The 57237-nt window shown below is 72.6% G+C and carries 53 protein-coding genes, 1 pseudogene and 1 riboswitch (1 of these 55 only partly in view); of the genes and pseudogenes, 37 read left to right on the forward strand and 17 right to left on the reverse strand.

Going from position 1 to position 57237, the window contains the following annotated elements; all coding sequences use genetic code 11:
• Together V6U77_RS12185 and V6U77_RS12190 are read right to left on the reverse strand one after the other, a co-directional pair.
• Positions 1-732, reverse strand: a pseudogene (locus V6U77_RS12185) (hypothetical protein); the annotation flags it as partial.
• A gap of 176 nt (positions 733-908) precedes the next feature.
• On the reverse strand, positions 909-2522 hold the full coding sequence (locus tag V6U77_RS12190; protein WP_334606391.1) for a C40 family peptidase: 1614 nt from the start codon (positions 2520-2522) through the stop codon (positions 909-911).
• 241 nt (positions 2523-2763) lie between these two features.
• Between V6U77_RS12190 and mqnE the strand changes: the two genes are divergently transcribed.
• The 3 genes from mqnE to V6U77_RS12205 are packed head-to-tail and all read left to right on the forward strand — an operon-like array spanning position 2764 to position 4698.
• The gene (gene mqnE / locus V6U77_RS12195; protein WP_121397115.1) at positions 2764-3933 is read left to right on the forward strand and encodes an aminofutalosine synthase MqnE; all 1170 of its coding nucleotides are present in this window, start codon (positions 2764-2766) and stop codon (positions 3931-3933) included.
• 22 nt (positions 3934-3955) lie between these two features.
• Positions 3956-4378 (forward strand): hypothetical protein, encoded by a 423-nt coding sequence (locus V6U77_RS12200; RefSeq protein ID WP_334606392.1) that lies wholly within the window; start codon positions 3956-3958, stop codon positions 4376-4378.
• 44 nt (positions 4379-4422) lie between these two features.
• Positions 4423-4698 (forward strand): DUF4229 domain-containing protein, encoded by a 276-nt coding sequence (locus V6U77_RS12205; RefSeq protein WP_334606393.1) that lies wholly within the window; start codon positions 4423-4425, stop codon positions 4696-4698.
• 62 nt (positions 4699-4760) lie between these two features.
• Here V6U77_RS12205 and V6U77_RS12210 read toward each other — a convergent pair whose 3' ends face one another.
• From V6U77_RS12210 to V6U77_RS12220, 3 genes are all read right to left on the reverse strand, one after another.
• Positions 4761-5807 (reverse strand): hypothetical protein, encoded by a 1047-nt coding sequence (locus tag V6U77_RS12210; protein ID WP_334606394.1) that lies wholly within the window; start codon positions 5805-5807, stop codon positions 4761-4763.
• Entirely contained in the window at positions 5807-6313 is a 507-nt protein-coding gene (locus tag V6U77_RS12215) for a SigE family RNA polymerase sigma factor (protein WP_334606395.1), read from the reverse strand. The genes V6U77_RS12210 and V6U77_RS12215 overlap by 1 nt, the downstream gene beginning before the upstream one ends.
• 189 nt (positions 6314-6502) lie before the next feature.
• On the reverse strand, positions 6503-7858 hold the full coding sequence (locus V6U77_RS12220) for a peptidase C39 family protein (RefSeq protein ID WP_334606396.1): 1356 nt from the start codon (positions 7856-7858) through the stop codon (positions 6503-6505).
• Between the two features lie 212 nt (positions 7859-8070).
• Between V6U77_RS12220 and V6U77_RS12225 the strand changes: the two genes are divergently transcribed.
• From V6U77_RS12225 to V6U77_RS12240, 4 genes are all read left to right on the forward strand, one after another.
• On the forward strand, positions 8071-9954 hold the full coding sequence (locus tag V6U77_RS12225; RefSeq protein WP_334606397.1) for a M14 family zinc carboxypeptidase: 1884 nt from the start codon (positions 8071-8073) through the stop codon (positions 9952-9954).
• 164 nt (positions 9955-10118) lie between these two features.
• Positions 10119-10201: riboswitch (cobalamin riboswitch) on the forward strand.
• Positions 10202-10312: 111 nt separating this feature from the next.
• Positions 10313-11251: an ABC transporter substrate-binding protein gene (locus V6U77_RS12230; RefSeq protein ID WP_334606398.1), complete on the forward strand. Its 939-nt coding sequence runs from the start codon at positions 10313-10315 to the stop codon at positions 11249-11251.
• A gap of 28 nt (positions 11252-11279) precedes the next feature.
• Complete coding sequence (locus V6U77_RS12235) at positions 11280-12368, forward strand: FecCD family ABC transporter permease (RefSeq protein ID WP_334606399.1); 1089 nt, start codon at positions 11280-11282, stop codon at positions 12366-12368.
• A 71-nt stretch (positions 12369-12439) separates the two neighbouring features.
• The gene (locus tag V6U77_RS12240; RefSeq protein WP_334606473.1) at positions 12440-13216 is read left to right on the forward strand and encodes an ABC transporter ATP-binding protein; all 777 of its coding nucleotides are present in this window, start codon (positions 12440-12442) and stop codon (positions 13214-13216) included.
• 149 nt (positions 13217-13365) lie between these two features.
• Here the strand turns inward: V6U77_RS12240 and V6U77_RS12245 are convergent, their stop codons facing one another.
• The 4 genes from V6U77_RS12245 to V6U77_RS12260 all read right to left on the reverse strand — a co-directional run bounded on the left by V6U77_RS12245 (position 13366) and on the right by V6U77_RS12260 (position 18247).
• Entirely contained in the window at positions 13366-14127 is a 762-nt protein-coding gene (locus V6U77_RS12245) for a VOC family protein (RefSeq protein WP_334606400.1), read from the reverse strand.
• A gap of 95 nt (positions 14128-14222) precedes the next feature.
• The gene (locus V6U77_RS12250) at positions 14223-14960 is read right to left on the reverse strand and encodes an ABC transporter permease (protein ID WP_334606401.1); all 738 of its coding nucleotides are present in this window, start codon (positions 14958-14960) and stop codon (positions 14223-14225) included.
• Between the two features lie 15 nt (positions 14961-14975).
• On the reverse strand, positions 14976-15905 hold the full coding sequence (locus tag V6U77_RS12255; RefSeq protein WP_334606402.1) for an ABC transporter ATP-binding protein: 930 nt from the start codon (positions 15903-15905) through the stop codon (positions 14976-14978).
• Between the two features lie 53 nt (positions 15906-15958).
• Positions 15959-18247, reverse strand: coding sequence for a HelD family protein (locus V6U77_RS12260; protein WP_334606403.1), 2289 nt, complete (start codon positions 18245-18247; stop codon positions 15959-15961).
• A 267-nt stretch (positions 18248-18514) separates the two neighbouring features.
• Between V6U77_RS12260 and V6U77_RS12265 the strand changes: the two genes are divergently transcribed.
• From V6U77_RS12265 to V6U77_RS12275, 3 genes are read left to right on the forward strand one after another with little or no spacing between them, the layout of a single operon-like run.
• The gene (locus tag V6U77_RS12265; protein WP_334606404.1) at positions 18515-19099 is read left to right on the forward strand and encodes a helix-turn-helix domain-containing protein; all 585 of its coding nucleotides are present in this window, start codon (positions 18515-18517) and stop codon (positions 19097-19099) included.
• Positions 19100-19140: 41 nt separating this feature from the next.
• Positions 19141-20460, forward strand: a complete 1320-nt coding sequence (locus tag V6U77_RS12270; protein WP_334606405.1) for an MFS transporter — start codon at positions 19141-19143, stop codon at positions 20458-20460.
• Between the two features lie 33 nt (positions 20461-20493).
• A complete protein-coding gene (locus V6U77_RS12275) occupies positions 20494-21345 on the forward strand; it encodes a menaquinone biosynthetic enzyme MqnA/MqnD family protein (RefSeq protein ID WP_334606406.1) in 852 nt (283 codons plus the stop codon).
• Positions 21346-21399: 54 nt separating this feature from the next.
• On the opposite strand, the gene V6U77_RS12280 is transcribed toward V6U77_RS12275, so the two are convergent.
• Both V6U77_RS12280 and V6U77_RS12285 read right to left on the reverse strand, forming a co-directional pair.
• Complete coding sequence (locus V6U77_RS12280; protein ID WP_334606407.1) at positions 21400-22341, reverse strand: hypothetical protein; 942 nt, start codon at positions 22339-22341, stop codon at positions 21400-21402.
• Positions 22341-23297 (reverse strand): hypothetical protein, encoded by a 957-nt coding sequence (locus V6U77_RS12285; RefSeq protein WP_334606408.1) that lies wholly within the window; start codon positions 23295-23297, stop codon positions 22341-22343. Before V6U77_RS12285 ends, V6U77_RS12280 begins: the two co-directional genes overlap by 1 nt.
• 362 nt (positions 23298-23659) lie before the next feature.
• On the opposite strand from V6U77_RS12285, the gene paaA reads away from it, so the two are divergent.
• The 5 genes from paaA to paaE all read left to right on the forward strand — a co-directional run bounded on the left by paaA (position 23660) and on the right by paaE (position 27442).
• Entirely contained in the window at positions 23660-24727 is a 1068-nt protein-coding gene (paaA, locus tag V6U77_RS12290; RefSeq protein WP_334606409.1) for a 1,2-phenylacetyl-CoA epoxidase subunit PaaA, read from the forward strand.
• On the forward strand, positions 24724-25047 hold the full coding sequence (gene paaB, locus V6U77_RS12295; protein WP_334606410.1) for a 1,2-phenylacetyl-CoA epoxidase subunit PaaB: 324 nt from the start codon (positions 24724-24726) through the stop codon (positions 25045-25047). The genes paaA and paaB overlap by 4 nt, the downstream gene beginning before the upstream one ends.
• A 76-nt stretch (positions 25048-25123) precedes the next feature.
• Positions 25124-25849: a 1,2-phenylacetyl-CoA epoxidase subunit PaaC gene (gene paaC / locus V6U77_RS12300; protein WP_334606411.1), complete on the forward strand. Its 726-nt coding sequence runs from the start codon at positions 25124-25126 to the stop codon at positions 25847-25849.
• A 10-nt stretch (positions 25850-25859) separates the two neighbouring features.
• On the forward strand, positions 25860-26336 hold the full coding sequence (gene paaD, locus V6U77_RS12305; protein ID WP_334606412.1) for a 1,2-phenylacetyl-CoA epoxidase subunit PaaD: 477 nt from the start codon (positions 25860-25862) through the stop codon (positions 26334-26336).
• Positions 26333-27442 (forward strand): 1,2-phenylacetyl-CoA epoxidase subunit PaaE, encoded by a 1110-nt coding sequence (paaE, locus tag V6U77_RS12310; RefSeq protein WP_334606413.1) that lies wholly within the window; start codon positions 26333-26335, stop codon positions 27440-27442. Before paaD ends, paaE begins: the two co-directional genes overlap by 4 nt.
• A 91-nt stretch (positions 27443-27533) precedes the next feature.
• Here paaE and V6U77_RS12315 read toward each other — a convergent pair whose 3' ends face one another.
• Both V6U77_RS12315 and V6U77_RS12320 read right to left on the reverse strand, forming a co-directional pair.
• Positions 27534-28298: a peptidoglycan recognition protein family protein gene (locus V6U77_RS12315; RefSeq protein WP_334606414.1), complete on the reverse strand. Its 765-nt coding sequence runs from the start codon at positions 28296-28298 to the stop codon at positions 27534-27536.
• A complete protein-coding gene (locus tag V6U77_RS12320; RefSeq protein WP_334606416.1) occupies positions 28298-28465 on the reverse strand; it encodes a hypothetical protein in 168 nt (55 codons plus the stop codon). Before V6U77_RS12320 ends, V6U77_RS12315 begins: the two co-directional genes overlap by 1 nt.
• 131 nt (positions 28466-28596) lie before the next feature.
• Between V6U77_RS12320 and mqnC the strand changes: the two genes are divergently transcribed.
• The 21 genes from mqnC to V6U77_RS12425 all read left to right on the forward strand — a co-directional run bounded on the left by mqnC (position 28597) and on the right by V6U77_RS12425 (position 53219).
• Positions 28597-29787 carry a cyclic dehypoxanthinyl futalosine synthase gene (gene mqnC / locus V6U77_RS12325; RefSeq protein WP_334606417.1) on the forward strand — a complete coding sequence of 397 codons (1191 nt, stop codon included), beginning with the start codon at positions 28597-28599 and terminating at the stop codon, positions 29785-29787.
• 363 nt (positions 29788-30150) lie between these two features.
• Positions 30151-31353, forward strand: a complete 1203-nt coding sequence (locus V6U77_RS12330; protein WP_334606418.1) for an LPXTG cell wall anchor domain-containing protein — start codon at positions 30151-30153, stop codon at positions 31351-31353.
• A 223-nt stretch (positions 31354-31576) separates the two neighbouring features.
• Positions 31577-32821 (forward strand): cell wall anchor protein, encoded by a 1245-nt coding sequence (locus tag V6U77_RS12335; RefSeq protein WP_334606419.1) that lies wholly within the window; start codon positions 31577-31579, stop codon positions 32819-32821.
• A gap of 163 nt (positions 32822-32984) precedes the next feature.
• The gene (locus tag V6U77_RS12340; RefSeq protein WP_334606420.1) at positions 32985-33695 is read left to right on the forward strand and encodes a demethylmenaquinone methyltransferase; all 711 of its coding nucleotides are present in this window, start codon (positions 32985-32987) and stop codon (positions 33693-33695) included.
• 64 nt (positions 33696-33759) lie between these two features.
• Positions 33760-33990, forward strand: a complete 231-nt coding sequence (locus tag V6U77_RS12345; protein WP_334606421.1) for a hypothetical protein — start codon at positions 33760-33762, stop codon at positions 33988-33990.
• Between the two features lie 149 nt (positions 33991-34139).
• Positions 34140-35417: a geranylgeranyl reductase family protein gene (locus tag V6U77_RS12350; protein ID WP_334606422.1), complete on the forward strand. Its 1278-nt coding sequence runs from the start codon at positions 34140-34142 to the stop codon at positions 35415-35417.
• 192 nt (positions 35418-35609) lie between these two features.
• Positions 35610-35975, forward strand: coding sequence for an NADH-quinone oxidoreductase subunit A (locus V6U77_RS12355; RefSeq protein WP_089002434.1), 366 nt, complete (start codon positions 35610-35612; stop codon positions 35973-35975).
• 14 nt (positions 35976-35989) lie between these two features.
• Complete coding sequence (locus V6U77_RS12360; protein ID WP_334606423.1) at positions 35990-36670, forward strand: NuoB/complex I 20 kDa subunit family protein; 681 nt, start codon at positions 35990-35992, stop codon at positions 36668-36670.
• Positions 36667-37404, forward strand: coding sequence for an NADH-quinone oxidoreductase subunit C (locus V6U77_RS12365; protein WP_334606424.1), 738 nt, complete (start codon positions 36667-36669; stop codon positions 37402-37404). Before V6U77_RS12360 ends, V6U77_RS12365 begins: the two co-directional genes overlap by 4 nt.
• Positions 37401-38726: an NADH-quinone oxidoreductase subunit D gene (locus V6U77_RS12370; RefSeq protein ID WP_334606425.1), complete on the forward strand. Its 1326-nt coding sequence runs from the start codon at positions 37401-37403 to the stop codon at positions 38724-38726. Before V6U77_RS12365 ends, V6U77_RS12370 begins: the two co-directional genes overlap by 4 nt.
• The gene (gene nuoE / locus V6U77_RS12375; protein ID WP_334606426.1) at positions 38723-39889 is read left to right on the forward strand and encodes an NADH-quinone oxidoreductase subunit NuoE; all 1167 of its coding nucleotides are present in this window, start codon (positions 38723-38725) and stop codon (positions 39887-39889) included. Before V6U77_RS12370 ends, nuoE begins: the two co-directional genes overlap by 4 nt.
• Entirely contained in the window at positions 39886-41202 is a 1317-nt protein-coding gene (gene nuoF / locus V6U77_RS12380) for an NADH-quinone oxidoreductase subunit NuoF (protein ID WP_334606427.1), read from the forward strand. The genes nuoE and nuoF overlap by 4 nt, the downstream gene beginning before the upstream one ends.
• 58 nt (positions 41203-41260) lie before the next feature.
• The gene (locus V6U77_RS12385) at positions 41261-43774 is read left to right on the forward strand and encodes an NADH-quinone oxidoreductase subunit G (protein ID WP_334606428.1); all 2514 of its coding nucleotides are present in this window, start codon (positions 41261-41263) and stop codon (positions 43772-43774) included.
• A complete protein-coding gene (gene nuoH / locus V6U77_RS12390; RefSeq protein WP_334606429.1) occupies positions 43771-45126 on the forward strand; it encodes an NADH-quinone oxidoreductase subunit NuoH in 1356 nt (451 codons plus the stop codon). The genes V6U77_RS12385 and nuoH overlap by 4 nt, the downstream gene beginning before the upstream one ends.
• A 1-nt stretch (position 45127) precedes the next feature.
• Complete coding sequence (gene nuoI / locus V6U77_RS12395; RefSeq protein ID WP_334606430.1) at positions 45128-45769, forward strand: NADH-quinone oxidoreductase subunit NuoI; 642 nt, start codon at positions 45128-45130, stop codon at positions 45767-45769.
• On the forward strand, positions 45766-46536 hold the full coding sequence (locus V6U77_RS12400) for an NADH-quinone oxidoreductase subunit J (protein ID WP_334606431.1): 771 nt from the start codon (positions 45766-45768) through the stop codon (positions 46534-46536). Before nuoI ends, V6U77_RS12400 begins: the two co-directional genes overlap by 4 nt.
• Positions 46533-46832 carry an NADH-quinone oxidoreductase subunit NuoK gene (nuoK, locus tag V6U77_RS12405; RefSeq protein ID WP_132232104.1) on the forward strand — a complete coding sequence of 100 codons (300 nt, stop codon included), beginning with the start codon at positions 46533-46535 and terminating at the stop codon, positions 46830-46832. The genes V6U77_RS12400 and nuoK overlap by 4 nt, the downstream gene beginning before the upstream one ends.
• An 11-nt stretch (positions 46833-46843) precedes the next feature.
• Entirely contained in the window at positions 46844-48802 is a 1959-nt protein-coding gene (nuoL, locus tag V6U77_RS12410) for an NADH-quinone oxidoreductase subunit L (RefSeq protein WP_334606432.1), read from the forward strand.
• Between the two features lie 64 nt (positions 48803-48866).
• Complete coding sequence (locus V6U77_RS12415; protein ID WP_334606433.1) at positions 48867-50402, forward strand: NADH-quinone oxidoreductase subunit M; 1536 nt, start codon at positions 48867-48869, stop codon at positions 50400-50402.
• An 88-nt stretch (positions 50403-50490) separates the two neighbouring features.
• The gene (gene nuoN / locus V6U77_RS12420) at positions 50491-52044 is read left to right on the forward strand and encodes an NADH-quinone oxidoreductase subunit NuoN (protein ID WP_334606434.1); all 1554 of its coding nucleotides are present in this window, start codon (positions 50491-50493) and stop codon (positions 52042-52044) included.
• An 89-nt stretch (positions 52045-52133) separates the two neighbouring features.
• Entirely contained in the window at positions 52134-53219 is a 1086-nt protein-coding gene (locus tag V6U77_RS12425) for a polyprenyl synthetase family protein (RefSeq protein WP_334606435.1), read from the forward strand.
• Between the two features lie 42 nt (positions 53220-53261).
• Here V6U77_RS12425 and V6U77_RS12430 read toward each other — a convergent pair whose 3' ends face one another.
• Genes V6U77_RS12430 through V6U77_RS12440 form a run of 3 tightly spaced genes read right to left on the reverse strand, consistent with a single transcriptional unit; the run spans position 53262 to position 55328 of the window.
• On the reverse strand, positions 53262-53744 hold the full coding sequence (locus tag V6U77_RS12430; RefSeq protein WP_334606436.1) for a hypothetical protein: 483 nt from the start codon (positions 53742-53744) through the stop codon (positions 53262-53264).
• The gene (locus tag V6U77_RS12435; RefSeq protein WP_334606437.1) at positions 53741-54100 is read right to left on the reverse strand and encodes a DUF6915 family protein; all 360 of its coding nucleotides are present in this window, start codon (positions 54098-54100) and stop codon (positions 53741-53743) included. The genes V6U77_RS12430 and V6U77_RS12435 overlap by 4 nt, the downstream gene beginning before the upstream one ends.
• A 46-nt stretch (positions 54101-54146) precedes the next feature.
• Positions 54147-55328: an MFS transporter gene (locus V6U77_RS12440; protein WP_334606438.1), complete on the reverse strand. Its 1182-nt coding sequence runs from the start codon at positions 55326-55328 to the stop codon at positions 54147-54149.
• Positions 55329-55482: 154 nt separating this feature from the next.
• On the opposite strand from V6U77_RS12440, the gene V6U77_RS12445 reads away from it, so the two are divergent.
• Entirely contained in the window at positions 55483-56265 is a 783-nt protein-coding gene (locus V6U77_RS12445; RefSeq protein WP_334606439.1) for an IclR family transcriptional regulator, read from the forward strand.
• A 103-nt stretch (positions 56266-56368) separates the two neighbouring features.
• Here V6U77_RS12445 and V6U77_RS12450 read toward each other — a convergent pair whose 3' ends face one another.
• Positions 56369-57237, reverse strand: the end of a protein-coding gene (locus tag V6U77_RS12450) for a PhoX family protein (RefSeq protein ID WP_334606440.1). 1243 nt of this gene lie beyond the right edge of the window; the window shows 869 of its 2112 coding nt (coding positions 1244-2112); its start codon lies off the right edge, out of view; it ends in the stop codon at positions 56369-56371.

Genomic DNA, 57237 nt, shown 5'->3' on the forward strand with positions numbered 1-57237 from the left:
TGGCGGCGCGGGCGGACCCGGCACCGGGGGTACCGGCGCGGGCGGCCTGGGACCCGGCCCCGGGGGCGTCGGGCCGGGCGGGTAGGGAACGGGCACCGGCGGGGTCGGGACCGGCGGGTTCGGCGACGGCGGGTTCGGGCCGGGCACCGGCGGCGTGGGCGGGTTCGGGCCCGGCACCGGCGTGGGAGCCGGCGCCGGCTCGGGCTCCGGGACCGGCGGCGCCGGCGGCTGCGCCGGCTCCGGCGGTCGGGCGGGCTCCGGCGGCTCCGGATTGACCGGTGCCGCCCGGTAGATCCGGGCCTCGCCCGTCCGGGAGCGGATCGCCCCGGCCTCGTCGGCCGAGACCGGCCTCATCCCGGGTACGGCGGCGCTGGCCCGTGCTCCCGCCGTGCCCCGCTGTCCGGGCACCGCGGCGGGCGCAGGAGCGGCCGTTCCGGCGGCCCGGTAGGTGGTGCCGGCGCTGGGACCGGCCGACGGCACCACGTCGCCCGCACCCGGCGCGGCGGCCGTGGCCACGGAGACCCGGCCCCGGGCCGGCGCCGCGGACTGTCGGCGTACGTCGTCGGCGGGCGGCTCGGGCGACGGCCCCGCGTGGCCGGCCCCGGGCGTGGCTCCGTCGTCGACCACGGTGGGGGCGGCGACGGACGTCAGGGGATGCGGTGCCCCGGCACCTCTCCGGTCGGGCGTGGACCCGTGGTCGACCGGCTCCGCCGGAACCTCTTGCTCGGCCATGCTCGCCCTCCGCGCACGCTCGCGCCCGGATCCGCGACATCGGACCGGGTGTGCCTGTCTGTCACCGTGCCACATTCCGGCCCGGTGGCACAGCCGGAGCGTATTGCAGGGGCGGTGTCGACTTTCCCGCCAGCCGGCCCGGCCAAGGTGGCCGCCGGACCGGCGAGGGCCCCTGGTCAGCTACCGGTGCTCGCCGAGGCGGTGGCCGAGGTGCTGCCCGTCGGCTGGGAACTGCTCTGGGCCGTGGTCGGCGCCACACTGCCGGCCGGGGCGCTCGGCGTCGCGGTGGCCGACCTGCTCGGCGACGTCGGGATCGACGCGCTGGGCGTGGCGGAGTCGGACGCGTCGGGCGTGGCGCTGGCCGTGGGCGAGGGAGAGCCGGTGGGCGAGGTCGACGGGCTCGGCGTCGGCGAGGTCGACGGCGTGACCGACGGCGACGGGCTCGGCGTCGGCGACGTGGGCTTCGGGCTGACCGGGGGCTTGGTCGCGGGCGGCTTCGTCGCGGGCGGCTTCGTCGGTGTGGCGGCCGGCGCGGGCACCGCTCCGATGACGCGGGTGGCGGCGTGGAGACGGGACCAGCGCACGGTGGAGATCTTGACCACGTCACCGGTGGTCGGTGCGTGGATCATCTTGCCGCCGCCGACGTACATGCCCATGTGGTGGATCGTCGTCCAGCTGGAGCCGGAGGCGAAGAAGAGCAGGTCGCCGGGGAGCAGCGCGGTGCGGGGCACGGTGCGCGACCGGGTGGCGTAGTACTGGTCCCGGGAGACCCGGGGCAGCCCGTAGTAGCCCGCCGACCGGTAGGCGGCGTAGATCAGGCCGGAGCAGTCGAACCGGTCCGGCCCCTCGGCGGCCCACAGGTAGGGGTCGCCGAGCTGCGCCCGTGCGTACGCCAGGGCCTTGAGGGCCTTCGGGTGCGCGGCCAGGCCGTTGGCGGTCTCGTCGCCGAGGTAGCCGGCCCCGAGGCGCTGCTCGGCGGCCTCCTGCTGGCGCTCGATCTCGATGAGCTGGGCGGCGTTGTCCCGCTTCAGCTTGTCCAGCTTCTTCTCGGCGTCGCGCAGGGCCTTCTCGCCGGCGGAGTATTCCGCCTTCGCGCCCGTCAGGCGCGACGCCGCCGAGACCATCGCCTGGCTGGCGGCCTGCTCGCCGGTACGGGCCCGGGACACCTCGCCCTCGGCGGCGGTGGTGCCACCCTCGGCCTTCTCACCCCGGATGATGCGGGAGAGCCGGCTCAACTCGTGCAGGTCGTTGGCGAACTCGCCCGGCGGGAGGGCGGCGGCGGCCTTGAAGGCGCCCGCGGCGGCGGCGTCGGCACCCTCCTGGGCACGGGCCACCGCGTCCCGGGCGAGGGCGAGGGTGCGCTCGGCGGTGGCGTGCTGCGTCTCGGCCTCCGTGCGCTTCTGCTGGAGCGAGAGCAGTTGGTCTCGCAGCTGCCCGACCTGTGCCTCGGCGGCGTAGATCTGGGCGGCGAGCGGCCCGTTGGCGACGTTGCCGCCCGGCAGGCCGGGCACCGTGCCCGGCACACCCGTGACCGTGCCCGGCAGCCCCGGCACCGTGCCCGGGAGGCCGGGGACCGGCGCGCCGCCGGGCAGCTGGAGCTGGCCGGTGTAGGACGGCCGGGACCCGGTGTCGGGGACGCTGGCGGGCAGCGACGGGTCGGCCTGGACGGGGTTGGCGAGGACCGTGGCGACGATGGCGCCGAGCAGGGCGGACCAGAGCGCCGGGCGCAGCACCGGCGAGATCACCGGGCTCCGTCGTCGCTGCCGTCGCCCGCGCCCAGTGTCGACCATTCCGCTCCCCGTCCGGCGTGCGTCACCGCGCCCGGGGGGCGCGGCCGTGGGGACGCTACCAGCGGGTGCTGAACGTCCCACCCTGTCTTACCGCACCCAGGCAACGATGTCGATGCGTCGGCGGGTAACGGGTCCCTGAGAGTTCGGTGAGCCGGCGCACGGGACCCGACCGTGCTGCGGGGGCGTCGGCGGTCCGACGTACGCTCGATTCCTACCGTAGGTGGAAGGGACGTGGCTTTCGATGGACGCCGGACTCAAGCGTGAGCTCGAAGCGAAGGTGTACGCCGGCGAGCGGCTGACCCGCGAGGACGGGATCGCCCTCTACGACAGCGACGACCTCGCATGGCTGGGCCGGCTGGCGCACCACCGGCGCACCGAGCTCAACGGCGACCGGGTGATGTTCAACGTCAACCGGCACCTCAACCTGACCAACGTCTGCTCCGCCTCCTGCGCGTACTGCTCGTTCCAGCGCAAGCCCGGCGAGAAGGACGCCTACACGATGCGCATCGACGAGGCGGTCCGCAAGGCCAAGGAGATGGAGGACGAGCAGCTCACCGAGCTGCACATCGTCAACGGCCTGCACCCGACGCTGCCCTGGCGCTACTACCCGAAGGTGCTGCGCGAGCTGAAGGCGGCGCTGCCGAACGTCAAGCTCAAGTGCTTCACCGCGACCGAGGTGCAGTGGTTCGAGAAGATCAGCGGCCTGAGCGCCGACGAGATCCTCGACGAGCTGATGGACGCCGGCCTGGAGTCGCTGACCGGCGGCGGCGCGGAGATCTTCGACTGGGAGGTCCGCCAGCACATCGTCGACCACGCCTGCCACTGGGAGGACTGGTCGCGCATCCACGCCCTGGCGCACAGCAAGGGCATGAAGACCCCGGCGACGATGCTCTACGGCCACATCGAGGAGCCCCGGCACCGGGTGGACCACGTGCTGCGGCTGCGGGAGCTGCAGGACGAGACCGGCGGCTTCGCGGTGTTCATCCCGCTGCGCTACCAGCACGACTTCGTCGACTCGGCGGACGGCAAGATCCGCAACCGGATCCAGGCCCGCACGACGATGGCCTCGCCGGCCGAGTCGCTGAAGACCTTCGCGGTCTCCCGGCTGCTCTTCGACAACGTCCCGCACGTGAAGTGCTTCTGGGTCATGCACGGGCTCTCGGTCGCCCAGCTCTCGCTCAACTTCGGTGTCGACGACCTGGACGGCTCGGTCGTCGAATACAAGATCACCCACGACGCCGACTCGTACGGCACCCCGAACACGATGCACCGGGACGACCTGCTGCACCTGATCTGGGACGCCGGCTTCCGTCCCGTCGAGCGGAACACCCGCTACGAGGTGGTCCGCGAGTACGACGCCCCGCCGTCCCTGGCCGAGCGCCGCGCCGAGCCGCAGCAGGTCTGGGCCTGACCGGCACGTACCCTCGTAGGCCATGACCGAGCAGCGGAGCGGGTTCCCCCGGCGTGACGCCGAGGGGCGCATCCTCACCCTGGGCGACCTGCTCGGGGTGAGCCTGGCCGGCCTGGTCGTCGGTGTGCTGGCGGTGGTGCTGTTCGATTGGGCGTTCGCGCTGATCGGCAGCGGCGACTTCGGGCGGTCGAACGGCTGGCTGGCGATCATCCTGCCGGCCTGGCTGTTCTGGGACGACTTCCGCGCCTGGGAGTTCGGCGCGGCACGGGTGGTGTCGGGGCTGGCCGCCACCACGGTGGGCGTGGTCGCCGGGCTCGTGGTGGCCGGCCTCGCCGCCGGTCTCCCGTCGCTGCTCTCCGGTGCTCTGGGGGCGGCGACCTTCACCCTCGGCTACGCGGTGGTCTGGTTCCACGGCGTCCACTGGCTGGCCCGCCGGACGGGCTGAACCTGCCGCCGGGAGGCCCGGCGGCGGAGAACGGAGTGCGGAACGTGAGCGCGGCGGTCAAGTACACGCTGGGCCGGATCGGGCTGTTCGTCGCCGTGCTGGCGGCCCTCTGGCTGGTCGAGCTGAACATCTTCATCAAGCTGATGGTGGCGCTGGCCTTCTCGGCCGCCCTGTCGTTCTTCCTGATGAAGGGCTGGCGGGACGAGATGGCCGAGGAGATGGCCACCGCCGCCGAGCGCCGTCGCGCCGAGAAGGAGCGCCTCCGCTCCGCCCTGGCCGGCGAGGACCAGGACCCGGAGACGCCCCCAACTAGCGCTTGACGGACCCTGACCAGGGCGCTCGGTGGCCGGATGAGGGCCACGAGATCGGCGCCGGGACGGTGTCACCAGGTGTCGGGACGGTCGAGGTCGCTCGCCGGCTGGTACCCGCTCAGCACCGTCAGGCCCTCCGACTCGGTGTAGCCGTTCCCCCGACCCTTGAGGAACGCCTCGACGGCGCATGGCTCGACGAACATCTCCAGTACGTCGCTGCCCTGCCGGCGTGCCCGGTAGGGCCCCGCGACGAGGTCGGCGGCCTTCGGGTCGCGGCCCGGCACGGGTTGCGCCCGAACCGTCAGCCAGCGACCGGATTCGTCACCCACCACCAGCGAGGCCTCGTCGAAGGAGCCATGCTCCGACCGGTGAAGCGTGACCGAGCATCCGAGCAGCCGCCCGCCCGGCGGCAGCGACTGCAGGCGGAACGGCACCACGCAGCGGTGGGCACCGTCGAACCTGACCCGACTCGCCGCGTCCGTCGCCTCGTCGCGGCCGGTCGCGTAGATGTCGAGCTGAGCCCAGAGCCCGTCGACGGGCTGCCAACGGACGAACCACAGTTCCGTGTCGCCGGACGGATCGAACCAGGCGGCCCCCGGGCGGCCCCCGACCCGCACGTCGGCCGGCGGCTGGGGTCGCCCCGCCGACGAGATCGTCTGTTGCAGCCCGTCCAGCGTCGCGACGCTGCGCGCCAACGCGAACCGAGCCTGCCCGGTCGGGCCCCGGAACTCGACGCTCTCGACCCCACGCCCGGCGCTCCAGGTCGCGGACCAGGCGTCGCTGACCAGGCTGTCGGTCGTGAAGTGCACCACGCCGGGATCGGCCCCCACGGCCTCGGGTCGTGCGATGGCGCCGGGCTGACCCGGTGCGTCCGGCAGCACGAGTGCCGTGGCCGGCCTGGTCGGGCCGTCGGGTGCCCGACCGGACGGGATCGTCATGACCGCCGCGGCCAGGACGACGCACGCCGCGGCCGTCCCCCCGGTGGTCAGCCAGCGGCGGCGCAGTCGGAGGCGGTGTCCGCGACGCCGGGCGTGTGCCACGATCGGCGCGGGGTCGACGTCGCCGCCCGCGTGGTGCCTGAGCGTCGTGGCGAGCTGCTGATCGAGGTCGCTGGACATCAGAACTCTCCTCCTGTCGGGGCGGAGGTGGATGCGAATGCTTCCTGCCGCTTGCGGAGTGCCGTCAGGGCCCGCTTGGCGTGGGTACGAACCGTGCCGGGCGAACAGTCCAGGATCTCGGCGATCATCGCGTCGTCGAGATCCTCGTAGTAGCGCAGGACGATCACGGTGCGTTGACGCACCGGCAGGGCGCAGACGAGCCGCCACAGCGCGTCCCGCTCGGCGACACCGGCGGCCTCGTCCGTCGCGTCCGGCCGATCGTTCACCGCGGCGACGGAGATCTCCTGGCTGCTGCGCCGGCGCCACCACGAGCGGTGGGCGTTGACGAGCATCCGATGGACGTACGCATCGGGCCGATCCGTCCGGGAGATGCGGGCCCAGCGGGCGTACGCCCTGGCGAGGACGTCCTGAACCAGGTCCTCGGCCCGATGCTCGTCACCGGTCAGCAACCGGGCGAGCCGCACCAGCGCCGCAGTGCGGGCGAACGCGTACTCCTCGAACGTCACGCCCTATCAACGTCGCGAGTCGGCCGACCCGTAGACATCCAGCCAGCACCTCGTGGCGGAGAACCTCGGGGGGCCGGACGCGCGCCTGACGGACGGGCATGGGCCTGAGCCAGGAAAACGGCCGAGGGGCCCGGTCGCCGGGCTGAGCCGGGCGAGCGGACCCCTCGAACGATTCGGGTCGGTGTCAGGTCACCAGTTGGTGGAGCCGGCCACCTTCGGCCACGGCTTCAGCGTGGGCTTGATCAGGTAGACGACGCCGCCGGAGCCGCCGGAGACCCCGCCGCTGGCGTTGGTCCGCTTGGTGCGCAGCCAGATCTGCTCGAACTGCTCACGCGGGTAGACGTTGCGCACCGCCTCGTTGCTGGACGAGGCCGGGTCGTTGACGATGACGTCGCCCTCGGCGGTGAAGCCGACCACCACGAAGAGGTGGCCGGAGGTGCCGTAGCCCGCCCCGTCCAGCTCGCTGGCGAGGAAGGACTGGCTGGTCACGACCGGGATCCCGGCGGCGATGAAGCGTTCCACCTCGTCGAGCGAGTGCAGCCGGGTGACCCGCGCCTCCAGGCCGGGGAAGCTGGCCGCGTACGCGGTGTTGAAGGGCCAGTTGCCGGCGCCGTCGTACTGGTAGTCGTAGACCATCCGGGCGGCGTGGTTGACCGTCGGGTCCGGGTAGGTCGGGTCGACCCAGGAGGTGTCCTCCTCGGACGCCTTGCGGCCCCAGTACTCGATCACCATCGTGGTGGAGGTGGGGGAGCACCAGGCCTGGCCGCCGCCGTCGTACTCGGGGTAGTGGCCGGTGTGGATGTTCTGCGAGTAGCGCGGCACGGCGAGTTCCTTGCCCCAGGCGATGCCGCCGGCGCTCGGCTCGACCGTGAACCGGTCCGGTACGTTCGAGCTCATCGCGCCCACCGTGTGCACGACCGGCGCGGCGCGCTGGCCCGGGGCCTTGTAGAGGGTGAGCCGCAGCTGGTACTCCCGCAGCAGCACGCCTACCGAGGCGTCGTCGATGCTGAAGGTGTCGGTCCAGATGGTCGACCAGGGGTCGCCCTGGCGGTTGACGCTGGTGCGCTTGATGTCGGCGTCGCCGGAGGCCCACCGGCCCATCACGTACCACTTGGTCTGGACACCGGTGTTGTACGTGCCCTGCATCTCCACCTGGATCCAGGTGCCGGCCGGGGTGCTCGCGTTCCACGAGGCGATCAGCTCGGTGGCGTCGAAGCCGATCCGGGTGACCGGGGAGGTCCAGGTCCCGTACTCCCAGCTCCTGGTCACGCCGGTGTGCGGGTCGGTGTAGTCGGTGGTGCCGAGCGGCTGGGCCAGCGTGACGCCCGGCCGGAGGCCGGGGACGGCCCGGGTGCCGGCGTGGGTGCCGCGACGCCAGTCGGGGTAGCGGGACCAGTCCTGGAAGGTGATCTGTTCGTCGTGGACCACCGGACGGGTGGTCGACGGGGCCGCGACGGGCGCGGCGACGGCGGGCGCCGTGGTGCCGAGAAGGGTGAGTGCGGTGGCGGCCGCGAGAGCGGCCGTACGCAGGCGTGGTCTGGCCATGGGTCCTCCGCAGGGACGGACGGATCGTTGCGGGTCAGTGTCCCGCTCGGAGGGAACTTTCGCCAGAGGCCGGCAGTTGGAAAATCCTTGCCGATGTGAGGATCAGGATGACATGCAACTAGGTAACGACGGATGTTGATATGACCATGTGAGCGGTGGTGAAGTGTCCTCCACCGAGCGGGATCTCCTCCCGCCCCCCGAGGAGGTTGTCCATGGCCTTCCGCAACACCACCCTCCGCCGTCGCCTGGCGGTCGCCGTAGCAGCCGGGTTCGCCCTGCTCACGGTCGCCGCCGCGCCAGCCACCGCCCGGCCGGCCCCGGACCGGGCCGACTCCGCGGCGGCGTCGTACCGGGTGCTCGGTCCGCGTACGGTCGACGACCGCACCGCCGTCGCCCGCACCGGCGCCGCCATCGACTTCGTCGAGCACGGCGTGCTCAACGTCTCGGCCACCCCGGCCGAGGCGGCGGCGATCACCCGGCTCGGCTTCCGGCTGGAGGCGGTTCCCGCCCCGTCGGCGGACGACCACGGCCACAACCACGCCGAGGGGGACGTCGGCACGGCCGCCTTCCCGCCCGCCGACTCCAACTACCACGACTACGCCGAGCTGACCGCCGTGGTGAACAAGGTGGTCACGGACCACCCCTCGATCGCCCGGAAGATCAGCATCGGCTCCTCGTACGAGGGCCGGGACCTGATGGCGGTGAAGATCTCCGACAACGTCGCCAGCGACGAGAACGAGCCGGAGATCCTGTTCAACTCGCAGCAGCACGCCCGCGAGCACCTGACCGTCGAGATGGCGGTCTACCTGCTCAACCTCTTCACCGACAGCTACGGCACGGACTCCCGGGTCACCAACATCGTGAACACCCGGGAGATCTGGATCGTGCCCACCGTCAACCCGGACGGCAGCGAGTACGACATCGCCACCGGCTCCTACCGTTCCTGGCGCAAGAACCGGCAGCCCAACAGCGGCTCGTCGTACGTCGGCACGGACCTGAACCGCAACTGGTCCTACCAGTGGGGCTGCTGCGGCGGCTCGTCCGGCTCGGCCTCGTCGGACACCTACCGGGGCCCGTCGGCGTTCTCGGCGCCGGAGACCCAGGCGCTGCGGAACTTCGTCAACAGCCGGGTGGTCGGCGGCACGCAGCAGATCAAGGCGAACATCGACTTCCACACCTACTCGGAGCTGGTGCTCTGGCCGTTCGGCTACACGTACAACAACACCGCCCCCGGGATGACGACGGACCAGTACAACACCTTCGCCACCCTGGGCCAGCAGATGGCGAACACCAACGGCTACACCCCGCAGCAGTCCAGCGACCTCTACGTCACCGACGGGGACAGCATCGACTGGATGTGGGGCCAGCACGGCATCTGGGCGTACACCTTCGAGATGTACCCCGGCTCGGCCGGCGGCGGCGGCTTCTACCCGCCCGACGAGGTGATCCCCACCCAGACCTCGCGGAACCGGGAGGCGGTCCTGCTGCTCAGCGAGTACGCCGACTGCCCGTACCGGGCCATCGGCAAGCAGGCGCAGTACTGCGGCGGTGGCGGCGGCACCACGGTCTGGTCGGACACCTTCGAGACGGCCACCGGCTGGACCATCAACCCGAACGGCACCGACACCGCGACCCTCGGCGTGTGGGAGCGGGGAGCCGCCCAGGCGACCAACTCCAGCGGGGCGAAGCAGCTCGCCCCGTACGCCGGCGCCAACGACCTCGTCACCGGCCGGCTGGCCGGCACGGGAGCCGGTGACCACGACCTCGACGGTGGCGTGACCAGCGCCCGGTCGCCGGCGGTGACCCTGCCGTCGAGCGGCACGCTGACCCTCTCCCTCGCCTGGTACCTGGCCCACGGCTCGAACGCGTCGTCGGCCGACTACCTGCGGGTGAGCGTGGTGCACAACGGCGGCACCACGGTCCTGTTCACCCAGTCCGGGGCGGCCACCAACCGCAACGGCGCCTGGGCGGTGTCCAACGCCAACCTCACCCCGTACGCCGGCCAGTCGGTGCGGATCCTCGTCGAGGCGGCGGACGCCTCGGGCGCGAGCCTGGTCGAGGCGGCTGTGGACAACGTCACCATCACCAGTTCCTGACCGGTGGGGCCCCGCTCCGCCCCCGGCGGGGCCCCACCACCGGCCACCAGACGTCGATCCAGGGCATATCGCCGCCGTTGATGATCAACGAGCGCCGATGCGCCCTGGATCGACGAGGCACGTCCGGGGCGTGCGCTACCGTTCTACCGACCACGCGCAGCGAAGCCGGTGCGAAACCGGCGCTGTCCCGCAACTGTGATGTCCCGCCACCCGGCCGAACGCCGGGCCACGGCGGGGACGAGCCAGGTCGCCTGCGTCCGTGGTCGCGACACGCGCTCTCGAGGAAGGGCGCCTCGCGGACGGGCGCCACCGCTCCCTGTCGGCGAAGCACCACGCTCCTCGACCGACAGGAGGACCCGTGCTCAGACGTACCCCCCGGCTCTTCGCCGCGACCCTCGCGGTGGCCGCGCTCGCCCTCGGCGCCTGCGCCGAGAAGAGCTCCGACGACGCCCCCGCCGCCGGCGCCAGCTCGGCCGGCGCCGCCTTCCCGGCCACCGTCGGAAAGCTGACGCTGGAGAAGCGGCCCGAGAAGATCGTCTCGCTCTCCCCGACGGCCACCGAGATGCTCTTCGCCATCGGCGCCGGCAAGCAGGTCACCGCCGTCGACGACCAGTCGAACTTCCCGGCCGACGTGCCTAAGAGCGACCTCTCGGGCTTCACCCCGAACGCCGAGGCGATCGCCGGCAAGAGCCCCGACCTGGTGGTGCTCGCCAACGACACCAACAAGATCGTCGAGCAGCTCACCGCGCTGAAGATCCCCGTCCTGCTGAACCCGGCGGCGACCACGCTCGACGACACCTACCGGCAGATCACCGACCTGGGCACCCTCACCGGCCACGCAGGCGAGGCCGCCGACGTGACCAAGCGGATGAAGGACGACATCGCCAAGCTCGTCGCCGACCTGCCGAAGCGCGCCGGGAAGCTGACCTACTTCCACGAGCTGGGCCCGGAGCTCTACACGGCCACCAGCAAGACCTACATCGGCTCGCTCTACACGATGGTCGGCCTGGAGAACATCGCCGACGCCTCCGACGCCGACGGCAAGCAGGGCGGCTACCCGCAGCTCTCGCAGGAGGTCATCGTCAAGGCCGACCCGGACTTCGTCTTCCTCGCCGACACCAAGTGCTGCAAGCAGAGCGCCGAGACGGTCAAGGCGCGCGCCGGCTGGGCGGGCGTCACCGCCGTCAAGAACAACCAGGTCGTCGCCCTCGACGACGACGTCGCCTCCCGCTGGGGGCCCCGCGTGGTGGAGCTGCTCCGGGTGATCGTCGACGCCACCGCCAAGGTCCCCGCGTGACCCGCGCCCGTCCGTGAGCAGTCCGTCCGTGAAGGCGCCGTCCGCCCGGCGGGCCGGGACGCTTCCCGCGTCCCGGCCCGCCGGGCTGCGGCCCCGCTGGCTCGTCGCCGGCGTCGCGGCGGTGCTGGTCGCGCTCGTCGCCGGGGTGTCCCTCGGCCCGGTCAGCCTGCCGCCGGGCAGCGTCGCGGCCGAACTGCTCAACCTCATCCCCGGCGTACGCCTCGACAGCGGGCTGACCGAGCGGGAGATCGCCATCGTCACCGAGCTGCGGCTGCCCCGGGTGGTGCTCGGCCTGCTGGTCGGCGGGCTGCTGGCCCTGGCCGGCGGCTGCTACCAGGGCGTGTTCCGCAACCCGCTGGCCGATCCGTACCTGCTCGGGGTGGCGGCCGGGGCCGGGCTCGCGGTCACCGCGGTGATCACCCTCGGCGCCGGGGCGGGCGGCGCGCTGACCGGGCTGCCGCTCACCATCCCGCTGGCCGCCTTCGTCGGCTCGATCGGCGCGGTGGCGATGACCTACCTGCTGGGCGCCTCCGGCGGGCGCGGCCGCTCCACCGCCACGCTGATCCTCGCCGGCGTGGCCGTCTCCGCGTTCCTCTCCGCCGGGCAGACCTACCTGCTGCAACGCAACTCCGACAGCATCCAGCAGGTCTACTCCTGGCTGCTCGGGCGGCTCGCCACCGCCGGCTGGCACGACGTGCGGCTGGTGCTGCCGTACTTCCTCGTCACCGCCCTGGTGGTGCTGCTGCACCGGCGGGAGCTCGACGTGCTCTCCGTCGGCGACGACGAGGCCGCGAGCCTCGGGCTGCACCCGCAGCGGTCCCGCTACCTGCTCATCGCCGCCGCCTCGCTCGGCACCGCCGCCGCCGTCTCCGCGTCCGGTCTGATCGGCTTCGTCGGGATCATCGTGCCGCACACCGTCCGGCTGCTCGCCGGGTCGAGCTACCGGGTGATCCTGCCGCTCTCGCTGCTCTTCGGCGGGGCCTTCCTGGCCCTGACCGACGTGGTGGCCCGTACCGCCGCCGCCCCGTCGGAGATCCCGATCGGCGTGGTCACCGCGCTGCTCGGCGGCCCGTTCTTCGTCCTGGTGCTGCGTACCTCCCGCCGGATGCTCGGGTGAGCGCGGCACGGGTGCCGGCCACGCGGCCGGCGGACGGTGGGGACCGCGCCCGGGCCACCGGCGCGGCCGCCGTGCCCGCCGTCGAGGTGCGCGACCTGCACGTGCGCCTCGACGGCACGCCGATCCTGGCCGGCGTCGACCTGACCGTCGCCGCGGGCGAGTGGGTCACCGTGATCGGCCCGAACGGCGCCGGCAAGTCGACCCTGCTGCGCGCCGTCGGCGGCCTGCTGCCCGCGCCGGGCGCCGTGTCCCTCTTCGGTACGCCGAGCGAGGCGCTGCGCCGCCGCGACCGTGCCCGGGTGGTCGCCACGGTGGCGCAGTCCCCGGTCGTGCCGGCCGGCATGTCGGTGTTCGACTACGTGCTGCTGGGCCGCACCCCCTACATCGCGCCGCTGGGCCGGGAGTCCGCCGCCGACCTGGCCGCCGCGCACGAGGTGCTCGACGGGCTCGACCTGACCGGGTTCCACGACCGGGAGCTGGCCACCCTCTCCGGCGGCGAGCGGCAGCGGGTCTTCCTGGCCCGCGCGCTGGCCCAGGGCGCGACCCTGCTGCTGCTGGACGAGCCGATCAGCGCGCTGGACATCGGCCACCAGCAGGAGGTGCTGGAGCTGGTCGACCGGCTGCGCCGCGAGCACGGGCTGACGGTGCTCGCCACCATGCACGACCTCTCCATCGCCGGCGAGTACGCCGACCGCATGGTGCTGCTGGCCGACGGTCGGGTGGTCGCCGCCGGCACCCCCCGCGAGGTACTGACCGAGCAACTGCTCGCCACCTGGTACCGCGCCACCGTCCGCGTCATCGACGGCGACCACGGCCCCCTGGTGGTCCCGATCCGCCCCCACCCCTGACCGGCCCACCCACCCCCACCCTGACCCGCCCCGCCTCCTTCGGGGCGTCGATCATGCAGTCGTGGTGCCCCGCAAAAGGCGTAGCTCAGCTCATATCGCCCACCACAACTGCATGATCGACGCCGGCGGGGAGGGCCGGCGGGGAGGGGTCAGGGGCGGGTGAGGATGTTGAAGAGGGCGCCGTGGGGGTCGCGCAGGGCGGCGAAGCGGCCCGCCGGGGTGGTCTGGGGCGGGACCAGGATCGTGCCGCCGAGTTCGGCGGCCCGGGCGGCGGCCGCGTCGGCGTCGGCCACGGCGAAGTACACCGACCAGTATGCGGGCGTGTCCGCCGGGAATCCGTCCCCGAGCGGCGGCACCATGCCGGCCACGATCCGGGTGCCGAGCCGCCAGCCGGTGTACGTGACCGGTCCCGCCCGCTGGTCGTCCGGGTGCCAGCCGAAGACCAGCTCGTAGAAGACCTTCGCGCCCTCCGGATCGGGGGTGACCAGCTCGGCCCAGGTGAGCGCCCCCGGGACGTCGAAGACCTCGGCCCCGGGCATCGACATCGGCTGCCAGACGCTGAACGTCGCCCCGGCGGGGTCGGCGAAGACCGCCATCCGCCCCTGGTCGAAGACCTCGAACGGGGGCACCACGACCTGCCCGCCGGCCCGCTCCACCCGGCCGGCCACCAGGTCCGCGTCGTCGGTCGCCAGGTACGTCGACCAGATCGGCACCTGGTCGGGGACGGCCGGCGGACCCGCGCCCGCCACCGCCCGCCCGCCGAGCAGGAAGACCGTGTAGCCGCCCGCCTCGGGCTGCGGGTCGACCCGACCGGTCCAACCGAACAGCTCGGGGTAGAACCGGCGCGCCTCGACGAGGCCGGGGGTGGCGAGGTCGGCCCAGCAGGGTGTGCCCGGCGGGACGGTGCTCACGTCGACCCCTCTCGGCGGGGGACGGCCACGCCGGCACGCCCCTGCCGGAATCGTGGCACCGACCCGCCGCGCCCCGGGGCGGATCGGCCGAAACGTCAGCTGAAGCGTCGACCCTCGTCGCGCCGGTACGCCCACCCGGCCAGCAGCGCCAGCAGCACCACCCAGACCCCGAGCATGACCATCGACAGCGGGTTGACCGGGTAGTCGCCGACCGCCGCCCACATCAGTTCCACCGCCCCCCGGGTCGGCAGGAACGGCGCGACGGCCTCGACGAACGCGGGTGCCTGGTCCGGTGCGGAGAGCAGCCCGCCCCCGAAGGCGAGCGGGAAGAAGACGACCTGCGCCACCACGATCGCCGCCTTGCTCGGCATCGAGTAGCCGATGGCGAGGCCCAGCAGCGTGAACGGCACCGAGATCACCGTGACGATCGCCAGGGCCAGCAGGAACGCCGGTGCGCTGATCCGCGCCTCGGTGAGCGTCGCCCCGATCGTCACCACCGGCACCAGGGAGAGGTAGGTCAGTGCCAGCCCGGCCAGCACCCGCCCGGCGAAGCGCGGTGCCGGGCCGGCCGGCAGGGTCCGCGTGTACGGGTTCCAGGGCTGGTCGCGGTCCTCGGCCACGCCGACGCCGTACTGGAAGATGTTCGCGCTCATCACCGAGAAGGTGACCATCGCGGCGGTGGCGTAGGTGGCGCCGACCGGGTCCTTGCCGGCGAACGGGACCACGAAGAAGAGCATCGCGACGGCGGGGAAGAAGGCGCTGCCGACGACGGCGACCGGGATGCGGACCGTCTCCAGGAGCTGGTAGCGGGCGTGGACGAGGGCGAGGCGCATGGGTGATCCGTTCCCTCAGGCGGTGGCCGGCGGGCCGGCCACGTCGGCCGTCGGGCGGTCGGCTGCGGAGCCCGGCGCCGCGTCGGTCGCGGTGATGGACAGGAACGCCTCCTCCAGCGAGGTGGGGCGGACCTCCAGGTCGGCGAACGGGACCCCGGCGGTGACCAGGGCCCGCACCAGCTCGTCGGCGTCGGTGGTGAGCAGGTGCGTGCGGCCGTCGACCCGCTCGGTGCGGACCACGCCGGGCAGCGCGGGCAGCTCGTCGGCGACCAGGCTGACCCGGCGCACGCCGACGATCCCCCGGATCGCGTCGACGGTGTCGTCGGCCAGCACCCGGCCGTGCCCGATGACCACCACCCGCCGGGCCAGCGCCTCGACCTCCTCCAGGTAGTGGCTGCTCAGCAGTACGGTGCCGCCGTCGTCGTGGAACGCCCGGATCGCCTCCCACAGGGTGTGCCGCGCCGCGACGTCCAGGCCGGTGGTCGGCTCGTCGAGCAGCACCAGCCGGGGCCGGCCGACGAAGGCGAGCGCCACCGCGAGCCGGCGGCGCTGCCCGCCGGAGAGGCCGCCGGTCTGCCGCCGGGCCAGCTCGGCCAGGCCGAAGCGGTCGAGCAGCTCGCCCCGGGGGACCGGGTCGGGGTGGTGGGCGGCGACGAAGTCCACCACCTCACCGACCCGCAGCGTGCCGGGCAGGCCCGTCTCCTGCGGGGTGACCCCGATCCGCCGCCGGCTCGCCGGGTCGCGCGGGTCGCCGCCGAACAGCTCGACCCGGCCGGCGGTGGGCCGGCGCAGCCCGACGAGCAGGTTGAGCAGGGTGCTCTTGCCGGCTCCGTTCGGGCCGAGCAGGCCGACCAGTTCGCCGGCGGAGACCTCCAGGTCGACCCGGTCGAGGGCGAGCACGTCGCCGTAGCGGCGGCTGACCGCCTCGGCGCGGGCGAGGATCACGGGACGCTCGTCGCGGATGTCACGATCCTTGTCTACCTTCCCGGCGCAAGTCGTCAGCCGAGCGGCGCGGGCAGCGGCCGGGTGTGCAGCACGGCGAGCCGGGAGACCGCCCGGGTGAGCACCACGTAGAGCCGGTGCAGGCCGCGCGGTTCGGCGGCCACGATCGCCGCCGGCTCGACGACGATGACGTGGTCGTACTCCAGGCCCTTGACCAGGGTCGCGGGCACCACCGTGACGCGCGCCGCGGCGGCCGGCTCGTCGACGGTCGCGGTGTCGACGCCGGCGGCGTCCAGCGCCGCCCGCAGCCCGCCGACCGCGTCGTCGGCGGCGATCACCGCCACCGAGCCGTCGAACGCCAGCGCCGCGCGCACCTCGGCCACCGTCGCGGCGGCCAGGTCTTCGACGGTACGCACGTCGAGCGCGCCGTCGCGGCGCAGCGACTCGGCCGGGGGTACGTCGACGGTGAGCGCGGGCAACAGCCGGTTGGCGAACGCGACCACGGCGGCGGGCACCCGGAAGCCGACCGTCAGCGGCACCACGACGGCGTCCGGCTTGCCGAGGTGACGCAGGGACTCCCGCCAGTCGGCGGCGGCCCACGGGGCGGTGCCCTGGGCCAGGTCGCCGAGGAGGGTGATCGACCCGTGTTCGCTGCGCCGGGCGATCACCCGACACTGCATCGGGGAGAGGTCCTGCGCCTCGTCGACGACGACGTGTCCGAAGCCGCCGGGCCGCTCGATGAGCCCGGCCGCCTCGTCGATCAGCACGGCGTCGGCCGCCGTCCACTTCGTGGCCTTCGGCGTGCGCCCGAGCTTCGTGCCGGTGCCCGGGGTCGGACGACGCGCCGAGGCGCGGGCGGTGGCGGGCGCCGGGTCCGTGGCGCCGGGCGCCGCCGTCGGGGCGTCCGCCGTCGTCGGGCCGGGGGCCTCGTCCGGGGCGGCCACCCCGCGCAGCCGCGCCTGCTCCTCGGCGTCGAGCAGCCCGTCCGCCGCGACGGCGAGCCGCTGCGGGTCGCTGAGCAGGGCGTACACCAGCCCTTCCGGGGTGAGCGCCGGCCAGACCGCGTCGAGGAAGGCGGTGACCGGGGTGGCCTTGCCCATCCGGCGCAGCCAGGCGTCGCTCGGGGACTCGGCGCGCCGCGCCTCGGCCTGCCGTTGCAGCAGCGACACCACCCGGGCCCGGACGCGCTCGCGGCCGGTGGCGTACGGCAGGCGCTCCCGCCGGGTCTCCTGGACCACCCGGTGCAGCGGGTCCAGCCCGATCCGCCAGCGGAACGAGCCGTCCGACACCATGATCGGCTCGGTCGGCTCGCCGATGTGCGAGTCGACCGCCCGGCGCAGCACCTCGGACATCCGGGCGTCGTGCTTGACCGCGGCCACCGCCGGGTCGTCGACGGCCCGCACCGGCACCCGGGCCACCAGGTCCTCCACCGTGGCCTGTTCGACCTCCACCTCGCCGAGCGCCGGCAGCACCGCCGCGATGTACGACAGGAAGGCCCGGTTCGGTCCCACGATCAGCACACCGGAGCGGCGCAGCCGCTCCCGGTGCAGGTAGAGCAGGTATGCGGCCCGGTGCAGGCCGACGGCCGTCTTGCCGGTGCCCGGGGCGCCCTGCACGCAGATCGAGTCGGCGAGGTCGGCCCGGACCAGCTCGTCCTGCTCCGGCTGGATGGTGGCGACGATGTCGCGCATCGGCCCGACGCGCGGCCGTTCGATCTCGGCGGTCAGGATCCGGCTGGTCGTGCCCAGTTCCTCGCCCCGGTCGAGGCGCTCGTCCTCGAAGCTGGTCAGCATCCCGTTGCTGAACCCGAAGCGGCGCCGTACCGCCACGCCCTGCGGGTCGCGGGCGCTCGCCCGGTAGAACGAGCGGGAGACCGGTGCCCGCCAGTCCAGCACCAGCGGCTCACCCCGGTCGTCGGTGACGTGCCGCCGGCCGACGTGGTACCGCCGGCCGGCGTGGTCCGCGTGCCACCCGTCCGGTGGGTCGCCGGGGTCGCCCGGTCGGCCGCCGGCGGGCGGGGTCACTGCGTCGCCGGGGTCCCCGGGTCGGCCGTCGGCGGGCGGGGCTCCGGTCGCCGGGCCGAAGTCGAGGCGTCCGAAGAAGAGCGGCGTTCCCGGGTCGTCGGCGAGCTCGGCGACCCGGCGGGCCAGGGTGCGCCCGAGCGTCTCGGCCGCGTACGCGTCGCCGGCCACCTGGTCGCCGGTGGAGAAGAGGGCCTGGGCGCGTTCCCGCATCCGGGCCAGGGCCGCCCGGGAGGTGGCGAGGTGCTCGCGTTCGGCGGTGAGGTCGGCGTCCAGGTCGAGATCGAGGTCGAGGTCGGTCACGCGGAATCCCGTCGGGGTCATCTGTCGGTCGCTCGCGTGTCCGGCGGGCGGATGGGCCGACCCCCCGGCGCGGGACGTCCGATGCGGTGGTCACCACCCTGGCCGTCAAGCGACCTGACAGCCTACGCGCCGGGCGCGCCACGCTCCACCGGGTTTCGACGCGCCGCCGGGACAACTTCGTGCCCACGGGCGCCGGGGCCTCGCCGCACCGCCCACGCGCCGCGTCGCCGTGCACGGTCGGGCCGACCGGCGACCCACGGCGGGCGGGCGAGCAGGGATCATGGACGCATGACGGAGGGGCGTCCCGAACGGCGCCGGATCACGATCAGCGACCCGCAGGTGATGCGGGCGTTGGCCCATCCGGCCCGAATCGCGATCATGGAACACCTGGACGTGGTGGAGGGCGGCGCGACCGCCACGGAGTGCGCGGAGGTCGCCGGGCTGTCACCGAGCGCGACCAGCTACCACCTCCGGGCGCTGGCGAAGTCGGGCCTGGTGGAGCAGGCGCCGAGTCGGGGGGACGCGCGCGAGCGGCTCTGGCGCACGGTCGGCCGGGGCCTGATGGTCGACGCGGGGCGCTCGGCCGGCCCGGAGGCGCGCGCGGCCGAGCAGGCGCTGGTGGAGGCGCACGCGGCCCGGGACATGGAGCGGACCCGGGACTGGCTGCGCCGCGCCGGCGACGAGCCCGCCGAGTGGTACGACGTCGCGCTGTTCAGCGACACGCTGCTGCTGCTGACCGCCGACGAGCTGGCGGGGCTGAACGAGGCCGTGAGTCAGCTGTTCGAGCCGTACCGGCAGCGGAACCGCCAGGCCGATCCGCCGGCCGGGGCGCGCACGGTGGCCGTGCAGTACCGGACGGTGCCGCTGGCGTAAGGGGGTTGCCCCGACCGGTTGTGAAGGATTATTTTCGAAGCATGTCCTTCACAACTGGCGATTCGCGCTGGTCCGACGTCTGGCTGACCGCCTCCGCGCGCGCCACCTCGATGTGCGGGGACTTCCTGGCCGCCACCGCCCTCGCGCTCGCCCTCCAGGCGGCCGGCGCCAGCGGCCTCGCCGTGTCCGGACTGCTGCTGGCGGCCACCCTGCCGCTGGTGGCGCTCGCCCCGCTCACCGGGCGGCTCGCCGACCGGGCGGACAGCCGGACGCTGCTGGTCGCCGCCGGCTTGGCTCAGGCCACCGTCTGCACCCTCCTCGCCTTCGTCGACCACCCCGCCCTGACCATCGGACTCGTCGCGCTGCTCGCCTGCGGGCTGGCCGTCACCCAGCCCTGCCTCGCGGCGCTGCTGCCGACGATGGTGCGCCCCGCCGACCTGCCCCGGGCGAGCGCGATCAACCAGACCGCCTCCTCCCTGGGCGCGCTCGCCGGCCCGGTGCTCGCCGGGCTTCTGGTCGGGCAGTTCGGCACCCGCGTACCGCTGCTCATCGACGCCGCGAGCTATCTCGCGCTGGTGGCCGTGGGCCTGCTGCTGCGCACCCGCCGGGGCGGCCGGCGGGCCGTCGCCACCGCGACCTCCGGCCCGGACCGGGCCCCGGCGTGGCGGCTGCGCCGCGACCCGTTGCTGCTGGCCGTCGTCCTGAGCACGGCCGCGGTCATCACGGCCGTCGGCGGCATCAACGTGATCGAGGTCTTCTTCATCCGGGAGACCCTCGGCGGCTCGCCCACGGTGTACGGCCTGGTCGGCGCCGCCTGGATGGCGGGGATGCTGCCCGGCAGCTGGCTCTGCGCCCGGCTGGCCCGGCGGCTCTCCGACGACGGTGCCCTGGTGTACGGCGTGCTGGTGACGCTCGGCGGCATCTGCCTGACGGTGGTGTTCGCCGCCGCAGTGCCCACGGCCGCGCTGCTGGTCCCCCTCTGGCTGGTCGCGGGCGCGGCGAACGGCGGGGAGAACGTCTTCGCCAACGTGCTCACCGCCCGGCGGGTGCCGGAGGCGTCACGCGGCCGGGCGTACGCCCTCTACGGCGCGGCGGTGCAGGGCGGCTCGATGGGCGGCTACCTGATCGGGGGCGCCCTGCTGGCGCTGCTGCCGCCGCGACCCCTGATCGCGGCCGCCGGCGCGGTCGGCCTGCTGGTGGTGGTGGCCTTCGTGCCGGCCATCGTCAGGTCCGTCCGCCGTGCCCGGGCGACCGGCGCCCCAGCCGGATCGGGGGCACCCGGGCACGGCGGGCCGGTCGAGGGGCGGGAGGAGGGGCCGGCGGCGGATGCGGGGTTGGCCACTCCCGCCCCGGCCCGCTGAGCCACCGGACGGTGGCGGGGATACGGTCGGGGCATGGCTGAGCACGTCGCACGCCCCCGGGTCGGGCACATCCAGTTCCTGAACTGCCTGCCGATCTACTGGGGGCTGATGCGCTCCGGTGCCCTCATCGACGTCGACCTGCACAAGGACTCCCCGGACCGGCTCAGCGCCGCCCTGGTCGCCGGCGACCTGGACATCGGCCCGATCTCCCAGGTCGAGTACCTGCGGCACGCCGACGAGCTGCTGCTCCTGCCCGACCTGGCGGTCGGCAGCGACGGCCCCGTGCTGTCGGTCAACGTCGTGTCCACCCGTCCGCTGGCCGAGCTGGGCCACGGCAAGGTGGCGCTGGGCTCGACCTCGCGTACCGGTGTGCTGCTGGCCCAGTTGCTGCTCGGCGAGCGGTACGGGGTGGACCCCGAGTACTTCCGCTGCCCGCCCGACCTGACGCAGATGCTGCTGGAGGCCGACGCCGGGGTGCTGATCGGCGACGTGGCGCTGCGCGCCCTCCACGAGGCGCCGAAGCGTGGGCTGGAGGTCACCGACCTCGGGCAGGCGTGGCGGGAGTGGACGGGCCTGCCGATGGTCTTCGCCGTCTGGGCGGTACGCCGCGACTTCGCCGCCGCCCACCCGGGCCTGGTCAAGGAGGTGCACGAGGCGTTCCTGCGCTCGCGGGACCTCTGCCTGGCGGAGCTGGACCAGGTGGCCGAGGCGGCGGCGCGCTGGGAGCCGTTCGACGCGGCGACCCTGGCGACGTACTTCCGGGCGCTGGACTTCTCCCTCGGCGAGCGCCAGGTGGCCGGCCTGCGCGAGTTCGCGCGCCGCGCCGCCGCCATCGGCGCCGCCCCGCCGTTGCCCGACTCCGGCCCGGCCTTCTTCCTGGGCTGAGCCCCCTGGCCGGCTCCGTGGGCCGAGCCCACGGGCCGGCCCGGGCGGGCCGGTCTAGGCGGTGGGGCGCAGGAGGGCTTCGGTGATCTTCTGGCAGTTCTTCATGCCGTACTCGTAGCCCTTGCCGATCGGGTAGCGGACCATCACGCCCATCGTCCAGGTGTCGCCGATGGCGAGGCAGTTGATGTGCATCTCCTGCTCGCGCGTACGGTCGATCCAGCCGTTCTTGATCGCGATGGTCTTGCGCTGCGCGGCCGGGAACGCCTTGCGGATGCCGAAGTCGCCGCCGCCCCGGACCAGCCGCATCTCGTCGATCAGCCACTTGGTCCACTTCGGTCCCGCGGCGCGGCCGTCGGCGATGCAGGCGCCCATCCGGGCGGTGTCGCGGGGGGAGAGCGCGGTGCGGCTCCAGCCGCCGTCGGCGGCGACCTTGCTGTCGGTCAGCTCGCACAGGGAGATCAGCCGCTTGATCGAGGCGGACCGGCCGACCGTGTCGTAGAACTGCTCGGCCCGGGTGTTGTCGCTGTCCCGGATGATCTTCGTGGCGTCGGCGAGTCTGGCGGCGCTCGGGGTCTGGCCGGCGTCGTCGGCGCGGCGCAGGTAGTCGGCGACGATCCAGGCCTTGATCAGCGACGCGGTGGTGCTGGTCTCGTCCATGTTGTCCGAGCCGATGATCTCCCCGCTGCGGCGGTCGAGGACGCTCCAGGAGTACCAGCCCTCGATGTCCAGGTCGAGGTCCTTCGCCTGGAACGGCAGCGGCTTCGGGGTGGGGCTCGGCGTCGGTGACGGGCGCGAGTTGCGGTCGCTCGGTGCTCCGGTGCCGCGCTCGGCCGGGCCGGCGGGGGCGCCCCACTCCGCGGCGGCGCGGGACTCGAACGGCGAGCCCGGCAGCAGCCGCAGCGAGACGAGCACCAGGCCGATGAGGACCACCGCGATGGCGATCAGCTTGCCGGGGGAGGCGTCGGCCGGCCCGGCGGCCCGGCGCTGTCGCCCCATCAGAGCTTCCCGGCGGGCTGCTGCGGCACCTTGAGAGCGGCGCCCGGCTGCGGCGTGACGAGCTGCGTGGCGACACTCGCGCAGACCCGGGCGCCGTAGTCGAGCCCGCTCTTCTGCGGGTAGCGCAGCATCACCGCGAGGCTCCACTTCTCCGTCACGGCGAGGCAGCTGACGTGCCAGTTGCCGTCGTAGTTGAGCGGGGTCCAGCCGTTCTTCATGCTGACCGGGCCCTGGGCCTTGATGGTGGCGGGCAGGCCGTCGATGATGCCCCAGCGGCCACCGCCGGAACGGGCCTTCTGGTCCTTGGCGGCCGTGCTGCCCCTGACCTTGCTCATCTCGTCCAGCAGGAGCTTCGTCCACTTGGGGCCGGCGGCCGTGCCGTCGGCGATGCAGTCGCCGAGCCGGACGGCGTCGCGCGGGGACATCCGGGTGAAGCTCCACCAGCCCACGTAGCCGGGCACATTGCCCGGCTTGGTGTCGGTGAGTTCGCAGGTGCTGATCATCCGCTTGATCGTGGCGGCCCGGCCCACCGCGCCGTAGAGGGCATTGGCGGCGTCGTCGTTGCTGTCCCGGATGGCGGTGGTGATCTGCTTCCTGCGCTCGGCCGGCAGCGGCTTGTCGCCGAGTTGGCGGAGGTAGTCCGCCGCGAACCAGGCCTTGATCATCGATTCGGTGGAGCTGGTCGAGGCCATGTTCTTCGACCCCGAGATCGCGCCGGACTCCCGGTCCATCAGGGCCCACGAGAAGAACTCGCCCTTGAAGTCCACCGCCACCGGGCCGGCGGCCAGGGTCGGGGGTGGGGGCGGGATCGGCGCGGGCGCGGCGACGCTCCCGCCGCCGCTTCCGCCGCTCTGGGCGTCGTCGCCGGCGAGTCGGGCGTACGCGGCCGGGACGAGCAGGCCGCCACCGAGGAGGACCGCCACGACGGCGAGCACCAGGGTCACGCGGGATCGCATGAGTGGATGAGCTCCAGATGTCAGGGCCGGGGGGACCGGCTGGTTGTCGGACGGATCGGCGGCTCGCCGAGGGCCGGGGGATGCGCCCTCCGTGGTTCTCGGGCGAATCGTCGGCAGCCGATCGGTGTGACGGGGGAAGTCTACGTGCGGATCGGCGGGGCGCCAGAACCTGACACCTGGCAACTTGCCATGTAGGCGGGATATCGAGCCGCTATGCGGCTGTTGGGGGGATTCACCTTTTCATAGTGACCCAAATCATAGTTTGCCCGGCTGTCGGCGGTCGCCTGCCGGTGCGGAAAGTGTCTCCGGAAACCTGTTACACCCTCTGGTGTCCCAAGCGGCGAGCTGTAACACTTGACCCCATGTATGGCAACGACTTCTCCGCCGAGGACGCACCCGGCGGCGGCCTGCTCGGCGAGGTCGAGGCGGCGGAGGTGGCCCTGCGGGAGGCCGCCGCCCGTGGCCGCCGGGGTGGCGCCCCCGGCCCGGACGAGGACCTCGAGGCGTACTTCGCCGAGGTCATCGACGCCGACCAGAAGATCGAGCCGCGCGACTGGATGCCCGAGGCCTACCGCAGGACGCTGATCCGGCAGATCGCGCAGCACGCGCACTCCGAGATCATCGGCATGCAGCCGGAGGGCAACTGGATCAGCCGGGCCCCCTCGCTCAAGCGCAAGGCGATCCTGCTGGCCAAGGTCCAGGACGAGGCCGGCCACGGCCTCTACCTCTACGCCGCCGCCGAGACCCTCGGGATCAGCCGGGACGAGCTGGTCGAGCTGCTGCTCAACGGCCGGCAGAAGTACAGCTCGATCTTCAACTACCCCACCCTGACGTGGGCCGACGTGGGCGCCATCGGCTGGCTGGTGGACGGCGCCGCCATCGTCAACCAGGTCCCGCTGTGCCGCTGCTCCTACGGGCCCTACGCGCGGGCGATGATCCGGGTCTGCAAGGAGGAGTCGTTCCACCAGCGGCAGGGCTACGAGATCCTGCACACCCTCGCGCACGGCACGCCCGGGCAGAAGGCGATGGCGCAGGACTCCCTCGACCGCTGGTGGTACCCGTCGCTGGCGATGTTCGGCCCGCCGGACACCGACTCCACCCACTCGGCGCAGTCCATGGCCTGGAAGATCAAGCGCTTCTCCAACGACGAGCTGCGCCAGCGCTTCGTGGACATGTGCGTGCAGCAGGCCGAGATCCTCGGCCTGACGATCCCGGATCCCGACCTGCGCTGGAACGAGTCGCGCCAGTCGTACGACTTCACCCAGCCCGACTACGACGAGCTGATGCGGGTGATCAAGGGCGAGGGGCCGTGCAACCGGCAGCGGATGGAGCACCGCCGCCGCGCCCACGACGACGGCGCCTGGGTGCGCGAGGCCGCCGCGGCGTACGCCGCCAAGCGGGTGGAGAAGAAGGAGAAGGTGGCGGCGTGAGCGAGCGTGGCGAGCGAACGGAGGACCAGCGCGGCGTGAGCGGTCCTTCGCCCTTGTGGGAGGTCTTCGTGCGGGCGCGGCGCGGGCTGTCGCACACCCACGTCGGCAGCCTGCACGCGCCCGACGCCGAGCTGGCCCTGCGCAACGCGCGGGACCTCTACACCCGCCGCCAGGAGGGCGTCTCCATCTGGGTGGTGCCGGCGGGCGCGATCACCGCCTCCAGCCCCGACGAGAAGGACGCCTTCTTCGACCCGGCGGCGGACAAGGTCTACCGCCATCCCACCTTCTACGACGTGCCGGACGGGGTGGCCCACCTGTGAGCGAGCGCAGCGAGCGAACCGTTCGGCTCAGCACCGGGGCGCCTCGCGCCGCCGCCGAGCGGAGCGAGGGGGCGGCGTGAACGGCCCCTTCGACTTCGCCCTCGCCCTCGGCGACGACGCGCTCGTCGCGGCGCAGCGGCTGGCCGAGTGGACCACCCGTGCGCCGGAGATGGAGGAGGACATCGCGCTGGCCAACATCGCCCTCGACCAGCTCGGCGCGGCCCGGCTCCTGCTGTCGTACGCGGGTGAGCTGGAGGGCGCCGGCCGGGACGAGGACGCGCTGGCGTTCCTGCGTGACGACCGGGAGTTCCGCAACTGCCTGCTGGTGGAGCTGCCCAACGGCGACTTCGCGGTCACCATGGCGAAGCTGCTCTTCCTCGCGGCCTACCAGCTCCCCCTCTACACCGCGCTGGCCGGGTGCGCCGACGAGCGGCTGGCGGCGATCGGGGCCAAGGCCCGCAAGGAGTCCGCCTACCACCTCGACCACGCCTCGCTGTGGGTGCGGCGGCTCGGCGACGGCACCGAGGAGTCGCACCGGCGCATGCAGGCGGCCATCGACCAGGTCTGGCCGTACGTGCACGAGCTGTTCGCCCCCGACCCGGCGGCGCCGGTCGACCCGGCCACCCTGCGGGCCGACTTCGACGCCACCGTCGCCGCCGTGCTCGACGCGGCCACGCTGACCCGGCCGGAGTCCGGCTGGGCGCCGGCCGGCGGGCGGGACGGCGTGCACACCGAGCACCTGTCCTACCTGCTCGCGGAGATGCAGGTGCTGCACCGCGCCCACCCCGGGGCACGCTGGTGAGGAGGCACCGGTGAGCGACCCCAGGGAGGCCGTGGCGGCGGTGGTGGATCCGGAGATCCGGGTCGTCACCATCGACGACCTCGGCATCCTGCGGGCGGTCGACGAGGACCCGGCCACCGGCCGGGTGGTCGTGACCATCACCCCCACCTACACCGGCTGCCCGGCGATGGACGTGATCCGCGCCGACATCCGGCGGGCGCTGGCCGCCGTCGGCCGCCCCGACGCCGACGTGCGGACGGTCTACAGCCCGGCGTGGAGCACCGACTGGATCTCCGCCGCCGGGCGGGCCAAGCTCGCCGCCGCCGGCATCGCCCCGCCGTCGCCCGTGCGCGCCGACAACGTGGTGCCGCTGACCCTCGCCGTCCGCTGCCCGCACTGCGGCTCGCCCGAGACCGAACAGGTCAGCCGCTTCGGCTCGACCGCGTGCAAGGCGCTCTGGCGCTGCCGTTCCTGCCGTGAACCCTTCGACCACCTGAAGGCGCTGTGACTGTCACGATCACCCGCCCGGTCCGTCGCCGGCCGGTCTTCCACCCGTTGCCCGTCGCCGCCGTCGACCGGCTCACCGACGACGCCGTGGCGGTCACCTTCGCCGTGCCGGAGGAGTTGCGGGAGACGTTCGCGTTCTCCGCCGGCCAGCACCTCACCGTCCGGCGCCCCGGCGCCGCCGGTGAGGACGTGCGGCGGTCGTACTCCATCTGCTCCACGCCCGACGACCTGGCCCGGCACGGCCGGCTGCGGATCGGCGTGCGGGAGATCCCCGGCGGCGCCTTCTCCACGTTCGCCTGCGGCGCGCTGCGCTTCGGCGACACGATCGAGGTGCTGCCGCCGCTCGGGCACTTCACCACGGCCCTCGCGCCGCAGCGGGCCCGCCACTACGGCGCGGTGGTCGCCGGCTCGGGCATCACCCCGGTGCTCGCGCTGGTCGCGACGGCGCTCGCCGTCGAGCCGGCCAGCACGTTCACGCTGGTGTACGGCAACCGCACGGCGAACACGGTGATGTTCGCCGAGGAACTGGCCGACCTGAAGGACCGGTGGCCGACCCGGCTGCACCTGGTGCACGTGCTCTCCCGGGAGCAGGGCGAGTCGCCGCTGCTCTCCGGCCGGATCGACGCCGACCGGCTGGGCCGGCTGCTGGACACCATCGTCCCCGGCGACACCGTCGACGAGTGGTTCCTCTGCGGCCCGTACGACATGGTGGTGGACGCCCGGGAGGTGCTCACCGCGCGTGGCGTGCCGGAGTCGGCGGTGCACACGGAGCTGTTCCACGTCGCCGAGGCCCCGGCCCCGCCGCGGCGCCCATCCGACGAGCCGGGGGGCGGCGCCGAGGTGACCATCCTGCTGGACGGCCGGTCGTCGCGTTTCACGATGCGGCGCGACGAGCGGGTGCTGGACGCGGCGCTGAAGGTGCGCGGCGAGCTGCCCTACGCCTGCAAGGGCGGGGTCTGCTCGACCTGCAAGGCCAAGGTGGTCGACGGCGCGGTGACGATGGCCCGCAACTACGCGCTGGAGCCGGACGAGGTGGCCGCCGGCTACGTGCTCACCTGCCAGTCCAGCCCGACGACCGACCGGCTCACCGTCGACTACGACGCCTGACCGGTCCTCCCGCCCGACGGCGGGACGCAGCCGGGTCGGCGGGGTCGGCGCAGGCACCGCATCGACTCCGCCGACCCCCACGCCGCGGTGGTCAGCTCGGGGCCTTGACCTGGCCGTCGTAGGCGATGCTGCGCCACAGGTCGAACTGGCGGTCGTTGCCCACCAGCGGGTTGCCGGCCAGCGCGACGGCGGCGTGCACCTCCTCGTCGTTGCGCAGCTGGCGGAAGTAGCCGGGTCCGACGAGGGCGATGCCGCGGCCGGGTGACTGGATGAGCTTCATGTCGTTCTCCGTGAGGTCGAGGGGTGGGTTGCCGGCGAGCTGGCGGGCCACGTCGGCACGCATCGAGTCGAGGTCGATGAACGACGGGTCGATCTTGCCGCTGGTGCTGGTCTCCCGGTGGCCCCGGGCGTGGCTGGCGTCCCGGCCGAGCCGCCGCAGCACGGCGGCGGTGGCGAGCACGGAGGCGCTGTACTGGGCGCCGGTCATGGCCTGGCTGACGCCGTTGTAGTCGATCTCCCAACCGACCATCAGGGTGTTGCCGTCGCCGGCCGGTATGGGTCCGCTGCCGCGGCTGACGCCCGCGTGGTTGGCCCGTCCGCCCGAGATGACGTGGAAGACGCCGTGGTGGTCGACCAGGGCGTGGCAGAGGGGGCCGGGCAGGTCGGAGCGGCCGTTGATGCAGATGTTCAGGGCGGGGTGCGGGTTGCCGGCGCTGGAGGTGGCGGCGGTGTGGTGCCAGAGCACGCCGATCGGGTTGAACGAGCTGCCGGCGACCCGGCCGAGCCAGTTGCCGTGCTCGACCACCGTGACGCCGGCGGCGCGCAGCACGTCGGCGAGCCAGGGGATGGTGGCCATCAGGCCGCCGTCAGGTCGGCGAGGCACTCCGGCGTCCGGGTCGTGGCCGCCCGCGCCGGCCGGGCCGCCGCGGCGACGGCCAGCGCGGCGGCCCCGAGCGGTACGAGCGCGAGCAGCGCCCTGCGACGTAGGGGAGGGCGTGTCGGGGAGATCGCGTTCACAGTCATTCACGGATGTTAATGGATCGACAAAGCGCGGGTAAGCCCCTCGATCTCCGGCCACCCGGCGGGACCCCTGTGGCGTGGTCGACAGGAGTCCGGCGAGGCCGGCCCGGGGCCCGGCGACGTAGGCTCGGGGGGTGAGTGTGAGCCGGGAGATCGACGACATCCTGCAGCGCGGCGCGGACGGCGGGCGGATCACGCCCGAGGAGGCCCTGCTGCTCTACACCGAGGCGCCGTTGCACGCCCTGGGCGAGGCCGCCGACGCGGTGCGCCGACGGCGCTACCCGGACAACGTCGTCACCTACCTGATCGACCGCAACATCAACTACACGAACGTCTGCGTGACGGCGTGCAAGTTCTGCGCGTTCTACCGGGCCCCGAAGCACCGGGAGGGCTGGACCCACCCGACCGAGGAGATCCTGCGTCGCTGCGGCGAGGCGGTCGAGCTGGGCGCCACCCAGGTCATGCTCCAGGGCGGGCACCACCCGGACTACGGCGTGGAGTACTACGAGGAGCTCTTCTCCTCGGTCAAGAAGGCGTACCCGCAGCTCGCCATCCACTCGATCGGCCCCAGCGAGATCCTGCACATGGCCAAGGTCTCCGGCGTCGGCCTCGGCGAGGCCATCGCCCGGATCAAGGCTGCCGGGCTGGACTCGATCGCCGGCGCCGGCGCGGAGATGCTGCCCGCGCGGCCCCGCAAGGCGATCGCGCCGCTGAAGGAGTCGGGCGAGCGCTGGCTGGAGGTCATGGAGCTGGCGCACCGGCAGGGCGTCGAGTCGACCGCCACCATGATGATGGGCACCGGCGAGACCGCCGCCGAGCGCATCGAGCACCTGCGGATGATCCGCGACGTGCAGGACCGCACGAAGGGCTTCCGGGCGTTCATCCCCTGGACGTACCAGCCGGAGAACAACCACCTCAAGGGCCGTACGCAGGCCACCACCCTGGAGTACCTGCGGCTGGTCGCGGTGGCCCGGCTCTTCTTCGAGACGGTGCCGCACCTGCAGGCGTCCTGGCTGACCACCGGCAAGGACGTCGGGCAGCTCGCCCTGCACATGGGCGTGGACGACCTCGGCTCGATCATGCTGGAGGAGAACGTCATCTCCTCGGCCGGCGCGCGGCACCGCTCCAACCTGCACGAGCTGATCGGGATGATCCGCTCGGCCGACCGGATCCCCGCCCAGCGCGACACCCTCTACAACCGGCTGGCCGTGCACCACACCCCGGCCGACGACCCGACCGACGAGCGGGTGGTCTCGCACTTCTCCTCGATCGCCATGCCGGGCGGCGGCGCCGGGAAGTCCCTGCCGCTGGTCGAGGCCCGCTGAGCGGGGCGTCCGCAGCCACCGCGCGACCCCGAACCCCCGACACCCCACCGTCGTCGCGGCGGTGGGGTGTCGTCGTACGCGCAGCCCGCCTTGTGGACGATGGGCGTACGGACGGTGACCGTCGGTGGCTTCGCGGGCTGACCGATCGGGTGAATTCCCGCGGTCCGTTGATCTCAATTAGGTTGCCGTTCGGGGCCGGAGCGGGGGTGTCCGGTGCAGCAAGACATATCAATCCGGGCATTCCTTAAGTGATTCTTAGCCACGCTGTTCAACGCGCCTGAACTGCGGGGTGGCGAGCGTGATCGCTTAGCGCTAACGTCCCCGGCCGTACCTTTCCTTCACCCCAACGGGGGGACCCTTTCCATGATCTTCCGTAACCGTTCGCTGGCGCGGATCGGCGCTGGCGCGCTGCTCGCCTCCGGCGCGTTGACCGCTCTCGGTAGCCCGGCCCACGCCTCGGGCACGGAGACGGACCTCGCGATCGAGGTGGCCGGCACGCGGGTCGCCGCCAACGCGGAGGGCAAGCTGGCCTACGCGAAGGTGACCAACCTCGGCAAGAACACCCCGAGCGAGCTGGCCGTTCGGGTGGACGTGTCCAAGGTGGACTTCGACAAGGTCATCGCCTTGCCGGCCGTCGAGGACGGCTGCGACATGGAGGGCACCGCGGAGAAGCCGACCGCCTTCATCTGCTACGCGACGGAGAAGGGCCTGCCGGGCCCGGGCGAGACCACCGACCTGCCGGTCGTCCTGTTCAAGAACGAGGTGAAGGGCACCTACCAGGCCCCTCTCTCCTTCAAGCTCGTCTCGAAGGACGACACCAACGCGGCGAACAACACCAAGACCGCCAAGCTGGACCTCTCGGACGCCAGCGGGCCGGACCTCTCGGTCGTCGCCGAGGACGTCAAGCAGGCCGTGAAGGTCGTCGACGGCAACCCGGTCTACTCCGGCGACCTGCACGCGGGCGGCCGGTCGGCGCTGACCTACTTCATCAGCAACCAGGGTGACCTGGCCGCCGCCGGTCTCAAGATCAGCGTCAAGCTGCCGAAGGGCGTGACCCCGACCGAGGTGGAGTCCGGCTGCGAGTACGCGGCCGACAAGTCCACCTTCACCTGCACCTACGCCAACTTCGGGCTGATCCCGCAGGACGAGGACACCAACGACGAGGACAAGCTCTACTCGGCCTACGGCTTCTACCACCTGTTCGACGTGGCCGCGGACGTGAAGCCGGGCGCCCTCAAGGGTGGCCTGGTCAGCGTCGAGCCGGTCGGCACCGCGCCGGCCCGGATGCGGGCGACCACGGCCCTGCCGCAGAACGTCACCGGCCTGCAGGCCAAGGACGTGGACGCCACCGACAACTCCGACGGCTACGCGGTGATCGTCGCGGCCAAGGGCGGCACGGGCGGCGGCGGTGACGACGACGGCGGCCTGCCGGTGACCGGCGCGCAGACCACCCTGATCGGCGGCATCGGCGGCGTGGTCCTGGTCGCGGGCGCGGCCATGTTCATGGTGGCGCGGCGTCGCCGGGTCGTCCTGGTGACCCCGGGCGACGAGAAGCCGACGGCCTGACGGTCGTCCTCCATCGACCCGCGCGGGTCGTTCACATAACGCACGGCAGCGGGGGCGGGATGGGTGACCATCCCGCCCCCGCTGTGCGTCCGGCCGTCCGGCCCACCGGATCGGCCGGACGGTGGAAACACGATCTGCCTGCTGGCGCGCGGCATCGACCTTCGATAACGTCCGCGCGGGTTCCGCAACCATCCGCTTCTTCCCTGACCCCCTGGGGTGACCGATGATCCTGTCCCATCGTTCGGCCCTGGCCCGCGCCGGTGCCGTGGCACTCCTCGCGGCGGGCGGCCTGACCGCCGTCGCCGTACCCGCCCACGCGGCCGACGGGCCGGACCTCGCCATGGCCCCGCTCAGCACCCAGCTCGCGAAGGGCGTCGACGAGGCCCGGAGCAAGCCGTTCAAGTTCACCGTCACGAACGCCGGCACGGCCACGGCGGAGAACGTCTCGTACCGGGTGGACACCCGCAAGCTCAAGAAGAAGCGCGTCGGCTTCCTGGTGCCCGAGGGCTGCCACGTCGTCGAGGACAACCTCTACCGGTGCTCCCTCGGCGACCTGCCCGCCGGCACCAGCAAGGACTTCGGCGTCCCGCTGTTCAGCACGGGCGGCCGGGGCAACGGCGGCGAGCTGGTCGTGACGCTCGTCACCAGCAAGGGTGAGGAGGTCGTCGAGGCGCCGGTCACCGTGACGAAGCCCGGCTACGACCTCACCGCCTGGGTGCAGGACGTCCAGGGCAACGTCGTGGTCAACGGCGCGGTGGCCGACGAGCCGGACCTGAGGCCGGTGCGCCGGGGCGAGACCGTCCCGCTGGACTGGGCGGTCTACAACGACGGCAGCCGGCCCGCGACCGGCGTCTTCTATGGCATCACCCTCCCGGCGGGCGTCAGCTTCGTGACGGTGCCGCAGAACTGCGTCCGGCAGGTGTTCCTCGGCAGGGAGCAGGCGTTCTGCGAGGACGCCGGCGTCATCGTCCGTCGTGGGCAGTACTACACCGCCGACGTCACCGTGAAGGTGGGCGACGACGTCACCGAGCCGGTGCTCCGGGAGGGCGACCTCTTCGCGTACGGGCTGGACGTCGCCGAGGGCGAGCCGGAGGAGGAGCCGCGGGTGGCCGGCCCGGCACAGCGCAAGGCCTTCTCCGAGGCCGACGAGGTCGACAACCACACGGTCTTCGAGGCGTTCGTCGACCTGTCCGCGCAGCCGAGCCCGACGCCCACCGGGGAGCCGACGCCCACCCCGACGGCGACGCCGACCGCGACCCCGACCGGTGGACCCACCGCGGTTCCGACCACGACCCCGGGCACCGGAGGTGGCGGTGGCGACGGCGGACTGCCGGTGACCGGCGTCCAGGCCGGACTGATCGGCGGCATCGGCGCGGCCGTGCTGCTGGCCGGCGGCGCGCTGCTGCTGCTCTCCCGTCGGCGCAGGGTCGTCCTGGTGACGCCCGGCGACGAGAAGTCGACCGACTGACGTACCGCGACCGGGGGCGGGGTGGGCGACCATCCCGCCCCCCCGCCGTGTCCGGCCCGGGTCTGCCCTCGTTGGCGAGCCGGGCCGCGCGTCACGTGTGGCCTCCATGACCGGCGGTCGACCCACCCACCGTCCGCGCCGGCCGGGCTGGCAGAGTGGAGGGGTGAGCCGTACCCCGCAGGGCCAGCGCGCCAGCCTGGACAAGCAGCCGCACGAGGTCGCCGCGATGTTCGACGGCGTGGCGGCTCGCTACGACCTGACCAACACCGTCCTCTCCTTCGGGCAGGACCGCTTCTGGCGGCGGGCCACCCGCGCCGCGCTCGACCTGCGGCCGGGTGAGCGGGTGCTCGACGTGGGGGCCGGCACCGGCGTCTCCACCGAGGAGCTCGCCCAGTCGGGTGCGTACGCGGTCGGCGCGGACCTTTCCCTCGGCATGCTGCGCGTCGGCAAGAGTTCCCGTCCCCGGGTGCCGTTGCTGGCCGGGGACGCGTTGCGGCTGCCCTTCGCCGACGCCAGCTTCGACGCGGTGACCATCTCGTTCGCGCTGCGCAACGTGAACGACACCGACGCGGCCCTGCGCGAGCTGGCCCGGGTCACCAGGCCGGGCGGCCGGCTGGTGGTGTGCGAGTTCAGCACCCCGGTGAACCCGGCGTTCCGCACGGTCTACCTGTCGTACCTGATGCGTTCCCTGCCGAGCGTGGCGCGTGCCGTCTCCAGCAACCCCGACGCGTACGTCTACCTGGCGGAGTCGATCCGCGCGTGGCCCGACCAGCCCGCCCTGGCCGCCCGGATCGGCGCGGCGGGCTGGGGCAGGGTGGCCTGGCGCAACCTGACCGGCGGGATCGCGGCGCTGCACCGCGCGGTCCGGGTCTAGCCCGATCCGGCGGCTTTTCCGCAAATATCCGTTTTGAGCCCCGCTGTTCCGTAAGCTCGCCCCCATGACGGGATCACACCGAGCGGTCGGCGCGGAGGCCACCGACGACGACGCCAACGAGCTCATCACCCAGCTCAAGGAGCTGGCCGGCGCGGATCCCGCCGACGTCCGCCAGGTGGTGGCCGAGGTGCTGGCCGCCCTGGACCGCGCCGCCGGCGGCGCGCTGCGCGAGCATCTGCCGGAGACGATCCGGCACGACGCCGGCCTGGACCCGGCGGCCGCCGCCCGGCACTGACGCGCCTCCCCGGCGACCCGCCCCCGACCTCGGCCGACGCGTCCGCGGCAAGTTAGGTACCCCTGGTCCGGGCCGGTCCTGACGTCGGTCATAGACTCCCACCGTCTGGCTTGTGAAGCATTTCACGAGCATGCGGGAGGAGGCGCGGGATGGCCGCGGTGGAACATGACGCCGACGTGATCGTCGTGGGCGCCGGTCCCGGTGGGTCGGCAACCGCGTACCACCTGGCTCGGCACGGCGTACGGGTGCTGCTGCTCGAGAAGACCGAGTTCCCCCGGGAGAAGGTCTGCGGCGACGGGCTGACCCCGCGCGCGGTGCGCCAGCTGATCCGGATGGGCGTGGACACCTCGCCCGAGGCGGGCTGGCTGCACAACCGGGGCCTGCGGGTCATCGGCGGCGGCGTCCGGCTGGAGCTGGACTGGCCCGACCTGGCGAGCTTCCCCAACTACGGCCTGGTGCGCACCCGGCTCGACTTCGACGACCTGCTCGCCCGTCGCGCCGTCGAGTCCGGCGCCGAGCTGCGCACCGGCGTGAACGTCACCGGCCCGGTGCTGGGCCCCGACGGCCGGGTGACCGGTGTGGAGGCGGAGGTCGGCCCGGGCAAGGAGCCCGCCACCTTCCACGCGCCGCTGGTCGTCGCGGCCGACGGCGTCTCCGGCCGCTTCCCGCTCGCCCTCGGGCTGGCCAAGCGCGAGGACCGGCCGATCGGCGTCGCCGTGCGGCGCTACTACCGCTCGCCGGCCAAGCACGACGACAACTACCTGGAATCCTGGCTGGAGTTGCGCAGCAAGGACAGCGGCGACAACCTGCTGCCCGGCTACGGCTGGATCTTCGGGCTGGGCGACGGCCGGGTCAACGTCGGCCTCGGCGTGCTCAACTCCTCGTCGGCGTTCGGCAAGACCAACTACCGCCGGCTGCTCACCGACTGGCTGGCCAACACGCCCGCCGACTGGGGCATGACCGACGAGGCCAACGCGGAGGGCCCGATCCTCGGCGCCGCCCTTCCCATGGGGTTCAACCGGGTGCCGCACTACACCCGCGGCGTGATGCTGGTCGGCGACTCCGGCGGCATGGTCAACCCGTTCAACGGCGAGGGCATCGCGTACGCGATGGAGTCCGGCGAGCTGGCCGCGGAGGTCGCCGTGCAGGCGCTCGCGCGCCCGGCCGGCGCGGACCGGGAGCGCGCCCTGGCGGCGTACTCGACGGAGCTGAAGGCCCGCTTCGGCGGCTACTACCGGCTCGGCGGCATCTTCGTGAAGCTCATCGGCCGTCCCGAGATCATGCGGATGGCCACGAAGCACGGCATGCCCCACCCGATGCTCATGCGCTTCGTGCTCAAGCTGCTGGCCAACCTGACCGACCCGCGCGACGGGGACGCGATGGACCGCGTCATCAACGCGATGACGAGAGTGGCGCCGGCCGTGTGACGCGAGGAGTGGGCTCGCGAGCCCTGCGGTCGAGAACGAAGGCAGCGCGTGTGACGGCCCCGTCCACGGACTGTGACGAACCGCAGGAGTGGACGAGCGAGATCGACCCCCGCCGACGACCGTCGCGAGGGACGTGAATAGTGTGATTTTTGACAAGGACCAGGGGCAGGGAAGGACGAGCAGGAGAAAACGATGTCGCTCTCGCCTTACGCACCGATCATCGGGCTGTTCGCCCTCGCCACGGGCTTCGCGCTGTTCTCCGTGGCCGCTGCCCGCTTCGCCGGTCCCCGGCGCTACAACAAGGCCAAGCTCGAGGCGTACGAGTGCGGCATCGAGCCCAGCCCGCAGCCGGTCGGCGGCGGCCGGTTCCCGATCAAGTTCTACCTGACGGCGATGCTCTTCATCGTCTTCGACATCGAGATCATCTTCCTCTACCCCTGGGCGGTCTCGTTCGACGCCCTGCCGATCTTCGGCTTCGTGGAGATGGTCCTGTTCATCGTCGCGGTCTTCGTCGCCTACGCCTACGTCTGGCGGCGCGGCGGCCTGGACTGGGACTGAGGGAGGAACCTCAGATGGGTATCGAGGAGAAGCTCCCCGCCGGTGTCCTGCTCACCTCGGTGGAGAAGCTGGTCAACTGGTCGCGGAAGACGTCGGTCTGGGGGGCCACCTTCGGTCTGGCCTGCTGCGCGATCGAGATGATGGCCGCCGGCGGCCCGCACTACGACATGGGCCGCTGGGGCATGGAGGTCTTCCGGGCCTCGCCCCGGCAGGCCGACCTGATGATCGTGGCCGGCCGGGTGAGCCAGAAGATGGCCCCGGTGCTGCGCCAGATCTACGACCAGATGGCGGAGCCCCGCTGGGTCATCTCGATGGGCGTCTGCGCCAGCAGCGGCGGCATGTTCAACAACTACGCCATCGTGCAGGGCGTCGACCACGTCGTCCCGGTCGACATGTACCTGCCCGGCTGCCCGCCCCGGCCCGAGATGCTCATCGACGCGGTCCTCAAGCTGCGCGAGAAGATCGGGCACGAGCCGCTCGGCCCGAACGGCCGCAAGATGCTCGAGGCGCGGCAGGCCCGCGGCGACGTCCCGGTCGTCCCCTACGGCTCGATGCCGTCGTCGTACCGCAGCGACAAGGCCCGGCGGGCCGAATGGACCAAGGCGGTCCGTGAGGGTCGCGAGGAGCAGCTGCGGATCGAGAACTGGATGAAGGCCCAGAACCACCTGCACCAGCACGGGGGTGTCCAGAAGTGACCGCGCCGCAGGACAGGAAAGACGACGGCGGGGTGCCCGTACCGGTCACGCCGGCCGGCGCCAGCAGCACCGCACCCGCCGAATACCCCCCGGCCAGCCCGGCCGGCCGGGGCATGTTCGGCAACCAGGGCTCCGGGGACGTGTCCGGCTTCGGCGGCCTCGTCCGCCAGCGCCGCACCATCGAGGACGCGCTCCGGCCGTACGGGGGCTACTTCGACGAGGTCCGCGACGCGCTGGAGGAGGCCTACCCGGACTTCGCCGACGCCATCGAGAAGGTCGTGGTCGACCGGGGCGAGCTGACCCTGCACATCCGTCCGGAGCGCATCGCCGAGGTCTGCCAGGTGATGCGGGACGACATGGCGCTGCGCTTCGAGCTCTGCTCGTCGGTCTCGGGGGTGGACTACCTCGGCGCCGACGCCCGCCGCCTGCACGTCGTCTACCAGCTCACCTCGATGACCTACCGCCGCACGGTGCGGCTGGAGGCCGCGGTCTCCGTCGAGGCCCCGCACCTGCCGAGCGTCACGTCGATCTACCCGACGGCGGACTGGCAGGAGCGCGAGGCGTACGACATGTTCGGCATCGTCTTCGACGGCCACCCCAACCTGACCCGGATCCTCATGCCGGACGACTGGGAGGGGCACCCGCAGCGCAAGGACTATCCCCTCGGCGGCGTGCCCGTCGAGTACAAGGGCGCTGAGATTCCGCCGCCGGACCGGAGGAGGTCCTACCAGTGAGCACGTCGAACTACGCCACCGAGCGCGAAACCGCCGAGGGCAAGGTCTTCACCGTCACCGGTGGCGACTGGGACAGCGTCGTGTCGGGGACCGACCCGATCAACGACGAGCGGATCGTCGTCAACATGGGTCCGCAGCACCCGTCGACGCACGGCGTGCTCCGGCTGATCCTGGAGCTGGAGGGCGAGACGGTCCGCGAGGCCCGCTCGGTCGTCGGCTACCTGCACACCGGCATCGAGAAGAACCTCGAATACCGCAACTGGGTCCAGGGCAGCACCTTCGTGACCCGGATGGACTACCTCGCCCCGATCTTCAACGAGACGGGTTACGCGCTGGCGGTGGAGAAGCTGCTCGGGATCTCCGAGCAGGTCACCGAGCGGGCGAACACCATCCGGGTCCTGATGATGGAGCTGAACCGGATCTCCTCGCACCTGGTCTGGCTGGCCACCACCGCCATGGAGCTGGGCGCGATCAACATGATGCTCTACGGCTTCCGCGAGCGTGAGTACATCCTGGAGATCTTCGAGATCATCACCGGTCTGCGGATGAACCACGCGTACGTCCGACCGGGCGGCGTGGCGCAGGACGTGCCGGACGAGGCGATCGTCAAGATCCGCGAGTTCCTGAAGCTGCTGCCGAAGAGGCTCAAGGAGTACGAGAACCTCCTCTCCGGGCAGCCCATCTGGCTCGAGCGGACGAAGAACGTCGCGGTGCTCGACGTGACCGGCTGCGTCGCGCTCGGCGTGACCGGCCCGGTGCTGCGCTCCGCCGGCCTGGCCTGGGACCTGCGCAAGACCATGCCGTACTGCGGCTACGAGACGTACGAGTTCGACGTGCCGACGCACACCGACGGCGACGTGTGGGGCCGCTACGTGGTTCGGCTCGCCGAGATCCGGGAGTCGCTCAAGCTCGTCGAGCAGGCGCTGGACCGGCTCCGGCCGGGCCCGGTGATGGTGGCCGACAAGAAGATCGCCTGGCCGGCGCAGCTCGCCATCGGCATCGACGGCATGGGCAACTCGCTGGAGCACGTCGCGAAGATCATGGGTCAGTCGATGGAGTCGCTGATCCACCACTTCAAGCTCGTCACCGAGGGTTTCCGGGTGCCGCCGGGCCAGGTCTACGTCGGCATCGAGTCGCCCCGCGGTGAGCTGGGCGTGCACGCCGTCTCCGACGGTGGCACCCGGCCGTACCGGGTGCACTACCGGGAGCCGAGCTTCGTCAACCTCCAGGCCCTCCCGGCGATGGCCGAGGGCGGCCTGATCGCCGACGTGATCGCCGGCGGCGCCTCGCTGGACCCCGTGATGGGTGGTTGTGACCGATGAGTGTTTTCACTGACGAGACCCGCGAACGGGCACGGGAGATCATCGCCCGCTACCCGGCCGACCGGTCCCGGTCGGCGCTGCTGCCGCTGCTGCACCTCGTGCAGGCCGAGGAGGGCTACGTCTCCCCGGCCGGCGTGGCGTTCTGCGCCGAGGTGCTGGGCCTGAACAAGGCCCAGGTCGGGGCCGTCGCCACCTTCTACACCATGTACAAGCGCCGGCCGACCGGCGACTACCTGGTGAGCGTCTGCACCAACACGATGTGCAACGTGCTCGGTGGCCAGGAGGTCTACGACACCCTCGCCGAGCACCTCGGCGTGGGGCACGACGAGACCACCGCCGACGGGAAGATCACCCTGGAGCACGCCGAGTGCCTGGCGGCGTGCGACTACGGCCCGGTGATGACCGTCAACTACGACTTCTTCGACGGGGTGGACCCGCAGACCGCGCGCGGCGTGGTCGACGAGCTGCGCGCCGGCGGCCGGCCGATGCCGACCCGGGGCGCCCGGCTCTGCACGCTGAAGGAGATGGCGGTGCAGCTCGCCGGCTTCGCCGACGAGCGGGAGGGCGCGGTCGCCGACGGCGGCCCGGGAGAGCCCACCCTGCGGGGGCTGCGGCTCGCGCAGGAGCACGGCATCTCGGTGCCCGGCTTCGACCCGAACACCCCGATCCGGAGCAAGGCCGAGGCCGACAAGGCCGCCGCCGAGGCGAAGGCCCGCAGCGAGGCGGCGAAGCCGGCCCCCGAGCCGACCAGGGCCACCCCTGCCCCGAGCGGCGACGCCAAGCGCGCCACGGGTGCCGGCAGCGCCGGCACCGGCGAGCGGGCCCCCGCGGCCGAGGCGACCGGCAGCACCACCCGGGACGTGAAGGCGCCGGACGACAAGTCGCCCGAGGTGCGGGCCGCCGAGACCCGGCAGCCCGACGCGGCGACCGCCGTGCCGGACGCGCCCGGCACCAAGGTTCCGGTGGACGGCACGCCGCCGGCCCCCCGCGACGCGCAGGAGGCGCAGACCGCCGGCGCGGCGGTCGGCGCGCCTGCCGGCGACGGAAAGCCCGCCGGCGACGAGGCCGGGGCGCAGGAGCGCAACCTCAAGGAAGCCGAGGCGGGAGCCGGCGCCGGTGGCGCGGGTTCCGCCGTCGCGAGCGAGACGGGGGTCCAGAAGTGACCACTCCCCGGCCGGAGACCCTGGCCAAGCTGACGCCGGTACTCACCAAGCGCTGGCTGTCGCCGGACGCCTGGCGGATCGGCACCTACGAGAAGCTCGACGGCTACGCGGCCCTGCGCAAGGCGCTCAAGGCGCACCCGGACGACCTGATCCAGCTCATCAAGGACTCGGGCCTGCGCGGTCGCGGCGGCGCCGGCTTCCCGACCGGTCTCAAGTGGGGCTTCATCCCGCAGGGCGACGGCAAGCCGCACTACCTCGTGGTGAACGCCGACGAGGGGGAGCCGGGCACCTGCAAGGACCTCCCGCTGATGACGCACGACCCGCACGCGCTCGTCGAGGGCGTGATCATCGCCTCGTACGCGATCCGGGCCAACCGCGCCTACATCTACATCCGCGGCGAGGCGGTGCACGCCGCACGCCGGCTGCGCAACGCCGTGCGGGAGGCGACCGCCAAGGGCTACCTCGGCCGGAACATCCTCGGCTCGGGGTACGACCTGGAGCTGGTGGTGCACTCGGGCGCCGGGGCGTACATCTGCGGCGAGGAGACCGCGCTGCTGGACTCGCTGGAGGGCTTTCGGGGTCAGCCCCGGCTGCGCCCGCCGTTCCCGGCCACCCACGGCCTGTACGCGAGCCCGACGGTGGTCAACAACGTCGGCACCATCGCCAGCGTGCCCTACATCGTGCTGGGCGGCGCCGACTGGTGGAAGACCATGGGCACGGAGAAGTCGTCCGGCCCGATGATCTACTCGCTCTCCGGCCGGATCGCCAACCCCGGCCAGTACGAGTGCGGCATGGGCGTCACCCTGCGGGAGCTGATCGAGCTGGCCGGCGGCATGCAGCCCGGCCACGACCTGAGGTTCTGGACGCCGGGCGGCTCGTCGACGCCGCTGCTCACCGCCGAGCACCTGGACGTGCCGCTCGACTTCGAGGGGGTGGCGGCGGCCGGCTCGATCCTCGGCACCACGGCCACCCAGATCTTCTCCGACCAGGACTGCCCGGTCTACGCGACCTACCGGTGGCTGGAGTTCTACCACCACGAGTCGTGCGGCAAGTGCACCCCGTGCCGCGAGGGCAACTACTGGATGGTCCGGGTCTACCGGCGGATCCTCGCCGGTCAGGGCACCCACGAGGACCTGGACACCCTGCTGGACACCTGCGACAACATCCTCGGCCGCTCGTTTTGCGGTCTCGGTGACGGCGCGACCAGCTCGGTGACCTCGTCGCTGAAGTACTTCAAGCAGGACTACCTCGACTACATCGAGGGACGTACCGCGCCGAAGCTGTCGGACAAGCAGCTAGTGGGAGCGCACTGATGCGAGCGCGAGGAGTGAGCGGCGCGAGCCCCGCAGTCGCGAGCGAAAGGCAAGCACTGTGACCGACGTAGCGAAGCAGACCGAGACCGTCACCCTCACCATCGACGGCGTCGAGGTCACCGCCCCCAAGGGGGCGCTGCTGATCCGGGTCGCCGAGCAGCTGGGCACCGAGATCCCCCGGTTCTGCGACCACCCGCTGCTGGCGCCCGCCGGCGCGTGCCGGCAGTGCCTGGTCGAGGTGGAGGGGCAGCGCAAGCCCGTCGCCTCCTGCACCCAGACCGTCGCCGAGGGCATGGTGGTGCGTACCCAGCTCACCTCCCCGGTCGCCAAGAAGGCGCAGGAGGGGGTCATGGAGCTGCTCCTGCTCAACCACCCGCTCGACTGCCCGATGTGCGACAAGGGCGGTGAGTGCCCGCTGCAGAACCAGGCGATGTCCACCGGGCGCGCCGACTCGCGGTTCCACGAGCACAAGCGGGAGTACCCGAAGCCGCTGCCGATCAGCACGCAGGTGCTGCTCGACCGCGAGCGCTGCGTGCTCTGCCAGCGCTGCACCCGGTTCTCCGAGGAGATCGCCGGCGACAAGTTCATCGACCTGATGGGCCGGTCGTCCGCCGAGGAGATCAACATCTACCGGGACGAGGACTACGGCGTGGACGTGGGCGCGAGCTGCCCCGGCGCCGACGAGGCCGACTCCGGGGACGTGCCCTTCAACTCGTACTTCTCCGGCAACACGGTGCAGATCTGCCCGGTCGGCGCGCTGACCGGCACCCAGTACCGGTTCCGGGCCCGGCCGTTCGACCTGGTCTCCTCCCCGAGCGTCTGCGAGCACTGCTCGGCCGGCTGCGCCCAGCGCACCGACTGGCGACGGGGCAAGGTGCTGCGCCGGCTGGCCGGCGACGACCCGGCGGTGAACGAGGAGTGGAACTGCGACAAGGGGCGGTGGGGCTTCCAGTACACCCGCGCCTTCGACCGGCTCACCACCCCGCTGGTCCGCGACCCGCAGACCGGCGAGCTGCGTGAGGCGGCGTGGAGCGAGGCGCTGGCCGTCGCCGCCGAGGGGCTGCGTGCGGCGCGGGACGGCGGGCAGGGCACCGCGGTGCTCACCGGCGGCCGGCTGACCGTCGAGGACGCCTACGCGTACGCGAAGTTCGCCCGGGTCGCGCTCAACACCAACGACATCGACTTCCGGGCCCGGCCGGTCTCCCGCGAGGAGACCGACTTCCTGGCCAGCTCGGTCGCCGGGGTCACCGACGTCACCTACGCCGACGTGGAGAAGGCGCCGGCGGTGGTGCTGGTCGGGCTGGAGCCGGAGGAGGAGTGCCCGATCCTCTTCCTGCGGCTGCGCAAGGCGTACCTGAAGAAGAAGCTGACGGTGTACGCGATCGCGCCGTTCGCCACCCGCGGCCTGGAGAAGCTCGGTGCCAAGCTGGCCCGGGTGGTGCCGGGCGAGGAGGCGAGCGTGCTCGCCGAGCACGCGACCGTCGCCGAGGCGCTCAGCGCCGAGGGGGCGATCCTGATCGTGGGCGAGCGGCTGGCCAGCGTGCCGGGCGGCCTCTCCGCGGCGGCCGACGTGGCCCGGCGTACCGGGGCGAAGCTGGCCTGGGTGCCGCGGCGCGCGGGTGACCGGGGCGCGGTCGACGCGGGCTGCCTGCCCAACCTGCTTCCCGGCGGCCGCCTCGTCAACGAGCCGGCCGGGCGGGCGGAGCTGGGCGAGGCGTGGGACATCCCCGCCGGGGTCATCCCGAGCCAGGCCGGCCGGGACACCGACGGCATCCTCGCCGCCGCCGCCGGCGGCCAGCTCGGCGCGCTGGTGGTGGCCGGGGTCGACCCGGCCGACCTGGCCGACCCGCGACTGGCCGAGAAGGCCCTGGACGAGGTGCCGTTCCTGGTCAGCCTGGAGCTGCGGATGAGCGCGGTGGCCCGACGGGCCGACGTGGTCCTCCCCGTCGCCCCGGTGGCCGAGAAGGCCGGCAGCTTCCTGGACTGGGAGGGTCGGCTGCGCACCTTCGAAGCGGTGCTGAGCACCGCCGCGATGACGGACGGCCGCGTGCTGGACGCGCTCGCCGCGCAGCTCGACGTGCAGCTCGGCACGGGTGACGTGCTCAGCGTCCGGCGCGAGCTGGGTGCGCTGCCGCGCACCCGCACCGACCGCCCCTCCGCCCCGTCGGTCGAGCCGGCCGCGGTGCGGGAGCCGGGCGCCGGTGAGGCGGTGCTCGCCACCTGGCACCAGCTGATCGACCTGGGCAGCCTGATCGACGGCGACGAGTACCTCGCCGGCACCGCCCGCCCGCCGGTGGTCCGGCTGGGCAAGGGCACCGCGGAGGCGCTCGGCGTCGCCGACGGCGACCCGGTGACGGTGGGCACCGACCGGGGGGCGCTGACCCTGCCGGCGGCGATCACCGAGATGCCGGACGGCGTCGTCTGGCTGCCGACCAACTCGCCCGGCTCGACGGTGCGGCGCAGCCTCGGCGCGACGTCCGGAGCGCTCGTGCGGATCTCCGCCGCCGCGGTCGCCGCCGACACGGCGGACCGTCCGGGCCCGCTCCTCAACGCAGGGGGTGTACAGCAGTGAACGCGGTCTACCTGGCCCAGGATCCGACGCTGGCCGACTTCGGCCGGGACCCCTGGTGGCTGGTCCTCGGCAAGATCGTCTTCGCGTTCGTCGTCGCCGTGCTGGCCACGCTGCTCGGCGTCTGGTTCGAGCGCCGGGTCGTGGGCCGCATGGCGGTGCGGCCCGGCCCCAACCAGGCCGGCCCGTTCGGCCTGCTGCAGACCCTCGCCGACGGTCTGAAGCTGGCCTTCAAGGAGGACATCCTCCCGCGGGCCGCCGACAAGGTCGTCTACTTCTTCGCCCCGGTGATCTCGGTGGTCTGCGCGGTCACCGCGCTGTCGGTGATCCCGTTCGGGCCGATGGTCAGCATCTTCGGGCACCGGACGCCGCTGCAGGTCACCGACGTGCCGGTGGCGGTGCTCGTGGTGCTGGCCTTCTCCTCGCTGGCCGTGTACGGCATCGTGCTCGGCGGCTGGGCCAGCGGCTCCACGTACCCGCTCCTCGGCGGTCTGCGCTCCGCCGCCCAGCTGGTCTCCTACGAGGTCACGATGGGCCTGAGCGTCGTCGCGGTCTTCATGACCGCCGGCACCATGTCGACCAGCGGGATCGTCGCCGCCCAGGGCGACGGCACCCGGCTGAGCATCGGCGGCTTCGAGGTTCCGGCCCCGGGCTGGTACGCGATCCTGCTGCTCCCCAGCTTCATCATGTTCTTCATCGCCATCGTCGGTGAGACGAACCGGGCGCCGTTCGACCTGCCCGAGGCGGAGTCGGAGCTGGTGGCGGGCTTCCAGACGGAGTACAGCTCGCTGAAGTTCGCGCTCTTCATGCTCAGCGAGTACGTCGCGATGGTGACGATGTCGGCGTTCACCGTGACGCTCTTCCTCGGCGGCTGGCACGCACCGTGGCCGATCACCAGCTTCTGGGCCGGCGCCAACTCCGGCTGGTGGCCGATGCTGTGGTTCTTCGCCAAGGTCGTCATGCTGGTGTTCGTCTTCGTCTGGCTGCGGGGCACGCTGCCCCGGCTGCGCTACGACCAGTTCATGCGCTTCGGCTGGAAGGTCCTGCTCCCGATCAACCTGGTCTGGATCCTGGTCCTGGCCGGCCTGCGTTCGATCGAGGACTGGGACTCGCGCGGCAAGCTGATCGCCGTCGGTATCCCCGCCGGCATCCTGCTGCTCGCGACGCTGCTCTGGCCGAGCCGCAAGCCGCAGCCGAAGCCGACGGTCCAGGAGCAGGTCAACGACCGACCGCACGGCAGCTTCCCGCTGCCCCCGATGGACCTGCAGGTACCACCGAGCCCGCGCACCAGGCGCGTGGTCGCCGAGCGGGAGCCGGCCAACATCGCCGCCGGCCCGGACTCCAGGGAGGTGTGACGTGGGCGCGATCACCGGAACGTTCAAGGGCTTCGGTGTCACCTTCTCGCACATGTTCAAGAAGGTCGTCACCACCGACTACCCGTTCAAGCCGCCGGTGTCGGCGCCGCGCTACCACGGGCGGCACATCCTCAACCGGCACCCGGACGGGCTGGAGAAGTGCATCGGCTGCGAGCTGTGCGCCTGGGCCTGCCCGGCGGACGCGATCTACGTCGAGGGTGGCGACAACACCGACGAGCAGCGCTTCTCGCCGGGTGAGCGGTACGCCAGCATCTACCAGATCAACTACGCCCGCTGCATCTTCTGCGGGCTGTGCATCGAGGCCTGCCCGACCCGTTCGCTCACCATGAGCAACGAGTACGAGCTGGCCCGGGACAACCGGCAGGATCTGATCTTCACGAAGGAGCAGCTGCTCGCGCCGCTGCTGCCGGGCATGGAGCAGCCGCCGCACCCGATGCGGTTGGGCGACAGCGAGAAGGACTACTACGTCGGCGCGCTGACCAACCCGGGCACCTCGGCCGGGGCGGAGCACTCGGCCGACAACCCGGGCCGGTACCAGGTGGAGGAGCACCCCGGTGTGACCTTCCCCGGTGCCGAGCAGCACGCCCAGCGGGCGGCGGCCGCCAAGGGGGACGGAGCATGACCACGCAGACGGTGCTCGCCGCGGCGGGCGGGGTCTCCGGCGGGGAGCAGGTGACCTTCTACATCCTGGCCCCGCTGGCGCTGATCGGCGCGATCGGGATGGTCGCGGCGCGCAACGCCGTGCACTCGGCCCTGTGGCTGGTGCTGACCATGCTCTGCCTGGGCGTGTTCTACGTGCTGCAGGCCGGACCGTTCATCGGCATGGTGCAGATCATCGTCTACACCGGCGCCATCATGATGCTGTTCCTCTTCGTGCTCATGCTGGTCGGCCGCGACGCCTCGGATTCGTTGATCGAGACGCTGCGGGGCCAGCGGGTGGCCGCGGTGGTGCTCGGGCTCGGCTTCGCCGGCCTGGTCGGCGGCGGGCTGTGGCGCGCGCTGGAGGGCACCACGGCCGTCGGCCTGGGGCAGGCCAACGCCGAGGGCAACGTGCAGGGCATCGCGCGGCTGCTCTTCACCAAGTACGTCTTCGCCTTCGAGCTCACCTCGGCGCTGCTCATCACGGCCGCGATCGGTGCGATGGTCCTGGCCCACCTCGAGCGGCGCAAGGAGGACCGGATGGACCAGCCGAGGACGATGCGGGAGCGCTTCGCCCCGGGCAACTACCCGGGCCCGAAGCCCGGCCCGGGTGTCTTCGCGACCTCCTCCTCCGTGGCGACCCCGGCCCGCCTGCCGGACGGCCGGCTGACCGATCGGAGCACCCCGGACATCCTGCCGGTGCGGGAGCTGACCGACCGGGAGACCACGCTGAAGGGGACGGACAAGTGACGCCCGACTACTACCTGGTGCTGGCCGCGGTGCTCTTCACCATCGGCGCGGTCGGGGTGCTGATCCGGCGCAACGCGATCGTGCTCTTCATGTGCATCGAGCTGATGCTCAACGCGGCCAACCTGACGCTGGTCACCTTCAGCCGGATCAACGGTGACCTCAACGGCCAGATCATGGCGTTCTTCGTGATGGTGGTGGCGGCGGCCGAGGTCGTGGTCGGGCTCGCGATCATCATGGCGATCTTCCGGACCCGACGCTCCGCGAGTGTCGACGACGCCAACCTGCTGAAGTACTGAGGGGTCCTGCGGTGGGAACGATTCTGACGAACGCCCCGGCTGAGCCGGTGGGCACCGTCGCCTACGCGACGGCGGACGGGCTGCTGGGCAGCGTCTGGCTGCTGGTGGCGATCCCGCTGGTCAGCGCGGCGGTCCTGCTGCTGCTCGGCCGGCGGGCGGACCGCTGGGGGCACTGGCTCGGGGTGGCCGCCATCGGCGCCGCGTTCGTGCTGGGCCTGACCTACTTCCTCCAGCTGCGTGGCCTGGAGAACAAGTCGGTCGAGCTGAGCCTGTGGGACTTCATCACGGTCGGCGACCTGCGGGTGGACTTCGGTCTGCTGTTCGACCCGCTGGCCGCCGTCTTCGTGCTGCTGATCACCGGGGTGGGCTTCCTGATCCACCTCTACGCGGTCGAGTACATGGCGCACGACGCGGGACGTCGGCGGTTCTTCGCCTACTTCAACCTGTTCGTCGCCGCCATGCTGCTGCTGGTGCTGGGCAACAACTACGTGATGCTCTACTTCGGCTGGGAGGGCGTCGGTGTGGCGTCTTACCTGCTGATCTCCTTCTGGTACGAGCGGCCCAGCGCCGCCACCGCCGGCAAGAAGGCGTTCCTGATGAACCGGGTCGGCGACGCCGGCCTGGCGATCGGCATCTTCATCATGTTCGCCACCCTCGGCACCACCCAGTACGACGAGGTCTTCAACGGGGTCGGCTCGCTGACCGCGACCACGGTGCTGGTGCTCGGCCTGCTGCTGCTGCTCGGCGCGACCGGCAAGTCCGGCCAGTTCCCGCTCCAGGCGTGGCTGCCGGACGCGATGGAGGGCCCGACGCCCGTGTCGGCGCTCATCCACGCCGCCACCATGGTCACCGCCGGCGTCTACCTGATCGCCCGGTCGAACCCGATCTTCTCGGCCAACTCCACGCTCCAGCTCGTCGTGGTGAGCGTCGGTGTGCTGACGCTGCTGATCGGCTGCATCATCGGCGCGGCCAAGGACGACATCAAGCGGGTGCTGGCCTGGTCGACGGTGAGCCAGATCGGCTACATGTTCCTCGGCGTCGGCCTCGGCGGCGGGGCGTACGCCCTGGCGATCGTGCACCTGCTGGCGCACGGCTTCTTCAAGGCCAACATGTTCCTCGGCGCCGGCTCGGTCATGCACGGCATGAAGGACCAGGTCGACATCCGGCGCTTCGGCGGGCTGTCGAAGCACATGAAGATCACCTGGATCACCTTCATGATGGGCTGGCTCGCCATCATCGGCATGTTCCCGTTCTCCGGCTTCTTCTCCAAGGAGCCGATCATCGTGGCCGCGTTCGAGCGGGACGACTGGACGGCCTGGCTCTTCGGCATGGCCGCGCTGCTCGGCGCCGGGCTCACCGCGTTCTACATGACCCGGCTCTTCGTGCTCACCTTCCACGGGCCGAAGCGCTGGACGGAGGACATCGAGCACCCGCACGAGTCGCCCAGGCTGATGACCATCCCGCTGATCCTGCTCGCCGCGGGTTCGGTCGGGGCCGGTTTCCTGCTCGCCACCTCCGTACCGGACTGGCTGCAGGCCACCGCCGGGCTGGGCGCCCAGGAGGAGGGGCACCACGCGGTGCTCTCGCACACCGTGATCACCGTGCTCTCGCTGCTGGTCACCGTCCTCGGCGCGGGCCTGGCCTGGTTCCTCTTCCGCAACGGCACGGCCACCGCGCCGCAGCCGGCCGGGGTGCTGGTCACCGCCGCCCGCCGCAACCTCTACACGGACGCGGTCAACGAGGCGGTCTTCGAGAAGCCGGGCATCTTCCTCACCCGGGCACTGGTCTACCTGGACAACCGGGGCATCGACGGGCTGGTCAACGGCCTGGCGGCGGGGATCGGTGGCGGCTCGGGTCGGCTCCGGCGGCTCCAGACGGGCTTCGTCCGGTCGTACGCCACCTCGATCCTGACCGGCGCGCTGCTGGTCCTGGCGGCGTTCCTGGCCGTCGAGGCGGGGTGGCTGGCGTGATCGACCTCTTCCAGGCGGCCGTCACCGGCGGACCGCGCAGTGACGACGGAGGTAAGGCCGCATAATGTCCGACTTCCCGTTCCTCTCGGTGCTCACCGTGGCACCGCTGGTCGGCGCCCTGGTGGTGGCCTTCCTGCCGCGCAGCCGGCCGGAGCTGGCCAAGCAGGTGGCGCTCGGCTGGTCGCTGCTGGTGCTGGCGCTGTCGGTGGTCATGTGGGTGACCTTCAAGGTCGGCGGTGAGCGCTTCCAGTTCCGCGAGTCCTACGCGTGGATCCCGAACTGGGGCGTCAACTTCACCTTCGCCGCCGACGGCATCGCGTTGGTGATGCTGATGCTGATCGCGGTGCTCGTGCCGCTGGTGATCCTGGCGTCCTGGCACGACGCCGAGTCGTCCAAGCGGTCGGTGCCGGTCTACTTCGCCCTGCTGCTCGTCCTCGAGTGCACGATGATCGGCGTCTTCGCCGCCGCCGACGTCTTCCTGTTCTACGTGTTCTTCGAGGTCATGCTGGTGCCGATGTACTTCCTCATCGGCAGCTACGGCGGGCACCAGCGGCAGTACGCGGCCGTGAAGTTCTTCCTCTACTCGCTGGTCGGCGGTCTGTTCATGCTCGCCGCGGTGATCGGCCTCTGGGTCGTCGGCGGGAAGACCTTCGACTGGCAGGCGCTGTCCCAGGTGGACATCACCACCGGCACGGAGCGCTGGCTGTTCCTCGGCTTCTTCCTCGCGTTCGCGATCAAGGCGCCGTTCTTCCCGTTCCACACCTGGCTGCCGGACGCCGGTGGTGCGGCCCCGGCGGGCGCGGCGGCGCTGCTCGTCGGCGTGCTCGACAAGGTCGGCACCTTCGGGATCCTGCGCTACTGCCTGCCGCTGTTCCCGGACGCGGCCAAGTGGTTCGCCCCGTGGGCGCTGGCGCTGGGCGTGATCGGCATCATCTACGCCGCGCTGCTGGCCGTCGGCCAGAACGACCTGAAGCGGCTGGTGTCGTACACCTCGATCGCGCACTTCGGCTTCATCGGGGTGGGCATCTTCGCCTTCACCACCCAGGCCGGCACCGGCGCGGTGCTCTACATGGTCAACCACGGGCTCGCCACCGGCCTGCTCTTCCTGGTGGTGGGCATGCTCATCGCCCGGCGGGGCTCGGCGCTGATCAGCGACTTCGGCGGTGCCGGCAAGCTGGTGCCGGTCCTGGCCGGGGTGCTCTTCTTCGCCGGTCTGGCCTCACTCGCGCTGCCCGGCACCGCGCCGTTCGTCTCCGAGTTCCTGGTGCTGATCGGCACGTTCACGGTGAACAAGCCGGTCGCGGTGATCGCCACGCTCGGCATCATCCTGGCGGCCGCGTACGTGCTGTGGATGGTGCAGCGCACCACCCAGGGCACGCTCAACCCGGCGCTGACCCAGATCGACGGCATGCGGCGCGACCTCAACCTGCGCGAGAAGTTCGTGGTCGCCCCGCTGATCGCACTGATCCTGCTGCTCGGCTTCTACCCGAAGCCGGTCACCGACGTGATCAACCCGGCCGTCCAGGCGACCATGCAGGACGTCGGCCGGACCGACCCCGCCCCGACCTCGGGCGGCACCGTCCAGGAGGCGGCAAAGTGAGCCCCGCAGTCGCGAACGTAAGGTCTGTGTCGGTGAGCGCGAGGAGTGACCTCGCGAGCCCCGCAGTCGCGAACGAAAGGCCGGCCCAGTGACCGAGCTGAAACTGCCGTCGATCGACTACGGGGCGCTCGCTCCCACTCTGATCATGCTGGGCGCCGCGCTGCTGGGCGTGCTGGTCGAGGCGTTCGTGCCCCGCCGGCTCCGGCACGTGGTCCAGCTGACGATGGCACTGCTGGCGGTGCTCGCCGCGCTGACCATGGTGGTGCTGGCGGCCGACGCGCGGAAGATCACGATCGGTGGGGCGATCGCGGTGGACGGGCCGACGCTCTTCCTGCAGGGCGCGATCCTGGTCCTCGCGGCGATGGCGTTGCTGCTCATCGGCGAGCGCTCGGTGGAGCGGGGCGGGGCGTTCGTCGCCCAGGCCGCGGTCACCGCCGAGTCGTCCGACGACCGGCGACAGGCCGAGGGCAAGAACGGCCTCACCGAGGTCTACCCGCTGACCTCGTTCGCCATCGGCGGCATGCTGATCTTCGTGGCGGCGAACGACCTGCTGACCATGTTCATCGCGCTCGAGGTCTTCTCGCTGCCGCTGTACCTGCTCTGCGCGCTGGCCCGCCGCCGGCGGCTACTGAGCCAGGAGGCCGCGCTGAAGTACTTCATGCTTGGCGCGTACGCCTCCGCGTTCTTCCTGTTCGGCGTGGCCCTGATCTACGGCTTCACGTCGGGCATCCCCGGCCGGCAGGCGGGTGTCGACTTCGCCACCATCGACGCGGCCGTCACGGACTCCCCGGCCAGCCCCCTGCTGCTCTTCGCGGGCATGGCGCTGCTCGCCATCGGCCTGCTCTTCAAGGCGGCGGCGGCCCCCTTCCACGTCTGGACGCCGGACGTCTACCAGGGCGCGCCGACCCCGATCACCGGCTTCATGGCCGCCTGCACGAAGGTCGCCGCGTTCGGCGCCCTGCTGCGGGTGTTCCACGTCGCCTTCGACGGGGCACGGTGGGACTTCACCCCTGTCCTCGGTGCGGTGGCGGTGCTGACCATGCTGGTCGGCGCGGTGCTGGCCGTCACGCAGACCGACATCAAGCGGCTGCTGGCGTACTCCTCGATCGCCAACGCCGGCTACCTGCTGGTCGGCGTACTGGCACCGGGGGCCGAGGGGATCTCCGGGACGATGTTCTACCTGGTCGCGTACGGCTTCTCGGTGCTCGCCGCGTTCGCCGTGGTGACCCTGGTGCGCGACGCCGACGGGGAGGCAACCCACCTGTCCCGCTGGGCCGGGTTGGGGCGGCGCTCGCCGTTCTACGCCGGCATCTTCACCTTCATCCTGCTGGCCTTTGCCGGAATCCCGCTGACCAGCGGTTTCACGAGCAAGTTCGCGGTCTTCGGCCCGGCGCTCGAGGGCGGGCAGGCGTGGCTGGTGATCGCCGGCGTGCTGACCAGCATGGTGCTGGCGTTCCCGTACCTGCGGGTCGTGGTGATGATGTGGCTCTCCGAGCCCGGCGAGTCGACGCCGACCGTCGCCGTGCCCGGCGGGCTGACCTCGGCCGCGCTGATGATCGGCGTGCTCGCCACGCTGGTGCTCGGCGTCGCGCCCGCGCCGCTGCTCGACCTCGCCACGGGCGCCGCCGAATTCGTCAGATGACCGACGCTCACCCCACGGGGGCCGGTACGCCACAGCGTGCCGGCCCCCGTGCCGTATCCCCCGTCCCGGGCAGGTCGGAGGGGTGTGGCATGGTTGATGGCGTGGTGAATCCGGCTGGCGAGCGTTCAGGTGCCCCCGGGTCCGGCGGCCGTCGGACCAGGGTGAGCACGAGTCAGTTCGGCGCGCTCGGCCTCTATCTCGCCGACCCCCGCGTCGAGGCGTCCGTGCTGGGCCTGCTGGAGGGCGTCGAGTCCGAATTGCGCGCGAGCGTGGCCAGTGCCGACCCGTTCGTCACGGAGGCCGCGCGGCACCTCGTGGAGGCCGGCGGCAAGCGGTTCCGCCCGCTGCTGGTGACGCTGGGCGCCCAGTTCGGTGACCCGACGAACGCGCAGGTCGTGCCGGCCGCCGTGGTGATGGAGCTCACCCACCTCGCGACGCTCTACCACGACGACGTGATGGACGAGGCCGACGTGCGCCGGGGAGCGCCGAGCGCCAACTCCCGGTGGACCAACTCGGTCGCCATCCTCGTCGGCGACTACCTCTTCGCCCGCGCCGCCGACATCGCCGCCGACCTCGGCATCGAGGCCGTACGCCTGCAGGCGCGCACCTTCGCCCGCCTCGTGCACGGCCAGATCGCCGAGACCGTCGGCCCGCGCCCCGGCGACGACCCGGTGGCCCACTACCTCGACGTGATCGCGGGCAAGACCGGCTCGCTGATCGCCACCTCGGCCCGCTTCGGCGGCATGTTCGGCGGTGCCGCCCCCGAGCACACCGAGGCGCTGGCCGGCTACGGCGAGACCATCGGCGTGGCCTTCCAGCTCTCCGACGACCTGCTCGACATCGCCTCGGAGTCGGCCGAGTCGGGCAAGACGCCCGGCACCGACCTGCGCGAGGGCGTGCCCACCCTGCCGGTGCTCTACGCGCTCGCCTCGGACGACGCCGACGCCGCCTCCGTGCGGCTGCGGGAGATCCTGGCGACCGGCCCGCTGACCGACGACGACCTGCACGCCGAGGCGCTCGGCCTGCTGCGCGAGAGCCCGGCGCTCAAGCGGGCCCGCGAGACGGTCCGCAGCTACGCCGAGGAGGCCCGGGAGCAGCTCTCGCCGCTCCCGCAGGGCCCGGCCCGCCGCGCCCTCGAATCCCTCTGCGACTACATCGCCGACCGCACGAGCTGACGCCCCGGGGCCGCCCCGCGGCGAGGGCGGCCCGCCGGTCGCTCACTCGTGCTCGTAGTACCGGACCTGGATCCCCTCCCGGCGCACCGTCACCTCGGCGTGGTCGCCGAAGGCATCCAGCAGGACGTTGTCGAAGCCGCCCTCCTCGAGGGCCACGGCGAGGGCGTACGCGCGCTGGTAGCGGCCCTCGTCGCGGCCCTGGTAGGGCCCGCGCCTGCCGGAGACCCGCCGCGGACCCCCGAGGCTGGGGTGGGGTTCGGCGTACTTGCCTACCTCGAGGTCTTTCGGGTGGACCCGAGGCCCGTCGCCGGTGGTGCGCACCCAGAACCCCTCGACGCTGAAGTCGCACGTGTCCCCGTCGTTGAAGTAGGGGGAGTACTGTCGCCAGCCGAACTCGGTGACGGCGTCGTCGTCGAGCAGGGCCCGCAGCAGGGGCTGCAGTTCCTCCAGGGGGCGCTGCGTAGCCCGGCGGGCCGGGGTGATCTCGCCCTCGACCGGGATGCCGAGAAAGCTGATGTGACTCACGTGTCGCCTCCGAGCAGGGTGGAGAGGGGCAGGTCCTTACGTTGGGCGCCGGACATCCAGGGACGGATCGGCATCCCCGAGAAGTAGTCGGCGGGGCTGGGCAGCCAGCCGAGGTCCTCCAGTACGTGTCGTTCGGCGATCAGGCGGACCGGTACGCTCCTGCGGCCGACCTGCAACGTGTCGCCGAAGATCCGCTGGCAGAGGTAGATGCCCGCGGTGTGGTGGTACATCGCGCGGTGCCGGACGTCGCCGATGATCTGCTTGGAGGAGTCGATGAACTCCTCGATCGGCAGGTAGTCCTCCGGGGTGCCTCCCCACTTGCGCGCGGCCGACTGGGCGTGGTGCCAGGAGTTCATGACAGGCAAACTAGCTTCCGGTGCCGACAGGTCGGCCCGGCAGGGCTCACCGGCGGGCGAGCATCCGGCTGCCGGTGAGCATCAGGGCGGCGGCCAGCAGCATCGACCCGGCGGCCACGAGCCACATCGCCGGGTAGCCGGCGTGCGCGGCCACGGCGCCGAGGCCGAGCGGGCCGAGGCAGCCGCCCGCGTACACCCCGGTCTGGGTGACCGAGGTGGCGGCGGCCGGGGCCTGCGGGTGCAGCCGGACCACCGCGAAGGTCATCAGGCCCGGCCACGCCCAGCCGAGGCCGAAGCCGAGCAGCACGCCCGCCACCAGCGGCACCGGTCCGGCGACCGCGAGCAGGCCCAGCCCGCCCGCGCCGGCCACGAGCATGCCGGCGATGAGGGCGACGTGCCCGGCGGCGCGCCGGTCCGCGAGCCAGCCGAGGGTGATCCGGGCCGCCACGCAGACCGCGCTGCCCAGGGTCAGGGTCAGCCCGGCCGACCCGGGTGACAGCCCCCGGCCGGCCGAGGAGTCGACCACGAAGGTGCCGAGCGCGTTCGCGGCGGCGGCGGCGAAGGTCCCGGCCGCCCCGACCACCACCAGGGCCGCGGTGGCGCGGCCGGCGCGGGCGGGGGCGGCCGTCCGGGCGGGGCGCGGCTCCCGCGCGGGTACGGCGGGCAGCGTCGCCAGGGCTGCGCCGGCGGCCGCCACGAACGCCCAGCGCCAGCCGGCCGTGAGCGCCACGGTCGGCACCGCCGCCCCGGCCAGCAGGGTGGCGACGGGAATGGCGGCCTGCTTCACCCCGAACGACAGCCCCTGCCTGCGGGCCGGCACGTGCCGGGCGAGCGTGGCGTTGCTGGCGAGCTGGCCGAGGGCGTTGGCGGTGCCGGCGAGGGCGAGCAGCCCGAGCAGGACCGGGTACGAGCGGGCCACCGCCGCCACGGCCAGCAGGCAGGCGGCGGAGAGCAGGACGCCGGCGCGGGCGACCACGGCCGGCCCGTACCGCTCGGCGAGCGCGCCGGAGGGCACCGACGCCAGCGCCCCCACCCCGAAGTAGACCGACACGGCCAGGCCCAGACCGGCCGGGGAGAAGCCCAGGTCCTCGCCCATCTGCACGGCGAGACCGCCGAGCAGGAAGACCGGCAGGACGCAGGCGATGGTGACGGCGACCGCCCCCGCCACGGCCCGCGTGGGCCGGGGCGACGTGCCGCCCGGGGCGGGCTGGAGCGCGATGTCGGTCATGGTCCGGCAAACCTACGCGAACGACGATCACGTCACGGAACGTGCCTGTCGAGGCACGCGCTGTTCATGACGATCTGGCATCCTCCACCCGGACAGGCATTTCGCACCCGGCCTGTTTTTCATATGGTGTAAGTCCCCGGCGGCGGAGGTGGTTGTGCGCGACCCCTTGGCAGAACCTTCGGACCTGATCCGGAGCGTGTCTCGCGCACTACGAGTGCTCGAGTCGGTCGGTCGCGCCCCGAAGGGGCTCACCGTCAAACAGATCGCCCGGCGCTGTGAGCTGACCGTGGCGACGACCTACCACCTGGTCCGTACCCTCGCCTACGAGGGCTACGTCATCCGGCGCGAGGACGGCACGTACATCGTGGGCCTGGAGGTGGCCGACCGCTACCGCGAGCTGGTGACCGCGTTCCGGGGGCCGCCGACCGTCGGGGAGAGCCTGCGTCGGGCCGCCGTGGACACCGGCTACAGCCACTGCCTCGGCCGGTTCGTGGGCGGGCAGGTGGCGGTCACGGCCGTGGCCGAGGGCTCGCGCTCGCCGTACCTGGAGGATCTGATGCCCGGGTTCGACGAGGGCGCGCACGCGACCGCCCTCGGCAAGGCGCTGCTCGCCACGCTGACCGCCGAGCAGCGCTTCCGCTACCTGCGCGACTACGGCATGCGCCCGTTCACCTCCGCGACCCTGACCACCGCCGAGGCGTTCGAGGTGGACCTGGCCGCCGGGGACCGGCGGGGCATGCAGTTGGAGCTGGGGCAGTTCCGGCAGGGCGTGGCCTGCGCCGCGGTGCTGGTGAGCCCCGACAAGGACATGGAGCGCCGGGTGGTGCTGGCCTGCGCGTTGCCGGCCGGCGAGATGATGACCTCCGCCCGCGTGGTCCGGGCGAAGCTGCTGACGGCGGCCCGGACGATCGCCGACAACCTGGTCGCCGACAACTGACCCCGCCCGCGCCGCCCCCGGGCTCGGAAGCAACCGAGGGCCCGCTCCCCGGCTGGGAGCGGGCCCTCGGTGGCGGTCCGGCCCGGGACCGCCCGAGGAGGGGTCAGCTGCCGATCGGGCCACCGTCCAGGCGCCAGGCGACCACCACGCCCGGCTTGGCGTAGTCGCCGTCCGGCCAGTTCGAGGCCGGCTTCTCGACCGACGCCCCGCTCAGCTCGCCCGGGTGCTGCACCGCCACGAAGACCGAGCGGTTGTCCCCGGTGATGAACGGGCCGCAGGCCTCCGCGCCCACCGGCACGGTGAGGAACTGCTTCAGATGGCCCCGCTCCGGCCCCTCGACGGCCGTGGCGAAGAGACCGTCGTTGCTGCCCAGCGCGTTGCCGTCCGTGGAGACCCAGAGGTTGCCGGTGGCGTCGAACGCCACGTTGTCGGGGCAGGAGATCGGGGAGACCTTCGTCTTGTCGTACCCGGCGAAGAAGGTCGACGGGTCCGTCGGGTCACCGGCGACGATGGGCAGCGACCAGGTGAACGCCTCGCCCGCGTTGTCACCGCGGTCCTCGACCAGCTCCAGCACCTGGCCGTGCTTGTTGAGGTTGCGCGGGTTGGCCTCGTCGGCGGCCGGCTTGCCGGCCTTGCCCCGGTCGGTGTTGTTGGTCAGCGCCACGTACACCTTGCCGGTGAGCAGGCTGGGCTCGACGTCCTCCGGGCGGTCCATCTTGGTCGCCCCGACCCTGTCGCCGGCGAGCCGGGTGAAGGTGAGCACGTCGGCGGCGGTCATCCCGTCGACGTACGAGCGGTTGCCGCTGACCAGCCTGATCCACCGGCCCCGGCCGTCGAACGCCCCGTCGGACGGGAGCCGGCCGGAACCGTCGATCTCGCCGGCGCTGCTCTCGTCGAGCTTGGCGACGTAGAGGGTGCCCGACTCCAGCAGGGTCAGGTTGTGCCGGCGGGCCACCCGGGAGTCGCCCTTCA

It is taken from the genome of Micromonospora sp. CPCC 205546 (genome assembly GCF_036902715.1).
Classification (GTDB): Bacteria; Actinomycetota; Actinomycetes; order Mycobacteriales; family Micromonosporaceae; genus Micromonospora.

Bases quoted from the DNA above. Each gene is read 5' to 3' on its own strand.
- V6U77_RS12190 (WP_334606391.1), bottom strand. From the start codon at position 2,522: ATGGTCGACACTGGGCGCGGGCGACGGCAGCGACGACGGAGCCCGGTG.
- mqnE (WP_121397115.1), top strand. From the start codon at position 2,764: ATGGACGCCGGACTCAAGCGTGAGCTCGAAGCGAAGGTGTACGCCGGC.
- V6U77_RS12200 (WP_334606392.1), top strand. From the start codon at position 3,956: ATGACCGAGCAGCGGAGCGGGTTCCCCCGGCGTGACGCCGAGGGGCGC.
- V6U77_RS12210 (WP_334606394.1), bottom strand. From the start codon at position 5,807: ATGTCCAGCGACCTCGATCAGCAGCTCGCCACGACGCTCAGGCACCAC.
- V6U77_RS12220 (WP_334606396.1), bottom strand. From the start codon at position 7,858: ATGGCCAGACCACGCCTGCGTACGGCCGCTCTCGCGGCCGCCACCGCA.
- V6U77_RS12225 (WP_334606397.1), top strand. From the start codon at position 8,071: ATGGCCTTCCGCAACACCACCCTCCGCCGTCGCCTGGCGGTCGCCGTA.
- V6U77_RS12250 (WP_334606401.1), bottom strand. From the start codon at position 14,960: ATGCGCCTCGCCCTCGTCCACGCCCGCTACCAGCTCCTGGAGACGGTC.
- V6U77_RS12260 (WP_334606403.1), bottom strand. From the start codon at position 18,247: ATGACCCCGACGGGATTCCGCGTGACCGACCTCGACCTCGATCTCGAC.
- V6U77_RS12265 (WP_334606404.1), top strand. From the start codon at position 18,515: ATGACGGAGGGGCGTCCCGAACGGCGCCGGATCACGATCAGCGACCCG.
- V6U77_RS12270 (WP_334606405.1), top strand. From the start codon at position 19,141: ATGTCCTTCACAACTGGCGATTCGCGCTGGTCCGACGTCTGGCTGACC.
- V6U77_RS12275 (WP_334606406.1), top strand. From the start codon at position 20,494: ATGGCTGAGCACGTCGCACGCCCCCGGGTCGGGCACATCCAGTTCCTG.
- V6U77_RS12280 (WP_334606407.1), bottom strand. From the start codon at position 22,341: ATGGGGCGACAGCGCCGGGCCGCCGGGCCGGCCGACGCCTCCCCCGGC.
- V6U77_RS12285 (WP_334606408.1), bottom strand. From the start codon at position 23,297: ATGCGATCCCGCGTGACCCTGGTGCTCGCCGTCGTGGCGGTCCTCCTC.
- paaA (WP_334606409.1), top strand. From the start codon at position 23,660: ATGTATGGCAACGACTTCTCCGCCGAGGACGCACCCGGCGGCGGCCTG.
- V6U77_RS12315 (WP_334606414.1), bottom strand. From the start codon at position 28,298: ATGGCCACCATCCCCTGGCTCGCCGACGTGCTGCGCGCCGCCGGCGTC.
- V6U77_RS12320 (WP_334606416.1), bottom strand. From the start codon at position 28,465: ATGACTGTGAACGCGATCTCCCCGACACGCCCTCCCCTACGTCGCAGG.
- V6U77_RS12330 (WP_334606418.1), top strand. From the start codon at position 30,151: ATGATCTTCCGTAACCGTTCGCTGGCGCGGATCGGCGCTGGCGCGCTG.
- V6U77_RS12335 (WP_334606419.1), top strand. From the start codon at position 31,577: ATGATCCTGTCCCATCGTTCGGCCCTGGCCCGCGCCGGTGCCGTGGCA.
- V6U77_RS12345 (WP_334606421.1), top strand. From the start codon at position 33,760: ATGACGGGATCACACCGAGCGGTCGGCGCGGAGGCCACCGACGACGAC.
- V6U77_RS12350 (WP_334606422.1), top strand. From the start codon at position 34,140: ATGGCCGCGGTGGAACATGACGCCGACGTGATCGTCGTGGGCGCCGGT.
- V6U77_RS12355 (WP_089002434.1), top strand. From the start codon at position 35,610: ATGTCGCTCTCGCCTTACGCACCGATCATCGGGCTGTTCGCCCTCGCC.
- V6U77_RS12360 (WP_334606423.1), top strand. From the start codon at position 35,990: ATGGGTATCGAGGAGAAGCTCCCCGCCGGTGTCCTGCTCACCTCGGTG.
- nuoE (WP_334606426.1), top strand. From the start codon at position 38,723: ATGAGTGTTTTCACTGACGAGACCCGCGAACGGGCACGGGAGATCATC.
- V6U77_RS12400 (WP_334606431.1), top strand. From the start codon at position 45,766: ATGACCACGCAGACGGTGCTCGCCGCGGCGGGCGGGGTCTCCGGCGGG.
- V6U77_RS12415 (WP_334606433.1), top strand. From the start codon at position 48,867: ATGTCCGACTTCCCGTTCCTCTCGGTGCTCACCGTGGCACCGCTGGTC.
- V6U77_RS12425 (WP_334606435.1), top strand. From the start codon at position 52,134: ATGGTTGATGGCGTGGTGAATCCGGCTGGCGAGCGTTCAGGTGCCCCC.
- V6U77_RS12435 (WP_334606437.1), bottom strand. From the start codon at position 54,100: ATGAACTCCTGGCACCACGCCCAGTCGGCCGCGCGCAAGTGGGGAGGC.
- V6U77_RS12440 (WP_334606438.1), bottom strand. From the start codon at position 55,328: ATGACCGACATCGCGCTCCAGCCCGCCCCGGGCGGCACGTCGCCCCGG.